A 57,152-nucleotide genomic window follows, 5' to 3' on the forward strand; every position below is an offset into this window, starting at 1 on the left:
TCCCATTCCGAACCCGGAAGCTAAGCCTGCCAGCGCCGATGGTACTGCACTCGACAGGGTGTGGGAGAGTAGGACACCGCCGGAACATCCTTCACGATAGGGGACCCAGAATCTGGGTCCCCTATCGGCGTTTGAGCACCTGTCCGTGCTCGCAGCACGTCGCCGTGCCGGTACCCCACCGGTGGACGTGATTGAATTTGTGCAGCCGACTTATTTTTGCGGAATCCAGAAAGGGAGCACCGTGCCGGAACACAACGACGATCGGAAGCCCTTCCGGCGTGGCGCTCCCGACTCCGGGTCCGGCCGACGTGGTGACAACAGTGATAGGGACCCGCGCTCCGGCTCCGGCCAGGGCAGCGGTGGATTCAACCGCCGCGGCGATTCCGGAGAACGTGGCGGATTCAAGCGCCGCGCCGACTCCGGTGGCGACGGTTCGCGCGACAATTCTTCCGAACGCGGTGGTTTCAAGCGGCGCGGCGATTCCGGGAGCGAATTCGACCGTCGTGGTGATGCCGGCGGGCGCGGCGGGTCCGACCGGCGTGATAGTTCGCCCGAGCGGGGCGGATTCCGACGCCAGGACTCCGGCGAGCGTGGCGGTGCCGGCCGTGGTGTTTCCGGTGGCCTTCCCCGTGGGAGCGATGCAGCCAAGCGTGGCGGGTTCGAGCGGCGCGGCGACTCCGGCGAGCGTGGCAAGTTCGGTGATCGTGGTGATTCCGCCGAGCGTCGTGGTGATTCGCGTGGTGCCTTCAGCCGTGGCGGGGATTCCGGTGCGGATCGCGGGCTCCGACGAGATGGTGATTCGCGCGGCGGGTTCCGCCGTCGAGGTGACGAATCCGGCGACCAGAGTGGTGCGCGGCGCAGCGATCGCGGTGAAAGCGGAGAACGCGGCGGATCCGGATCGAGCCGTCGTGGCGGATCCGTAGACCGTAGCGGGGGCGGCAGGCGTGACGACGATCGTCGTGGCACGACCGGAGGCCGCGACGCCGGGGACCGTCGCGGATTCGACCGCGGCGCCCGCGGTGGCAGCTCGGAACGTGCGGACTGGTCTGCGCGTGGCGGCGCGTCGCAGGATCGACGGCGTGGCGGCGAAGGCGCTCGCGGAGGTAGCGGTTCTTCGCTCGACCGTCGTCCGCCCCGTCCGGAAGAGCCTGATCTGCCCGACGACGTACAGGCCACCGACCTCGACTCTGCTGTTCGACGTGACCTGCTCAGCCTCGACAAGGGCAACGCGGAGACGGTCGCTCGCCACCTTGTGATGGCGGTACGACTCATCGACGACGATCCAGGTCTGGCACTCGCGCACGCCAGGGCAGCTCGCCAGCGCGCCGGTCGGATCGCCGTTGTTCGCGAGACCGCAGGGGTTGCCGCGTATCACGCAGGTGAATGGGCTGAAGCGCTGTCGGAACTGCGTACCGCACGTCGGATGTCCGGTGGCTCCGGTCTGCTGGCCGTGATGGCCGACTGCGAACGTGGCCTCGGCCGTCCGGAACGCGCGATCGAGCTCGGCCGCAGCGAGGAGGGCCGTGCACTACACGGCGACGAGGCCACCGAGCTGCGCATCGTCGTCGCGGGCGCGCGCATGGACCTCGGGCAGTACGACCAGGCCGTCGTGACACTGCAGACTTCGGATCTGGACCCCGCACGCACCGGTTCGGCCGCGGCTCGCCTCTTCTACGCCTATGCCGACGCACTGGTCGCGGCAGGTCGTACCGACGAGGGTCTCACCTGGTTTCTCAATGCCGCGTCGGCAGACCTGGACGGCGAAACCGACGCTGAAGAGCGTGCCGCCGAACTGACCGGCGACGTCGACCTGTAGCGGTCGGGCGGCTCGGCGTCGGCAAGATTTGGTCCGGGCGGTGCGGGAGTTCTGCTTCGTCGGTTGTACCCGCACCGCGCGCGCCGGCACGAGTCGAGTGGCTGACGCCACGTCTTTTCTGGTGCCGGTCTGGCGTAGTGTTCGAATGTCTCGGACTCGCCGAGCGACTGTGCTGCCGGGCGATCCGGTGGTGTGTGAGTCGGCACGACGCCGATCGGTGACACGGAGTGAGAGTGGTGTGAAGCGACTACGGGATCGCTACCAAGCCCTGCTGCTGGATCTGGACGGCACGCTGTACCGCGGTCATGCGGTGATCGAGGGTGCGCCGCAGGCGTTGGCCGATGCGGGGGAGACAGCCCAGCGACTCGTGTACGTCACCAACAACGCCAGCCGGGGGCCGAGCGTGGTAGCGGCGCATCTGGCCGAACTCGGGTTTCCCGCGACGCCGGATGACGTGGTGACGAGTGCGCAGGCGGCGGCGCGCCTACTGGCCGAACGGCTCGACCAGGGTGCGCGGGTGCTGGTTGTCGGCACCGATGATCTGGCTGCCGAGGTGGATGGTGTGGGTCTGCGCTCGATCCGGCGCTTCGACGGCACCGTTCCCGCCGCTGTGGTGCAAGGACATTCCCCACACACGGCGTGGCCGGATCTGGCCGAGGCTGCCTACGCCTTGAGCGCGGACGCGCTGTGGGTCGCCGCGAACACCGACAAGACGCTGCCGAACGAACGTGGTCTCGCCCCGGGCAATGGCGCGATGGTCGCCGCGCTGCGTGCCGCCTCCGGCCAGGAGCCGGTCGTGGCGGGCAAACCGTACGCACCCCTGCTGGAGGACGCCCTTGTCCGCGCGGACACCCGTAGCGCGCTGGTAGTGGGCGACCGCCTGGACACCGATATCGAAGGGGCCAACCGTGTCGGCCTCGACGCGCTACTGGTGCTGACCGGCGTGAGCACCCTGGATGAGTTGCGCGACGCCGACGTCGATCGAATCCCCACCTATGTGTCGGACTCGTTGGATGCTCTCAACCATCCGCCGGTGTACCTGGAATCCGGCGGCGACCTGGGGGAGGTCTTGCGGCGCCACCCGGGACGAGCTGTGACGTTACGCGCGGCCGATGGGGAAATCCGATAGCGTTGACGGCACGATGACTACTCCTATGCCCCGTCCGAACGGCCCTCGCCCGGGGGCCCCGCTGCCCGGTCAGCATCTGCCGGGGGCGCAAGGTCGCGCGGAGCCCGCCGATCCAGGCCGGATCCGCAGCGAGGTGGACAGCCTGCTCGCCGAGCTCGATGCCCGGGCCACGCGTGGCGGCGTCGACGCGCCCGCCGACAGCGCGGAGTCCGGCGCGGATATCACCCGTCGTGCCCGCATTCTGGAGCAGGCGCACGATGTGCTCGTTCAGGCACTGGCCACGGTGGACAAGATCTGAGGTGGCCCGACGCGCGCGCGTGGACGCGGAATTGGTTCGCCGCGGATTAGCGAGATCGCGAGAGCATGCGGTCGAGCTGATCGGTGCCGGCCGCGTCCTGATAGCTGGAACGGTTGCCTCGAAGGCTGCGACCGCGATCGAGACGGGCACACCGCTGGTGGTGCGCGCGGTGCCCGACGAGGTGTCCTGGGCATCGCGTGGCGCGCACAAACTTCTCGGTGCGCTGGAACGGTTCGAGCCGGACGGGCTCACGGTCGCGGGCAAACGGTGCTTGGACGCTGGTGCTTCGACCGGGGGTTTCACCGACGTGCTGCTCTCGCGTGAGGCCCGTGAGGTCGTGGCTGTCGACGTGGGCTACGGCCAGCTGGTCTGGCGCCTGCGCAATGACGCGCGGGTACGGGTGTTCGACCGCACCAATGTACGCACCGTGACTCCGGAATCCATCGCCGGGATCGTCGATCTGGTGGTGGGCGACCTTTCGTTCATTTCGCTCGGTCTGGTCCTGCCCGCACTCGCGGCGTGCGCGGCGCCGGGTGCCGACCTGCTGCCGATGGTGAAACCCCAGTTCGAGGTGGGCAAGGAGCGAGTGGGCTCTGGCGGTGTGGTGCGTGACCCCGCGCTGCGTGCCCACGCGGTCTGTGCGGTCGCCGCTACTGCGGCGAGGCTCGGGCTGCGCACAGTCGGCGTAGTAGCGAGTCCTTTGCCGGGGCCGTCGGGCAATGTCGAATACTTCTTGTGGCTGCGCAATGATGGGCAGTTCGACGACGACGGAGAACGGGTCGCTGCTCTGGTCCAGCATGCGGTTGAGGAGGGTCCACAGTGAACGCGCAGGCGCCGGCGGGTGGCCGCGAAATCTTGCTGGTGTCCCATCCGGGCCGGGCAGAGATCATCGAGACTGCCCACCGGGTGGCGAAGATCTTCGCCGACGCGGGAATCTGCCTACGGGTGCTCGCCGACGAGGCGGACAGCACCCGATTCGAGGCCCAGCCGTGTGGCTACCCGGTGCGCGTGGTCGAGCACGGTCCAGCCGCGGCGGTCGGTTGTGAGATGGTGCTCGTGCTCGGCGGTGATGGCACCTTCCTGCGCGCCGCCGAGCTGGCACGCTCAGCTGCGGTGCCGGTGCTCGGAATCAACCTCGGCCGCATCGGCTTTCTCACCGAGGCCGAAGCCGAGAATCTGGATGAGGCGTTAGCGCAGGTGGTCCGGGGTGACTACACGATCGAGCACCGAATGACCATCGACGTCAAGGTCCGAGTAGAGGACGAGGTAGTTGACAGCGGCTGGGCGCTGAACGAGGCGAGCATCGAAAACGCCTCGCGTATCGGGGTGCTCGAAGTGGTGCTCGAGGTCGACGGTCGTCCGGTGTCCTCGTTCGGCTGCGACGGCATCCTGATCTCCACACCGACCGGATCGACGGCCTATGCTTTCTCCGCCGGTGGGCCCGTGGTGTGGCCGGAACTCGAAGCGCTGTTGGTGATTCCGAGTAATGCCCATGCCCTGTTCGCGCGACCACTGGTGACCAGCCCCGAGTCGCGGATCGCGGTCGAATCCGTCGCGACGGGGCACGATGCGATAGTTTTCCTGGATGGCAGGCGCACGCTCGCTCTGCCGAAGGGTGGCCGGGTGGAAGCGGTTCGCGGCGCCGAACCGGTGCGCTGGGTGCGGCTGGATTCCGCACCATTCGCCGACCGGATGGTGCGCAAGTTCCAATTGCCCGTGACCGGCTGGCGTGGCCGACGGCGAACGGAGAGCACAAGTGCTGACAGAGATCAGGATTGATGGCCTCGGCGTCATTTCCACGGCCACCGCGCAGTTCCACGAAGGGCTGACCTGCCTGACCGGCGAGACCGGTGCGGGCAAGACGATGGTGGTGACCAGCCTGCATCTGCTCAGCGGTGCGCGGGCGGACGCGGGCCGGGTTCGGCTCGGTGCGTCTCGGGCCGTGGTGGAGGGCCGGTTCACCGTCGAGGACGTCAACGACATCGCTCGCGCCGAGGTCGCGCGGGTATTGGAGGCGGCAGCGGCCGAACAAGACGATGACGGCAGCGTCATCGCGATCCGCACGGTTGGTAGTGATGGACGCTCGCGCGCGCATCTCGGGGGTCGCGGTGTACCGGCCTCGGTGCTGGCCGATTTCACGGCGTCGTTGCTGACGGTGCACGGCCAGAACGACCAGTTGCGCTTGCAGCGCCCCGATCAGCAGTTGTCCGCGTTGGACCGGTTCGCTGGCGATGCCGTCAATCCGCTGCTGCGGAAGTATCAGGTGCGGCGGCGTTCCTGGCTGGAGGCAAGGACGGAACTGCTCGAACGGACCGCGCGCAGCAGAGAATTGGCGCTCGAGGCCGACCGGCTCAAGCATTCGCTGAGCGAAATCGACGCCCTCGCACCCGAACCCGGCGAAGATGCGCGCATCGTCGGGGAGGTCCGCAGGCTCAGCGACCTGGACTCGTTGCGCGAGGCCGCCGCCACCGCGCATGACGCGCTGGCCGGTCCGACAGAGTCGCCCGAAGCCGGATCGGGCGCACTGGGACTGCTCGGTGCCGCGCGCACCCGGATCGAATCGGCCGATGATCCCGCGCTGATCGCCCTCGCGCCCCGCCTCGCCGACACGATCGCCGTGGTGGTCGATCTGACCACCGAGTTGAGCGGTTACCTCGCCGATTTGCCTTCGGACCCTGGTGCGCTGGATTCGCTGCTCACCCGGCAGGCCGAGCTGAAGACGCTGACCCGCAAATACGCTCCGGACATCGACGGCGTGATCGCCTGGGCCGACGAGGCCCGCACTCGACTCGGTTCGCTGGACGTCTCCGAGGAGGCTTTGGCCACGCTGTCGGCTGAGGTCGACAGTGCGGCGGCGCGGGTGCGGGAGGCGGCGACGAAACTTCGCGCCGCGCGGACCAGGGCAGCAGGCAAACTGGCAGCTGCCGTCAGTGCCGAGTTGGGTGGCCTCGCCATGGGCAAAGCCCGCCTCGACGTCGAGGTTCGGCGGCTTCCCGCGGGTCCGCAGGACACCGCACCGCTCACCATCGACGGGCAGGACGTGCACGCCGGTTCGTCGGGCATCGATGAGGTGGAATTCCGTCTGTCGGCGCATTCCGGCGCGCAATCGCTGCCATTGAGCAAGAGTGCATCCGGCGGTGAGTTGTCGCGTGTGATGCTAGCGCTCGAGGTGGTGCTCGCCGGCTCCGACCACGGGGCGACAATGGTGTTCGACGAGGTCGACGCGGGCGTGGGCGGCCGGGCCGCGGTAGAGATCGGCCGCAGACTCGCCCGTCTCGCTCGTACCCATCAGGTCATTGTGGTCACCCATCTGCCGCAGGTCGCGGCGTTCGCCGACACCCATCTGGTGGTCGACAAGTTCGATGACGGGGACGGCAAGGTCGCCAGCGGCGTCCGCGCGCTCACCAAGGATGAGCGTGTCATCGAGCTGGCTCGGATGCTGGCCGGTCTCGATGACACCGAGACCGGTCGGGCGCACGCGGAGGAGCTGCTGGCAACGGCACGTGCGGAGAAAGCGAGCGCCGAGGTGGCGACGCGGTGATCGCGTCGGTCAGCGCACAGCTTTCTGCGCGCCCTTGATGAACGTCTCGATCAGGTTTTTCAGACCGAATTCCAGCACCTTCTCGGGCACAGGGAGTTTGGGGTCGGACTCCAACGTGTAGGAGACCAGGGTGCCGTTGTCGGCGTCGGCGAAGGTGATGACGCCGACGTGGCGTTTCACCGGCGCACCCTTGATGATCTTGTATTCCATTCGCTCGCCGGGTACCAGCTTGGTGATCTCCTCGGTGACGCCGACCGGGCCCACGCCGATGTGGTGCTGGGCGCCGACACCTTCTCGGTCGCTCTGACCCGGCTTGGTCAACTTGACCTGGACCGGCAGGTACGGGCTGATGCTCTCGCGGTCGGCGAAGAGCCGGTACACGACGTCGCGCGGAGCGGCGATGACGGCATCGACGGTGGTGCTGGCCATGAGTCTCCTCTTCGAGTTACCTGTGACGGGCAGCATATAGCTACTTGGCTGGTCGATCGTGTTGTTCGCATCGGGATCGGGCGCCAGCCCCGACAGCTGAATGAATTCGGGTCGTGTGGTGCGCTGATGCGGAGGCTCGAGGCTTGATCGTGGACTCGGTGCGGCGACGCCTCCGGAGTGCCTCGGCGCACTCTGGATTGGAACCGAAGCCATCGGACACCGTTGTCCTCGAGCCCGCGAGCCCCGCTGATAGCCAATTATTAACTGTTCTGTGAATCGAAACAAAACGGCCGGGCGAGCGAGGGCGGGAGTTTCCTGGCCGTGCCGTCCTTTTTCGGCCTACGCGGTGGCGCGAACGGTTGCTCGGATTTTCGACATCGTCAGCGTAGTACCTCGCTGGAAATGGTTTGAACAGCGAAAAGAAAATTCGTAATGGTGATGCGAGATGCTCTAATGCCTGATTCGGGGTGTGGACCACCGGCGAGGAGGAACTGGGGACGGCTGTTGTCGGGGAGTATCGCAGTGACGAATGGGGTAGGAGATACGGCGCGCCTCCACCAATGGTTGAGGGTTAGCCAGCAGTATCGGCCTCATGCGGATGCTGGCATTGTTGTCGAAGAACACCGAAACGCTGTCCGGTCTGACCGGGATGGCCCGGGTGGATCGCAACACCCGGCGTCTGCTCACGCGGGTCGGGCCGGGTGACATCGTCGTCCTCGACGAGATGGACCTCGACCGGATGACCGCCGATCGGCTGATTCGGGCGGGCGTTGTGGCGGTGATCAACACCTCGCCGTCGATTTCCGGCCGCTATCCCAATCTCGGCCCGGAAGTGCTGGTGGCGAATGGGATTCTGCTGCTGGACACTGTGAGTTCCGATGCGTTCAGCAAGATCAAAGACGGCGCCAAGGTCCGGATCGATGACGGTGTCGTCTATGCCGACAAGGTGATCAAGAAGGAGCCGGAGGTTCTGGTCGAAGGCATCGAGCTCACCGACGCTGCCATCGTCGAACGGATGATCGAGGCGCGTAAGGGGCTGGCCGATCACCTGGAGGCTTTCGCGGGTAACACCATCGAGTTCATCCGCACCGAAAGCGCGCTGCTCATCGAAGGTATCGGCGTACCCGAGCTCGAGCTGTCGATGAGGCAGCGGCATGTGGTCGTCGTCGCCGACGGCCCCGATCACGCTGACGATCTCAAGCGGCTGAAGCCGTTCATCAAGGAGTACGCACCGATCATGATCGGAGTCGGCCGCGGCGCGGACACCCTGCGAAGGCAGGGCTATCAGCCCGACCTCATCGTCGGGGACCCGGACGAGATCACCTCCGCCACCTTGAAGTGCGGTGCCGAGGTGATCCTGCCCGCCGACACCGATGGGCACGCGAAGGGACTCGAGCGCATCCAGGATCTCGGTATCGGCGCGACGACGTTCCCCTCGTCGGGCTCGCCTGCCGACCTGGCGTTGCTGCTCGCCGACCATCACGGTGCCGCACTGATCGTCACCGCTGGTGCCGCGGCGTCGCTCGATGACTTCTTCGACCGCGGCCGCTGCAGCACCAATCCGGCGACTTTCCTCACCCGGCTCAAGGTCGGCACCAAACTGACCGACGCGAAGGCGATCGCCACGCTGTACCGCGACCGGGTCTCCGGGATTGTCGTCGCGCTGGTGGTGCTCGCCGCGCTGGTCGCGGTGATCGTCGTGCTGCTCGCGTCCAACAGCGGCGGGGATGTCCTGGACTGGGCGGTAGACAACTGGAATCGGTTGGCGCTCTCGGCGCGGGCGCTGGTCCGCTCCGGACTCGAGTAATCAAGGGAGAATCATGATTTCGGTGCGCCATCATGCCATCTCGATCGTGGCGATCTTCCTCGCCCTCGCGATCGGTGTGGTGCTCGGATCGCAGACAATCGCGGCGGACCTGCTGTCCGGACTCCGCGCGGACCGGACCGATCTCCGGCACAAGGTCGACGCGCTCTCCGAACACAACGGGCGACTCGCCGACCAACTCGCCGCCGCCGACCGATTCATCGCCGGCTCGTCGGGTCGTATCCTGGCCGGCACGCTCGCCGACCGTGGCGTTGTCGTGTTCACGACGCCGGACGCCGACCCCGGTGATGTCGACGCGGTGACCGCGGCGCTGCAGACTTCCGGCGCCGCGGTCACCGGGCGGATCGCGCTCACCGAGGACTTCCTCGACGCCGCCGAGGGGGACCGGATGCGTACCGCTGTCGCCAACGTTATTCCCGCGGGCGCCGAACTGCGCAGCGGTGCGATCGACCAGGGCAGCATGGCGGGCGATCTTCTCGGTCTGGTGCTTCTGCTCGACCCGGCGAACGGGCAAACCCGGAGCACTCCGGAGGAGCTCGACCTGACATTGGAGACCCTGCGCGGCGGCGGCTTCCTCGCCTACGGCGACACCCCGGTCCGTCCCGCGCAGCTTGCCGTGGTGGTAGTCGGAAACAACCTCGGATCGGCCGCGAACAGCCAAGGCGCCGATATCGCGCGCTTCGCAGGCGCCCTGCGTGGACGTGGTGCCGGCGTTGTCCTGGCAGGTCGCTCCGGCGCCGCCGAGGGCGTCGGCCCGATCGCGGTCGTTCGTACCAATGCCGCGCTCGCCACCCAGGTCAGCACCGTCGACAACCTCGACCGCGACATCGGGCGCGTCACCACCGTCCTCGCCCTCGGCGAACAACTCAATGGCGGGACGGGTCGGTACGGCACCGGCGCTCGAGCCGCCTCTGTGACCCTCGCCGCGCTCCCGGGCTGATTCAGGGGTACCTCTGTCCGTGGTCCGGCATCCGCCCGCGCGGCGACCCTGCGCACAGTTGCGCTGGTCCGGCTCCGCGTGGCGATCGAGTGGCAAACGTGCGTGGCGTCGAACAGACGGGCGGATTCGTGTTACCGTGAAGACCCGTGGGTCAAACACGGATTCAGGCGCGAACGGCCACGAAGCACATCTTCGTCAGCGGTGGTGTCGCCTCCTCATTGGGTAAAGGTCTTACCGCTTCCAGCCTCGGTCAGCTGCTGACGGCGCGTGGGCTGCGCGTCACGATGCAGAAACTCGACCCGTACTTGAACGTCGATCCCGGCACCATGAACCCTTTCCAGCACGGTGAGGTCTTCGTGACGGACGACGGAGCCGAGACCGATCTGGACGTCGGCCACTACGAGCGGTTCCTCGATCGGGATCTGTCCCGGGACGCGAATGTGACTACCGGGCAAATCTATTCGTCGGTCATCGCCAAGGAGCGCCGCGGCGAATACCTCGGCGACACGGTGCAGGTTATCCCGCACATCACCGATGAGATCAAGAGTCGCATCCTCGCGATGAGCGGTCCGGATCTGCAGGGGCAGACCCCGGACGTGGTGATCACCGAGATCGGCGGGACCGTCGGCGACATCGAGTCGCAGCCGTTCCTCGAGGCCGCCCGCCAGATCCGCCATGATGTCGGCCGGGACAACGTCTTCTTCCTGCACGTCTCGCTGGTGCCGTACCTGGCTCCCTCCGGTGAGCTCAAGACCAAACCGACGCAACACTCGGTGGCGGCGCTGCGCAATATCGGTATCCAGCCGGACGCGTTGATCCTGCGCTGTGACCGTGAGGTGCCGCAGGCACTGAAGAGCAAGATCGCGCTGATGTGCGACGTCGAGGTGGATGCTTGCATCTCCACGCCGGACGCGCCATCGATCTACGACATCCCGCGTGTGCTGCACCGCGAGGGCCTGGACGCCTACGTGGTGCGCAGGCTCGGTCTGCCGTTCCGCGACGTGGACTGGACCGTATGGGGCGATCTGCTCGACCGGGTGCACTCACCGCGCGAGACGATCGAGGTCGCACTGGTCGGCAAGTACGTCGACCTGCCCGATGCCTACCTTTCGGTCACCGAGGCACTGCGGGCGGGTGGGTTCGCCTCGCGTGCCAAGGTCAGCATCCGCTGGGTGCCCTCGGACGAATGCGAGACTCCGGCCGGCGCGCAGCACGCGTTGCACGACGTGGATGCTGTGCTGATCCCCGGCGGCTTCGGTATTCGCGGCATCGAGGGCAAGGTCGGCGCCATCCGATACGCGCGGACCCGTGGTATTCCGCTGCTCGGTCTGTGTCTGGGTCTGCAATGCGTGGTGATCGAGGCAGCTCGTTCGGTCGGCCTGGACGAGGCCAACTCGGCCGAATTCGAGCCCGACACACCGCATCCGGTCATCTCCACCATGGCCGACCAAGAGCAGGCCGTGGCCGGTGAAGCCGATCTCGGCGGCACCATGCGCCTGGGCGCCTACCCCGCGACTCTGGCAAAGGGGTCGGTGGTCGCGAAGGCATACGGCAGCGAGCACGTCTCCGAGCGTCACCGGCACCGCTACGAGGTGAACAACGCCTACCGCACCAAAATCGCCGAGAGCGGCCTCGAGTTCAGCGGCACCTCGCCGGATGGACATCTGGTCGAGTTCGTCGAACTGCCGGCGGACGTGCATCCCTTCTTCGTCGCCACCCAGGCGCACCCGGAGCTGAAGAGTCGCCCGACCCGCCCCCATCCGCTGTTCGCGGCGCTGATCTCGGCGGCGTTGAAATACAAGGCGGCCGAGCGGCTTCCGGTCGACATCCCGGACGGCGAATTCGCCAGCGCGACAGAACAGGCGTAGCAGTATGACCGATGGTGGGGCTGTCGAACCCGGCAGCCACGATTTCGAGACCGTGTCCAGTGCGACCGTCTACAGCGGAGCCATCATGGCGCTGCGGCTCGACCAGGTGTCGATGCCGGGCGCGCGGATCGTCGAGCGTGAGGTGGTCGAGCATCACGGCGCCGTCGCGGTCGCCGCGATCGACGACGACGACAACGTGGTGCTGATCAACCAGTACCGACACCCGATCGGCCGCCGGCTGCTCGAGTTGCCCGCCGGCCTGCTCGACCTCCCCGGCGAGGATCCGCTTGCCGCTGCGCAGCGCGAACTGGCCGAGGAAACCGGGCTTGCCGCGCGGGAGTGGGCGGTACTGGTGGATGTGGTGCTCTCGCCCGGTTTCACCGACGAGGCGCTGCGCGTCTACCTGGCACGCGGTCTGTATGAGACCGACCGCCCCGAGCCGGAACTGGAGGAGGCCGACCTCGAGGTGGTCCGGATGCCTGTCGCCGCGGCCGTCCGGAGTGCGCTGGCAGGGGAGATCGTGAACGCCACCGCTGTCGCGGGTGTGCTCGCGCTCGCGGCCGCCCGGGCTGGAAATGTCGAACTACGGGCGAAGGATGCGCCGTGGCACGGACAGCCGACCGCTTTCCTCCGCCGCAAGGCGGCGCGAAAGTCCGAAGACTGATCGATGGTGCTCGCGCGGGAGTTGGACGCCTATCTGGACCATCTCGCGGTCGAGCGCGGCGTCGCGCGCAATACACTCGGCGCGTACCGGCGCGACCTCGGCCGTTACCTCGACTTCCTCACCGGGCGTGGTGTCGGCTCGCTCGAGCGGGTCGCCGAATCCGACGTCGCCGAGTTCACCGTGGCGCTGCGTATGAGTGGCGGTCCGCATCCGCCGCTGGCGGCGAGTTCGGTGGCCCGCGCGCTGATCGCGGTACGTGGACTGCACCGCTTCGCCGCCGCTGAGGGTCTGACCAGCACCGACGTCGCGCACGCGGTGAAGCCGCCGACGCCGGGCCGCAGGCTGCCCAAGGCGCTGCCCTACGACCAAGTGCTGAAACTGTTGGAAGCCGCCGGCGGTGCGCCCGTGCACGATCCAGACGGCGTGGCAGGCGCGGAGGGGGGACCTCGCGGCCTTCGTGACCGCGCGCTGCTGGAGCTGCTGTATTCCACCGGCGCCAGGATCTCCGAGATGATCGGGTTGGATGTCGACGATCTCGACACCGAGGAGCGGGCCGTCGTGCTGCGCGGGAAGGGCGGCAAGCAGCGGATGGTTCCGATCGGACGTCCCGCTCTCGCTGCCGTCGACGCCTACCTGGCCCGTGGCCGGCCGATGCTCGCCGCTCACGCAAAAGGCAACGCCGGTGCGCTCTTCCTGAACGCCCGGGGCGGACGTTTGTCCCGCCAGAGCGCCTGGCAGGTCTTGCAATCAGCTGCCGAACGCTCGGGTATCGCAGCGGCGGTGTCGCCGCACACCCTGCGCCACTCCTTCGCCACCCACTTGCTCGACGGCGGCGCCGATGTTCGTGTCGTGCAAGAACTTCTGGGCCACGCGTCGGTGACCACGACCCAGATCTACACGTTGGTCACGGTCAACACCTTGCGCGAAGTGTGGGCCACGGCGCATCCCCGCGCTCGCTGACACCCGCGGCACCACCCGATTCGAGTCGCAACGCGAGGCGCGTTGTGGTCCTGCGGGGCACCGTGTATGCCTTCGACACGGCTATCCATGGACCTTCGGAGTTCTGCGCTGTCCGCGCACCAGGTATCGTCCGCTTCGAACACTTCCGGCAACGCGGCCGGATCGCGCGCGGATGAGGCGGACCGGGACGTCATGGACACTGTGCACAACCGGTTCGGTGTCCATTTCGTCGGAGGTCGGGAAGGCGCTGACCAGCGCTTGGCGAACACGCCGCGCGCAGGCGCGGCCCTCGAGTGCCGTCAGGCGGTAGCGTCTATCGAGAGCTGGACCGTACGAAAGCGAGGTCGGGCCCTGATCGGCCTCGCTAGGCTCGGCGAGGCAACGGGCAGGAACGTATAAGGAGCAGCGGATCGTGACAACAGCCGGAGCGGCAGAGCCGTCGATGGGTGCTGGGGCGGAGCCGCTTACGGGCCCGCGATCGGGTCCGTACTCGGACACCGCGCCAGAAACGCTCTGGGGCGGCGGAGTGGCGCCGGTGCCGGAGGACGGAGTCCTCGGTCCGACCGGACGGCCATTGCGCCTGGTCCCGGAGCCGCCCATGCCGGACAAGCACGGCGACGCCTTGGTCGTCGCTATGTGCAACCAGAAGGGCGGGGTCGGCAAGACCACCTCCACCATCAACCTCGGTGCCGCACTGGCCGAATACGGTCGCCGCGTACTGCTCGTCGATCTCGACCCGCAGGGTGCACTGTCGGCGGGACTCGGTGTGGCGCACCACGATCTCGATCTGACCGTGCACAACCTGCTGATCGGCTCCAAGGGATCCATCGACGACGTATTGATGCAGACCCAGGTCGAGAACATGGACCTGTTGCCGAGCAATATCGATTTGTCCGCCGCGGAGATTCAGCTCGTGAACGAGGTAGGCAGGGAACAGTCGCTCGGCCGGGCTTTGGAACCGATCCGCAACCGCTACGACTACATCCTCATCGACTGCCAGCCCTCGCTCGGCCTGCTCACCGTGAACGCGTTGGCCTGCTCGGACGGCGTGATCATCCCGATGGAATGCGAATACTTCTCGCTACGTGGGCTCGCCCTGCTCAACGACACCGTGGAGAAGGTGCGTGACCGATTGAATCCGCGGCTGAGTCTGTACGGAATAGTGGTCACCATGTTCGACGCCCGACTGCTGCATTCCCGCCAGGTCATGGCGCGAGTCGTCGAGGTGTTCGGCGACTTGGTCTACGACACGGCGATCTCGCGCACGGTCCGTTTTCCGGACGCCAGCGTCGCGGGCGAGCCGATCACCACGTGGGCGCCGAAATCGGGCGGAGCGGAAGCGTATCGGGCGATGGCGCGGGAAGTCATCCACCGGTCGGGCCGGTGATCGGTCGCTCCGACCCCGATCCCGCGAGAACCACCGATACACCCCGCCCGGGGGTTTCCACCGCGGGCGATGTCTCGATGTCCGAGAATGGCGCACCCGAGGCCGGAGCGCCTGGCGTTGCCCATGAACCCGCCGAACTATCCCGCGAACGCCCGGCTTCCGGAAACATTCCCGCACTCGGAAACGCGGCCGCCGCGTACATCGCCGCAGGGCGGGGCGCATCGTCGCGGCGCACGAACGCGGCGATCGTCGGCAGCGCCGGCGCGCGGGTCGAATCAGAGCCCGAGGCCGCGTCCCCGTCGAGTGTGCACACTCCGGTGGGAGAATCACCGACGACCGAACCGATGTCCCACCCCGTGCCAGTTGCGCGCGAAGTTACCGCAGGGCGAGACGATTCGCCGGCGGTGTCCGCCGCCCACGAATCGGCTGTCCCCCTACGAGCGGCCGCACCCGACATCGCGGCTACGGCTACCACGACATCCCAGAACACCTCTGCTGACGACAATCCCGCCCAGCCCGCCGGATTCCGTCTGCGCCTGAGCAACTTCGAAGGTCCTTTCGACCTGCTGCTCACCCTGATCAGTTCGCGAAAGCTGGACGTGACCGAGGTGGCTCTGCACAAGGTCACCGACGAGTTCATCGCCTACACCAAGGCGCTGACCGCGACCATGGCGCGGCAGAACACGTTGCGGGCGGACAAGATCCTGGATCAGACCACTGAATTCCTGGTCGTCGCAGCCACTCTGCTCGACCTGAAGGCAGCACGCCTGCTGCCATCCGGCGAGATGACCGACACCGAGGATCTCGAACTACTCGAAGCGCGTGACCTGCTGTTCGCCCGTCTGCTGCAATATCGGGCGTTCAAACAGGTCGCCGAATTGCTCGGCGAGCTGGAGGCCGCGGCGCTGCGCCGCTATCCCCGCGCGGTCGGGTTGGAGGAGCGTTACGCCGACTTGCTGCCCGAGGTTACCCTTGGAGTAGGGGCGGCGGAGTTCGCCGAGATCGCCGCGGTGGCCTTCCGGCCTCGCCCGGTGCCTACCGTCGGGCTCGACCATCTGCATACGCACGCCATCTCGGTCGCCGAACAGGCGGTGCTCGTGTTGGAGCGGCTCAAACAGCGCGGCATCGGTGGCTGGACGACTTTCGGTGAGTTGGTTGCCGACTGCGAGGTTCCGGTCCAGATCGTCGCGCGCTTCCTGGCCTTGCTCGAGTTGTATCGCGGTAAGACGATCGAGTTCGACCAGCCTGACCCGCTCGGCCCGCTGTCGGTCAGCTGGATCGGCGACGACGCCGCGAACCAGGCGGGCGCTGTGACTATCGAGGAGGACTACGGGTGAGCGAGCGGATCGACGACACCGTGGGTGAGGCACGCCGGTGAGGGCGCGTCATCGAGTGAACCGAGGATGCGGAGCGCAGTGGTGAGCGAGGCAGTGGCGGAACTCACCCCGGAACCGCTCGAGGATGCGGAGTTCCGTTCGGCGCTGGAGGCCATCCTGCTGGTCGTGGACGCGCCTGCCACGGTAGAGCAGCTCGCGGCCGCCTTGGACGACAGCACCGAGCGGGTCGGGGCCACGCTGCGCGCGATGTCCGCGGAACTGTCCGCCCGGGCCAGTGGAATCGATCTGCGTTTCGTCGGGGACGGCTGGCGCTTCTATACTCGCACCGAGTACGCACCCTATGTGGAACGGATGCTGCTCGACGGTTCCCGTTCGAAACTGACACGGGCCGCTTTGGAAACGCTGGCGGTGGTGGCATATCGTCAGCCGGTGACTCGGACCAGGGTCAGCGCGGTGCGCGGCGTCAATGTCGACGGCGTGATACGCACGCTGCTGGCCAGGGGCTTGATCGCCGAGGTAGGCGTCGACCCGGAGACGAACGGGACGCAGTACCGCACGACCGAACTGTTCCTGGAACGGATCGGACTCGCGTCGCTGAGCGACTTGCCGCCGCTGGCGCCTCTGCTTCCCGGCGTCGACCTGATCGATGAGATCAATGAGAGCCTGGAGACGGACCCTCGTTACACCAGGCTGAAGAAACCCGCCGAGTCCGATTTGGATCTCGGCACCGAAGAGTGACAGGACAAGATGAATACGCCCGCTCGCCGAGATGGCACACCGGATCGTAGAAAACGCGGCACCCAGCCCGAACGGGGTGGTTCGGGCCGCAACGCGGGCGCCAGGGACGCCCGCTCGGCGCAACGGGGGAGCACTCCCCGTGGCGCACAGCAAGAGGGCGGCGGCGCCCATCGCGGAGCATCATCGGCGAGCGGTCAGCGCCATGGCGCCCAGTCCGCCCCGATCGGCAAGAAGAAGCCCAAGCCGCAGCGTCAGGTCGCACAGCCCACCCTGCTGAGCAACGCCAAGCCCGCGCGCCGCCAGCACGTCGAGCCGGCAGACGGGGCTGCCCATCCGAAGCTGCCGTGGGGTGAGGGAGAACGGCTGCAGAAGGTACTCGCGAAGGCGGGGGTCGCCTCGCGCCGCGCCGCCGAGGAGATGATCGCGCAGGGTCGCGTCGAGGTCGACGGTTTGATCGTGCGTGAGCAAGGCCTTCGCATCGATCCGCAGAACGCGGTGGTGCGGGTCGACGGCACCCGGGTGATGGTGCGCGAGGAATTGGTGCACGTCGCTCTGAACAAGCCCAAGGGCTGGCAGTCGACCATGTCCGACGACCTGGGACGTCCCTGCGTCGGCGATATCGTGGCCGAGCGGATCGCCGCCGGTCAGCGCCTGTTCCATGTCGGAAGACTCGACGCCGATACCGAGGGCCTGCTGTTGCTGACCAACGACGGTGATCTCGCGCACCGGCTCATGCACCCGTCCTTCGAGGTCTCCAAGACCTATCTGGCGACGGTGAATGGTGAGGTCAATCGCGCGGTCACCAAGCGGCTCAAGGAGGGCGTCGAGTTGGAGGACGGTCCGGCCAGGGTCGATAGTTTCCAGGTGCTCGAACTGGGCGAGGGACGGTCGCTGGTGAAGCTGGTGTTGCACGAGGGGCGCAAGCACATCGTGCGCCGGCTGCTGGACGCGGTCGGTCATCCGGTCACCCGGCTGGTGCGCACGAATATCGGTCCGGTCGCGCTCGGCGACCAACGGCCTGGCACGCTGCGTGTGCTCGGCCGCGATGAAGTCGGCAAACTCTACGAGGCGGTGTCGTTGTGAACGGTGTGGAGATCCCGGTCGAGGTGCCGAGGCGGATGTCTGGTGCAAGCCCGCTGGTGGTCGCCATGGACGGGCCGTCGGGTACCGGCAAGTCCAGCGTTTCGCGGCTGCTGGCCAACCGTCTCGACGCGCGCTATCTCGACACCGGCGCCATGTACCGGGTCGCGACCCTGCGTGTGCTGCGCGCGGGTATCGAACTCACCGACACCGCCGCCATCGCCGTGGCGGTCAAGGAGTTGCCGCTGTCCATCGGCACCGACCCGAGTCGTGAGGTGATTCGGCTCGACGGCGAGGACGTCTCGTCGGAGATCCGCGGCGATGCCGTCACCAAGGCGGTCTCCGCGGTCTCGGCGGTGCCCGAGGTCCGTGAGTTGCTCGTTGCTCTGCAGCGTGACCTCACCACGGCCGCCCGGCGAATCGTCGTGGAGGGCCGTGACATCGGCACAGTCGTACTGCCGGACGCGGACGCGAAGATCTATCTGACCGCCTCCGCGGAGGCGCGCGCCGAGCGGCGCAACCAGCAGAACATCGCCGAGGGTCGCGGTGACGACTACGCGGGCGTGCTGGCCGATGTGCAGCGTCGCGACACCCTCGACTCGACCCGCAAGATATCGCCACTGCGTCCGGCCGCGGACGCGGTGCTGGTCGACACCAGTGAGCTGACCATGGACGAGGTTATCGACGAGCTGTACGGCGTTGTCGCGCGGCAGCTTTCAGCGAGCCGGGCGGGGAGTGACCGATGAGCGAAGACGTGTTGGCCGGTGACGGTGTCTGGAGCGACGAAACCGACTGGGAGTTGTCCGATCTCGCCGGTGAATTCGAGGATGCGGCCCATGTCGCGATGCCGACGCTCGCCGTGGTCGGTCGTCCGAACGTGGGCAAGTCGACGCTGGTGAACCGGATCATCGGTCGTCGTGAGGCGGTCGTCGAGGACATCCCCGGTGTGACCCGCGACCGCGTGTCCTACGAGGCGAACTGGGCGGGTCGCCGCTTCCTTGTTCAGGACACCGGCGGGTGGGAGCCCGACGCGAAGGGATTGCAGCAGTCGGTGGCCAGGCAGGCCGAACTGGCCATGCAGACCGCCGACGCGATCCTGCTGGTGGTCGACGCCGTCGTCGGCGCCACCGCCACGGACGAAGCCGCGGTGCGGAAACTGCGTCGTTCCGAGGTCCCGGTGATCCTGGTCGCCAACAAGGTCGACGACCAGCGGGTGGAAGCCGACGCCGCGGCGCTGTGGTCGCTCGGCCTCGGCGAGCCGCGCATGGTGAGCGCCACGCATGGCCGCGGCACCGGCGATCTGCTCGATGACGTGCTGGGTGCGCTTCCGGAGACCCCGCGCGAGGGGACCGGTGGCACCGGCCCGCGGCGAGTCGCGCTGGTAGGCAAGCCCAATGTCGGCAAGTCGAGCCTGCTGAACAAACTGTCCGGCGACGAGCGCTCGGTGGTGCACGATGTTGCGGGCACCACGGTCGATCCGGTCGATACGCTCGTCGAACTGGGCGACAAGGTCTGGAAGTTCGTCGACACCGCCGGGTTGCGTCGCAAGGTGTCCAACGCCAGTGGCACCGAGTTCTACGCATCGCTGCGCACCAAGTCCGCGTTGGAGGCCTCCGAGGTGGCGATCATGCTGATCGACGCGTCGCAGCCGATCACCGAGCAGGACCTGCGGGTGATCAGCATGGTCGCCGATTCGGGTCGCGCGTTGGTGCTGGCGTTCAACAAGTGGGACCTCGTCGACGAGGACCGGCGCCTGCAGTTGGAGCGTGAGGTCGATCGGGATCTGGTCCGGGTGCCGTGGGCGCAGCGGGTGAACATCTCCGCACACACCGGTCGTGCGGTGCAGAAACTGGTGCCCGCTATGGAAACCGCGTTGGAATCCTGGGACAAGCGTATTCCGACGGGCAGGCTGAACACTTGGCTGAAGGAAGTGATCGCGGCGACCCCGCCGCCGATGCGTGGCGGTAGGTTGCCTCGCGTGCTGTTCGCCACGCAGGCCTCCAGCCGGCCACCGACATTCGTGCTGTTCACCACTGGCTTCCTGGAGGCAGGCTATCGCCGATTCTTGGAGCGCAGATTGCGCGAAGAGTTCGGCTTCGATGGCTCGCCCGTCCGCATTTCGGTGCGGGTGCGGGAGAAACGGGATCGTTCGAGGAAGTAGACGCTTGCCATGAGGCCCCGGGAGCCACGCTCCGCGGGGCATCATGCTTGTCCGGGATGGATCGCCGCCTTGGGCCAGGAGGGCTCGGGCAACAGGCCGGAGCGGACCGTCGACGCGCTGTCCGGCGTGAGAGGCACGAACCCGAATACGGCCGTCGACGGCACCGGCACCCCACGCCGAGAGGGTCGCTCACATCGGGGTGGGATCGTCCGTCCCCCGGTCGGCAAGCGGGGCCTTTCGGTTGAATGGACAACACTTGGCAATCATCTTTGCGGTGTGATCCAGCGGATGGTCATCATCCCGGGCCCGGGGCGCTCGCCCACGGTCTTGCCGATAAAGCGGCGCATATGCCCAGGTGTAGTGGGTAAATGTTCGGGGTAGCCGGTCAATTGGCGGTCATCCGCCGGGGATGCCGATCATATCGTCGCCGTCCGGCGCGTCCGACTTAGCGCGATTGGCAAATACCTGGCATTATCCGGTCATGGTCATACCCAGCGTATTGCCGGAACGTCCGACCGAAGCAATCCCGTTCGAGACGGGCTGGCCGGTCCGCCTTGCCGACACCGACGGCGATCAGCGCCTGCGCCTCGACAGCGTCGCGCGCTACCTGCAAGACATCGGTTTCGAACATCTCGAGGTCGTCGAGGGCGGCGACACCCATCGTGCGTGGGTGGTCCGCCGAACGGTGATCGACGTACTCGAACCCATTGCCTTTGGCGAACGGGTCGACTTGCGTCGGTGGTGCTCCGGTCTGTCGACGCGGTGGTGCAATATGCGCGTCCAGGTGCGCGGAAGTCAGGGCGGTCTGGTGGAGACCGAGGGCTTCCTGATCCACTTCGGTGCCGAGTCCGGCGTGCCGGCCCGGATGAGCGACCGCTTCATGGCGCCGTTGCAGGCCGGCACGACCGAACACCGGCTGCGGTGGAAAGCCGCACTCACCGACCCGCTGCCTGCCGCCGACCAACCCGGCGTCCTGACCAGACCGTTCCCGCTCCGGGCCACCGATATCGATATGTTCGACCACGTGAACAACGCGGTCTACCTCAGTGCGGTCGAGGAGATTCTCGCCGATCACGCCGATCTGAAATCCGGTCCGCATCGCGCTGTCATCGAGTACCTGAAGCCGGTACGCTCCGGCGACGACCTGCGCCTCATCGGCCGCCGCACCGGCTCGGTCCTCGATCTCTGGTTCGCTGTCGGCGAGGAGGCTCGCGCGGTCGCGCGGGTAGCCTCGCGCTAACCTGCGAGGGCCTCGACGGTGGCGCGGGCTCCTCTGGTGTGCAGCGAGTTCATGGCCGCCAGATATGCGGTAACGAATCGGGGCTCGTCGATCAGATCGCCGAACACAAAGCGTGCACCGAGGAAAGCGGTGGGTCGCTCACGCTCCCGCCGTGCTAGCGGAACCAACAGGTCGCGCATCGGGTCCACGATCTCGATCGGCTCACCCTGCTCGTCGATCCCCTCGGCATAGCGCGCCCAGCTCGCGACAACCGTTGCCGCGCAGGTGATGTCGCCGTCCGCGGCGAGTTGGTGACGGACCACCGGCAGGAGCCATTTCGGAATCCGGTCGGAAGATTCCGCGCACAGCCGAGCAATGGTGTCGCCGATCGCGGGGTTGGCGAACCGTTCGAGCAGTGTCTGTTTGTATCGACCCAGATCGACCCCGGGCACCGCGCGCAGTGTCGGAGTGGCCTCGACGTCCATATAGCGCAACAGGAATCGCCGGAATGCCGGATCCTGTGCCGCCTCGTGGACCAACCGATAGCCGCTCAGATATCCGAGGTAGCACAACGCTTGGTGGCTCGCGTTCAACAGCCGCAGTTTCATCAGCTCATAAGGGGCGACGTCGTCGACGAGTTGCACGCCGACATCGTCGAAGGCGGGCCGGCCGAGACCGAACGAATCTTCCAGTACCCATTGCGTATACGGCTCCGCCAACACCGGCCAGCGGTCGGTCACCCCGTAGCGCCGTTCGACTTCGCCCGTGGCCCCGGGCGGAGTCACCGGGGTGATCCGGTCCACCATCGAATTCGGGAACCGCACCTGGTCTGTCACCCACGCGCCGAGCTCGGGATCGCGCAGTGTGGCGAACGCGGCGAGCATCCGTCGCGCGACGTTCCCGTTTCCCTCGATGTTGTCGCACGACATCACAGTGAACGGTTCGACACCACGCTCTCTTCGCCGCGCCAGCGCTTCGGTGACGAGTCCGAACACGGTGGCGGGCGGCGCGTCCGCCCGAAGATCGGCACGAATGGCGGGATCGTCGGCGTCGAACTCACCGGTGGCTGCGGCGATGTGGTAGCCGCCTTCGGTGATGGTGAGTGAGACGATGCGGGTGGCCGGAGCGGCGAGCTTCTCCAGCACGGCCTCCGGGTCGTCGGGCGCGTAGCGGTATTCGAGGATCGAGCCGATCACCCTGGTTGTCCACGTGCCATCCGGTGTGACGGTCGAGAGCGTATACAGGCCGTCCTGCGCCGCGAGCACGTCGCGCATTCTGCGGTCCCCAGGCAACACGCCGATTCCGCAGATACCCCACTCGCGCGCCGTGCCGCGCTCCAGCAGCCGATCGAGGTACATCGCCTGATGGGCGCGATGGAAGCCGCCGACCCCGAAATGTACTATGCCGGTGGATATTCCGGATCGGTCATAGGTGGGTGTCGAGACGCGGCGGATGCAGTCCACCGTCGTCGCGGCCCGCAGCGGGATCGGTGTGCCCGCTACCATCTCGCATCCCGAGGTGTTGGGTATGTCACATTCTGGATGCTACTTGCTGTGCGTACCAGATCGCCTTGTGCGCAATGTTCGGTGCGAAGATCACGCGGCTACGGATGCGCCATCGGCGGACGCCCTTGATCCAATACGCCGCCCTGACGTCGGATGAGTTGGCCGTCGCGCGAGCGGCGGCCGTTCGGATCGGGCTGGGGGCACCACGCACTGTGCGATTACGTGCGGTGCGGGCTTCGACAACCGGCGTAGGGCGCGCTGACCGGCCGATGTTTAACGTCGAGGAGGTGGGTAGCCCGTGATGACCAGGGACTGACGGAAGAAAGGCGGAAGCGATGACCGAGCCCATCACGAGCACCCTCGATCCAGAACAGCAGCGCATCGCGGGAGAGACCCTGCGTGCGACAGTGTTCGACCTGATCGACCTGTCGCTGATCGCCGAACACGCGCACTACGACGTCATCGGCGCCGACTTCCGTTCGGCTCACCTGGCATTGGATGAATTGGTCATTGCGGCACGGGAGTTCACCGATGCGGTCGTGGAGCACGCCACCGCGATCGGGGTGAGACCGGATAATCGCGCCGCGACAGTGGCCGAGGATTCCGGCGCGATCGGGATCGTCGGCGGCTGGCAGCGCGACACCGACGCGGTCGCCGGCAGCCTTGCCGCAGTGCTCAATCGACTGCGCGAGCGCATCGCTGCCACCGAGAAAGCCGATCCGGTCACTCGGGACCTCTTCCTGGCCATCGCCGCCCGACTCGAGCAGCTGCACGGGATGTGGCAAGCGCAGCTCGCAGCGGTCTGATGCGCGTGATCACCGACACGTTCGGCGCGCGGACCGCGGCCGGCGCAACGGTATCCGTCAGGATTCCCGCCGCGGCCCGGCATTTGGCCATGGTGCGCGGGATGGCCGACACGGTGTGCTTGGTGGCCGACTTTCCGCTCGACGCGGCCGCCGACATCCGGCTGGCAATCAGCGAGATCGCCAGCATGTTGATAGTCGACGCCGCGCCTGGCTCCTTGCTCGGTTGTGCGTTCACCTACAGCGCGAATCGGATGGATGTGCGGGTCGATGCCGTCTCCGAGCGAAAAGTCGAAGTCAGTGGCGATCCGCTGACCTGGGAACTGGTGCGTATGCTCACCAGCTCGATATCGGTGTTCCGTGACCCGTGTGCGACAGACGCGGGCGGATATCGGACCGCCATCGAATTCAGGTGGGAACGAGGACGTGTCGACGATACGTGAGTTCACTACCGACCGGACCGACGCAGCCGGCTACGACGATGTCGAGTACTGCCGGCCGCGCCGGACGAGTTCGACCCGCCTCGGGCTGCGCTGCGGGAGAAACTGATGCGCCAGACCGTCGCAGCGGTGCACCCCTCCCTTCAGCGGACCGCGTCCTCCAGATCGGTCAGCGACGACTCCAGGTGGTCGAGCAGCCGGGTCACCTCCGGCACGCTGCGCCGGCAGGCGACGATGCCGATGTCGAGGTTATCGGCATTGTTGGTGAGGGTGATGTTGATCGCCTGGCCGTCGATGGGGATCGAGAGCGGGAAGCTGGCGTCGAGGCGGGCGCCGTTCCAATAGCGGGTTTCGCGCGGTCCCGGCACATTGGAGATGACGATGTTGAAAGGCGGGCTCGTCAGCGCGACCGTGGCGGGCATGAGCAGCGACAGCGCGAGCGGGCTCAGCGTCAGCGCGGAAAGCGAAACGGCCTGCGCGGGGGAGAGTGCGCGATAGATGTCTTTGCTGCGCCGCATCGAGAAACTGATCGCCGTCAGCCGTGCGGCAGGGTCTGCGATGTCGGTGGCGAGGTTGCACAACAATGCCGCCAGCGCATTGCCGCCGATATCGCTGTCGTCGGAGTCCTGCCGTAGCGACACCGGCACCATCGCCACCAATGGCTTGTCGGGGAGGGCGTGGTGCTCGATCAGGTAGGTTCGCAGCGCTCCCGCCGTCACGGCGAGGATCACATCGTTGACCGTCGCATCGGTCGCCTTCTTGATCTGCCGCACCCGGTCCAGCGGCCAGGAGCGGGCAGCGCAGCGGCGGGCCCCGCCGATCGGGACGTTGAACAGGGTGCGCGGCGCCGCGAACGGCAGAGTCAGTTGCTGTTCGACGAGCGCGGCGCGGGCGAGGCGCAGCGCTGTCGGCGCGGCGCCGGCCGCGGCGGCCATCCCGCGTGTCATCGCACCGAATGAACGCGGGCGCGGCGGATTCTCGGCGCGGCGATCGGAGGGCGGAAGATGCCATGGCACCAGCGCTTCTTTGGCGTCGGGGTCCGTGGTGAGCGTGCGTTGCACCAAGCGCTGGGCGGCGACGCCATCGATGAGGGCGTGGTGCATCTTGCAATACATGCCGACTCGGTCGTCCGCGAGCCCTTCGATCAGATGCACTTCCCAGAGCGGCCGATGGCGGTCGAGCAGTGCGCTGTGCAGTCCGGCGGCGACCTCCACCAGCGCGTCGAGCGACCCGGCTTCCGGGAGTGCCCGACGCTGCACGTGATAGTCGAGTTCGATGGTGCTGTCGACCGTCCACGCAAGTTGCGGTGTGCCGAACAGCCTGGCCGGGCGCTTGCGGAAGGTGCGATGAAAATTCCGGTCGCCGGCCAGCGTCGCGTACGCGCGCCGGGCGAACTGCGATCCGGTGCTTTCCATCGGGTCGAAGATCTGCAGCGAACCGACATGCATCGGGTGCTCTCGGGATTCCGCGATGAGGAATAGGGCGTCGACCGGCGAGATGAATTCCATGGGCAAGTTCCCTCCTGACGACGCTGCAGCTTCGCCACGATCTGGTTCAGGCTCGGGGTGGCAGCGGCCGGGACGGGCATCCCTCATTTGTGCGCGGTGCCGGAGGGTTTCTGCGCGGTCGACGATCCACCAACCGTGATTCGACGCCGAATCCGACCCGGCTGGGAAGCTGTTTGCCGACCGCTCTCAGGACAGGCGGGTGAGCGGCCAGTCGGGCGGCAGCTCGAGCCGTTCGCTGATCATGTTGACCGCCGTGTGCAGCGCCTGGATCTCGTCGACCCCGGTGGCGATGGACGCGCCTTGCTCGCTGATGTGGAACCGGCACAGGTGGTTGCGCCGGTCAGCAGCCAGGTACGGCCTGCCGATGATGATCGACAGCGAGTTCTGGTCGTCGCGCAGGGTACGCGCGGCGATCATGGCCTGCGGCTCGTGCTCCACTGTGGTCGCTGCGTGCGATGGGCGGGTGGGGACGGCCGGGAATCGCGGATCGGACGGCTCGGCCACCGCGAACCGCGCCCCCTCATTGTTGGCCTGCCGCAGCTCGGCGGCGATCCCCTGGAATGCGCTGTAGAGCGCCGCGATGGAATCGGTGCCATGCGCCCACCGCTCTCCGATGCCCTGAATACGGAATCCACACACCACACCGGTGTCGCCCGGCGCCATCTGGGGTTTGCCGACCTCGATCGACACCTCCCGCGCCGCGTCGGCGACGGTGCGGGTGGCGATCACTTCCCTGATCCGTCGCCATTTAGTGCTCGCGATCGCACCGCGGTGCTCGGATTCGCGCACTGCGGACGTGGTCGTGTCACCCGTGACCCGCGCCTGTATCGCTCCCATAACGAATGGGGTACCCAACGTGCGTGCAGGTTTACCCTCCGGTTCGCGTGACCTGGACCGCAGGGCCGAACCCGGACGATAATCGCCGAATCGGTGCGGAATCGGCAGTGCCGGACCAGACGGTCGGCGCGATCGTCGTCCAGCAGAACGCGACCCGGCTGGCGGATCTGTTCCCGGTGCGCATCGGGCGCATGCTGCAATCGCCCCTCGCCCCTCGCCCCACTATCGTGGCGCGGGCACGGTGATGGCACCCGATCTCGCGGACAGCCCGATGACCGGTCTATACGTCGCGGCGTGCGGGGACGCTCCCGTGTCGAACTTCGGGCTGTTCGGATCGCCGGAACGCCGAGTGCTGTTCGACCTCAACGATTTCGACGAGGCGTATTCGGCGCCGGGGGAGTGGGATGTGCGCCGCTTGGTGGCCTCGGTATGGATAAGGGCCGGACCTGCTCGCATATCGAGGAACCTCCGAGCGGATCCCCTTGGGAGCCAGGGCGCCAGGGTCGTCGGTGCGCAGCGGGTGCCGCAGGCGCAGTCCGACCGGTTCCTCGGCTGGGTGCGCGGTGTCAGCGACGACGACAGCGTCCCGCGTGACTACTACATCCGGCAATTCCGAGACATGAAGAAGTCCGTCGTTTTAGAGTCGCTGACACCGCAGCGTACGGTCAGCTATGGCCGGCTGTGCGCGGCGTTGCTGGCGCGGGCGCACTGTCGGACTCGCGGTGCGGGTTTCATCGCAGGCTATCTCGGGGTTGGAGGCGGTTTCGCCGAGGCGATGGCGACCTGGGCCCGGATGCATGCCGATCGCGCCGAGCAGGACTACCGGTTGCTGGAGCGAGCGGTCAGGCGGGTGAATTGCCCGCTGAGTACGGCGTATGACCAGAGAAAAGCCCCACAGTGTGGGTGGCTGGTGTTGTGATGCCCGATCGCGCAAGATGGCAACCGGGTGGTTAACGTGCTGCGGGCTCGGCGCGCTCTCGCCGAGATGTGATGGTGGGCTCGCGACGACGAGGAGGGGTGGACGAAGTGGTCACGATTGCGCAATTGCGAGCAGTTCTGTCGATTCTGCGCGTCGACCCGGATGCGGTCGGTACGCGCGTCGGCCAGGGCGGCATGCGCGGTCCACACGCGGAGCGGGCAATGCTGGTCGGTTTACTACATCGGGTGGCGAGCAGCGAACTGCGGGAAGTCGTCACCACGACAATGGACGACGCCGAGGCCGCCATGGCGGCCGCGGCCAGCGCCTTGTCGGTGCACGGCGAAAATCCCACCGAACAAGCACGTTTCGACGCGCGCTGGCTGCACGAGCGGATCGGCGTCCTCGCGGCAGGCACCACCGTGGAGCCGGTGCCGGTCCTGCTCGACGCCGCCGCACGCTCCACCGACGCGGCCGAGGCTCTGCTCCAGCTCAGCCGCAATCCCCGGGGCGGCTCCGCCGAAGCGCGATGGCAGCGGGCGCTAGACGACCTGGGCCACGCCTACCACTTGATCAATGACGAGCGGGTAGGACGCTCGAACACGACGACGGCGCCGCTGTAGCGGCCCGGGGACTATCCCGACGGCGTCGTGCTCGCCGTCGGGATCCGAGGTCACTTCGGTTGTGCCGGTGCGGATCGTACGGACTTGTCGGCCCACTGGGTGGTCCCGTCGGCCGCCTGCAACGTGGTGAGCAGGTCCACGCCCACCGCGACGAGGGTCGGGCCGCCGACCACGATGGTTCCGAGGATGGCGCCGAGGCTGGCGCCGGTCAGCAGACCGGCCACGCAACCGAGCGCGATCGTGGCGATGCACCCGATCGTGGCGCCGATGGCGGTGCCGACGAAACCGCCGACCGCGGTAGCGAGTCCGAACTGACTGGCGAAGTTGTCCCGGGCACGCTGGTTTTCCACCATCGATGCCACCGGCTTCGCGACGAGCGGTTCGCCGATGACCAGGCCTTCGGGCCTCGTCGACGTCAGTTCCAGCACCGTCCCGTCTTTGCGCAATTCCGGCCGTACCGGGATCGCTGTGTCGGCGACGCGGAAGTCCAATGGCAACGTCATGGCGATGCGACCGTCCCGGTCCCGGATGTCCACCACGTCGATCACCTGTGCCAGATCGGCGCGGGTGCCGTTGCCGTCGACGAGCACTCCGTCGTGCTCGGTCAGCCGGGCGTTCGCGTCGGCGGCACCCTGATCGCGCAGTGCCTTGGACAACACGAACGTTCCGTCCTTCAACGCAGCGACCACCGTCTTGTCCACGAGTTGGACCGAGTAGCCGATGTCGGGTGCCGTCGGCTCGGCGTGGGCCACGGCCGAGTTGAGCGTCAAGGAACCGATAGCCAGTGTCGCTGCCGCAGTAATGCCGCGGAGTTGCATTTTTCGTCCATTCCGTCACCAGGATTCGCGGCTGCGTCTCGTGCGGGCGGACCCGCGCACTCCGGCGGCGCAAGCGCAGTCGCTGAGGTCGCTGAGTAGCCTATCAGCGCGCGCAGCAACACATAAGCATTCTGAGTGGACAAGGTCGAGCGTCTGCTTCGCGCGCGTACGGTGAGCCGACTGCGGGTCGCGGTCGAGGAACATCGCCTGAGTCTCGAACTGTGTCCACGACCCGTTGGTGTCGAAGTCGCTACAGACAACGATGAGCCAGGGCCGGAGGGGTTTTCGCTGCTCCGATATCTCGCTGCCGGCGATCGGTCGCCGATGCCACCGCGCCTTCGGTGTGCCGGTGTACGTCATTCAGGGGCCGTGGGCGCGCGATGACCAAGTGTGGTCCCCGCTCACCGGTCAACCGCGGCAGCCGTCGATTCGAATCGAGAAACAGTCCACCGTGTCGAGCTGATGGTGCGAGGGCCGGCGGTGGCGTTACTACCACCCAGCTCGAACATCGCCTCCGCCCTGAGTGATTCGGGGTATCATGCCGCAAGCCAAGCGACTCGGTTTGCGGCGCTGCGGAATTGGCGAAGTCGGGCGCACCGATGCCATCTCGCACTCAGGGAGATCCGGGACGTTCACGCTGATCGACAGTTCAACGGCTAGGCAACCCGAGGTAGGGCACATGCGATTCAGTGGTACGAAGTTTCTCGACGTGGTGGGGAGCCGTCGTATGGCGGTAGCGTTGTTGGCGACGATCACCGGGTTCTACTATCTTTTCGTCGCGGTTACCAACTGTACGGACACCGAGACCAATCGACATGCGGTTGCCGCAGTGCTTTCGATGAGGTCGACGATCCACAACCCGGGTACGGACTGGCGGGCAATCACCAACGGCGGCGTCGCCCTCGTCGCATACATTCTGATCGTGATCTGGGAGTACCTGACCGCATTCGTGCTGCTGGCCGCAGCGGCGGTGTGGGGTGGAGTGTTGACGGGGCGTCCCCGACGGTTCGCCGCCAGGTCGGATGTCGCGGTGAAATTGTCCAGCCTGGGTTGGACCATGGCGATGCTGCTGTTCGCGGGCGGATTCCTGACGGTCGCGGGCGAGTGGTTCCGGATGTGGGCGAACGATCAGGTCGACGCGTCGGGGGCCGCGCTGCAAAACTTCCTGATCGCCGCCGTCGGATTGATTCTCGTGCATCTGCCAGAGCCGGTCGGTCCGCAGTCGGAACCCAACCTCCGATGACGGGCCCTCGCGCGGGCCGACCGTAATACCCTGCGGCACTGGCACGGTGATCAGCGGGCCACCGAGCCCGAACGCCGGGAACAGCGCCTCGTGGTCGACCCGCGCATCGGACTCGGCATCGAGTACCGGTCGTTCCGGCAGGCGGATGATGTCGGTGGCCGACACGCTGCGTCTTGTCTCCCGTCCGACGCCGGTTCCCGGCTTGGCCGGCGTGAGTTGTTTGTCGGTGTGGTTTCGGGTGTGCGTGAACAGGTCATAGGCTCACGGAGTTTTGTTGTTCAACCGCCTGGAGTCTTTGATGACGATGTCCCCGCCCCCAGCGGACAGCCGATCCGGTCGTATCCACTACAGTTCGCCGTTCGATGTCGACGGACCACGGGTGTCGTTGTACTCGCCGGAGTTCTCGGCGGACCCGCACGGCTCCTATCGCGCGATGCGGGAACGGTATGGGTCGCTGGTGCCGGTGGAGTTGGTTCCAGGCGTGCCCGCCACCTTGGTGATCGGCTACTACACCGCAGTGCGAATCTTCAACGACCCGGGCCATTTTCCAGCCGACCCGCGTACCTGGCAGCAGAATGTTCCGGATGCCTGCCCGGTGCTTCCGCTCATGCAGTGGCGGCCGAACGCGCGGCGTAACGACGGCGCCGCGCATGCTCGCTATCGGCAAGCCAATACCGCTGGCCTCGACAAGATCGATCAATACAGCCTGCACGACACCGTCGCGCAGATCGCGGTCCCGCTGATCAACTCGTTTTGCGCGGACGGGTCCGTAGAACTGGTCCGCCAGTACGCGTTTCCGCTTGCTTTCGAGGTGCTGAACGCTTTGCTCGGTTGTCCGTCCGAGGTCGCCCAGCGCGCCGCGACCGGGATGGCCGCGATGTTCGAGGGCGTTGATGCGGAGCGCGGGAACAAGATGTTCATGGCCGCGGTGTTGGAGTTGATCCAACTCAAGCGAGTCGAACCCGGCGATGACGTGACGACGCGGATGTTGCAGCACCCGGCTGAGCTGAGTGATACCGAAATGGCGCATCAGGTGGGCACGCTGTACGGGGCGGGGATAGAACCGCAGCAGAATCTCATCGTCAACACCTTGCGGCTGATCCTGACCGACGAGCGGTTCGGCGGCAGTGTGCTGGGCGGGAGCCTGTCGACCAGGGACGCGCTCGACGAGGTGTTGTTCAACGATCCGCCGATGGCGAACTTCTGTTTCAGTTTTCCGAAGCAGCCGATCCTGGTCGACGACGTCTGGCTGCCCGCCCACCAACCTGTCATTATCAGCGTGGCCGCCTGCAACACAGACCCGGTGATCGGCACGGACCAATCCGCGGGCAACCGTGCCCACCTGGCTTTCGGTGGCGGACCGCATGTGTGCCCCGCCAGTTCGCTGGCTTACCTGATCGCGCAGGACGCCATCGACCAACTGCTCGACGCCCTTCCTGAGATACGCCTGGCAGTACCGGCCAGCGAGTTGACGTGGCGACCGGGTTCGTTTCACCGAGCCTTGACTGCATTGCCTGTCGTCTTCCCGAAATCGCCACTGCTACCTCCGATATAGCCGCGCATGAGCGTTGGGCCGAGGTCGCCGGTACAGATCGCCGAAGGTCTAGACGCTTGTCGCGCTGACGATCAGGTCCGCCGGTACTTCATGTCCTTGGCCCGCGCCGCTGCGACCCTCGGCTCGGCGGGCCGATGGTCGCAGCGGTGGAGACTGACTCAGCGGTTCGATGATCGCTGGCCGAACCGATCCGGTTGCACCGATGGGGCGGCGAACCAGGTGAGGGAGAACGCGATTGCCAGCGCGATGAACGCGCCGAGAATCGCGATGCCGAACGGGACCGGGTGGGTCGCCATCGGAACGGCGAGAAAGCGGATACACAAAAGTATCCCGCCGAAGGTGGCGATCCCCGTGGCCACGATCCGCACCCGGTGACGGTCCCAGCCGCGGTCCGGCTCGCGCAGCGCGGATTCGACGGTCAGGCACAGCGCCGCGCCCACGACGAGGTCGATGCCGTAATGGGCGCCGAGGCCGAGCGTCGCGACGAGCGTACACACCAGCCAGAACGTGCCGCCCCAGCGCAACCACAGCGGCCCGCGCCGGGAGTGGATGAACAGCGAAAGTGCCCAGGCTGTGTGCAGTGACGGCATGCAGTTGCGCGGTGTGATGGTGTCGAAGAGCAGCGGCCCGACCGAGGAGGGCAGCGCTGGAACAACATTCGGCCAGACATCGGTCACCTCGAAACCATGCCCCTGCGGCCCGAAGGCGAGCACCGGCCCTACCACAGGGAAGATCACGTACCAGATCGGTCCGATGAGTCCGAGCGTCAGAAACGTTCGCACCAGGTAGTGCCGGGGCCACCCACCCGTGACCACACCGCGCAGCTGCCAGGCGGCGACGACGATGGCCGCCATCGGAAGCTCGAAGTACACCCAACGCACGACGCCCGAGGCCACCGGTCCCGCCGCGTCGAGTGCGCGCCCGACCAGCCACGACGGATTGCCGAGCGCGCGATCCGCCACTTGCACGTACGGATCGAGGACCATCGGGCATGCCCACGCGGTGATGTCCAGCCAGATCTCGCCGACCTTCGTCGCGAAGATCAGCAGTGCCCCGAGAGCGATGGTGCGAAGCGCCGTGCGGCGTCGCTCCCCGTCGCACCGAACGACGGCGATCACCGCCAGTGCGGTGAGCACGATGGTCGGACCGTTGCCGACCGTGAACGGTCGTCCCTCGGTCGCCCGGATGGCCACGAAGGTCAGATCGATGGCCACCGCAGCGGCAAGAGCGCTCACGCGCACCCGAACCGTGAATCCGACCAGTGCCAACAGAAACCCTGCCCACGGTGTGGTCGCCGACTTCGGGGTGCCGGCATAGTCCCGAAGAAGACTGGTCAGCGGCCCGAGCGCGCCGATGTACGCGGCCATGAGTTCTCCGCCGACAAGCGCCAGCACCGCGGCCGCGATACCGCCCCAGACGACCACCGGTCGAAACCGACGCTGCTGAAGCCCCTCGACACCTATTCGCTCTGCCGCTGCGATCAAGCTCCGTTGCACGTCGTCCACAAGCATTGGGACATCGTAAACACGACATTAACGGGGGCTTACGCGCGGATGAGCCGCGCTGACCACCTGAGCGTTTCGCGCGGTTTCGTTCTGCCGCAGCGCGGGTGCGCCGGCTGTGGAGGGAGTCCGTCCACCTGATCACGGCCGGACGGTGACCGCGACGATCCACTACCGCGACTTGTAGTCCGCGTTCCGCATCGTCATCGGCGGGATCAATTCGCCGATCAGCGTGCGATGCCACCATGTTCGATCTCGTAGCAACTCGCGGCGGGTGGTGAAGCGATACTCGTAGACTCGCACCGCCACGTACTTCGGCGGGTTATCGGGAAAGGGGCAGCGTCGAAGCAGGCGCAGCGTGGCCGGGTCGTTTTCCAGCAGCCGCTGGAGGAACGGGATCAGCCATCCGCGCGCATAGAAGGGCGAGGTTGCCGCGAACCACATCAGCCAGTCGAGCCGCAGATGATAGGGAGCCCACTGCCGCGGCAGCCGACGCGGATCACCGGGTTTGCCTTTGAACTCGTATTCCCGCCACGGCGTCCGCTGGGTCAGTTCCGGCTCGTCGGTTCCTTCGATCACCAACTCGTGTCGGTTCCTGCCGACACTGCCGAAGGCGCCATACGTATTGCCCAGGTGATACGGGTTGAATGAGGCGTTCATCTGCTGGTGGCTGGAGACCATGTTGCGCACCGGCTGGTAGCTGAGGCACACCATCAGTACGGTCGTCGCGAGGACGAGTGCCACGAACCAGCGCGGTGCCCCGGATGCTCGTTGTGGCTCGGATAGCCGCAGCAGGGCCGCGGCGGACGACCCGTCGATCGCGGTGACGGCCAGCAGGATTGTCACCCAATTCAGCCAGGCGAAGTTGCCGGAAAGGACCAGCCACAACTGCGTGCCGATGATGATTGCGGCCGCGACACTCGCCACTGGTTGCGGCGCGAACAGTCCGAATGGCACCACGAGTTGGGCACAGTGGTTGGCCGCCGCTTCGATGCGATGCATCGGCTTGGGTAGATGGTGGAAAAACCAGCTGAGCGGCCCTGGCATCGGCTGTGTCTCATGGTGGTAGTACAGGCAGGTCAGATCGCGCCAGCACGAGTCGCCGCGCAGCTTGATCAGACCAGCGCCGAACTCCACGCGGAACAGCAGCCAGCGTGTCAGCCACAACACCGACACCGGCGGCGCCGTGCGGTCGTTGCCCAGCAAGATCGCCAGGAACCCGGCCTCCAGCAGCAACGACTCCCAGCCGAAGGCGTACCACGCCTGACCAACATTGATGATCGACAGGTACAGCACCCACAGCGTGGCCCACAGCAGCATCGCCGCCCACAGCGGCACGAGGTCGGTAACCCCGGCGACCATGGCGGCGGACAGCGCCGCGCCCGACCACGCGACCACTGCGAAGAACCGGTCGGAATAGTGCAGTTGGAACAGACTCGGCGCCCGGCGGAACGGTACCTGCCGCACGAACCGCGGTACCGGCAGCATTCCTTGTGCGCCGATGAGCGCCCGAAACTGCCGCGCCGCCGCCAGGAAGGCGAGCAGGTAGACCGCGGCGAGCCCGCGATGGAAGAGCAGTCTGCTCAGCCAGTAATCGGGTGCTGTGAACCATTCCATGCCCGCCGCTCCTCGGACCGCGAAAGTTCATCCGCATCAGCTGCGTACCCGGCGCCGGGTGCACTCTCATCAGGTAGGGAGCAGCCGTCAGCGCCGCTTTTCGCCACAACTTCGACCTTACTCATCGGCGGTAGGCAGTGTGACCGTCTCAGTCCACCACGCCGGCCCGATATCACGGCGTCCGCATCGCGGTATGGAGGTCTCATCTGTCGTGGCGGCGTGGCCGAGTGAGTCCATGGCTCGGACGTTTACCGAAAGACTGTTCGATCGGGTCCCGAAGGATTATTCGGGCCCCGCACAGCGTCCGCGGACCGCCATTCCGACGTTCGGGGCCGAGGTGGCTGCGCTGGCGTTTTTCTGGTGCCTGCGCTCGCGCTACCGACGAGTACTCGCCGTTGTCGTGGCACCCGGCTCCTGCGAAGGAATTCGACGCGATATCGATCGGGTTCGGAAAGCGGATCACCGCCGCCCACCTCGATTCGTGGCTGTCGAAGCGAACCGGCGTGACCAACCAAGGTATCGCCGCGACCGGATAGCTCGACGGACGTGAAATATATTGACACGAGCAGTCTTTCGACATCCGTGTTCCATTGCCGCGGCGGCTGGTATGAGTATGTCTCCACGGCCTCGATAGAGGTCAGGAAAGCGAACGAAACCCGTTGCGTGAGTTCATTCATCGAGTATCACTCGCCTCACTACAGCGGCGCTCTATCTGTGGTCGTCAGCCCTCCAGCGCAGGCCGTGACAACCCCGGCCGAGGCGTGCGACCGGTCGCCGGCGAAGGATTCAGCACCTGGATGTCCGGTCGCTCGCACTGCGGCTGATCACCGCCGAGCGCCGAGAGGGTGGCCCGCGATCCCGCTTCTTGTTCTCGACACACGAAACTCGACGTGATCATCGCTTCCGAATCGGCCCGCAGGATCGATGCCGCCGGTGCGCACGGACTCCCTCGCTGAGAGCAATGATGGGTACCAGCGGTAATGACACGGGGTCGGCTGGAGCGCAATGCTGGAGCGCGTTCGGGTAGGGCGCGTCGAAGGAGAGATACCATGCGAGTCGGCTTGATCTACGTCACATCGGCATTGACGGCGGGCGCTGTCGCGATCGCTGTGGCGGGAGCTGCCGCGATCGCCGTCGCCATCGCACCGACTGCCGCCGCTGACCCTCTTCCGGCTCAGCCGGCGGTGACCGCTACTGCGCCGACGGCCGTGACCGGCCACTTGGATTTCGTTCGTTCCGGCGGTCGGGACGATCACGGAGGCCGGGGGCGGGGCCGAGGCTGGGCCGACCGCGGTGGATGGGACCGAGGGTCAGGCGGTCGCGGCTGGGGCCTCGGTAGCGTGTGATGGCCGGGCGCTGACCTCGGAGTGCACGAAGCCGACGAGAACATGAATTTCGGACAATCGCTGGTTCCGGGCTTGGCGGACGGCGTTCGAGCCATCGGGCGCAATCGGCGCCGAAAGCGCTCGACGCGCTACGGACTGGACGAATACCCGGGGGCACGCTGCCGCGCCCAGGCTTCGTGGCCCGGCGAACCGCGATTCGATGTCGCTGGACGAGTCAGGAAACCAGTCGAGTGGTGAACCCCGCGTCAACCAGTCGCTTGTACGCCGCGCGGACCGAATCGGGGACATTCTGCTCGATCGCCCATCCTTTGTCTGAATCGGTCCAGATTCGTTGTGTGTCACCCACCAGCGTGTTGATCACACGATCCGCATCTCCGATGCTCCTGATGTACTCGTTGAGCGGAAGCGGCAGCGACGCGCAGACCACATCGACCTCAGGCCATCGTTTGCGGCAGATCGCGTAACTCCGGCGCTGCTGATACGGACGCGAGATCAGCGTCACCGACTCGACGGCGGCAATGCCATGGCGCTCGAGCAGAGCTCGCGTGAAATCGATGTTGTCTCCGGTGTTGGTCGCGTTGGGTTCGACCAGGATTGCGCTGTCCGGCACGCCGAGATCGATGGCATGTTCTCGGTAGTGCACGGCTTCGCCGCGCGGGAACTTCTCCACGGTCGTCGGAGCGTTCGCGCCGGTGAACACGATCAGCGGGAACATGCCCTGGTCGTAGAGATCCGCGGTGTAGGTGGCGACCCCGAGGTCATGACTGCCCAACCCGATGCCCACATCGGTCGGGCAGATTTCATGATGCATCTGGTTGTAGTCCCAGAGGACTTCGACGTCGGCGCGCAAGTTGTCGGGCGTAGCTGTCGACCGCATGTGACGCTCCTATTCAGTCCGGATCTTGCAGGTGTACCGCCAAGAGAGAGAACTGAGCCGCGACGGCGGGCGATGCCATGAGCACACTCGCTCAGACCATCATCGCCTGTAAGTCTGCCGGGTCCAGGACCATCACTGCTTCATCCACCGCTGACCCGAGTGTCCGACCCCTTTTTCCCTGGGCTGCAACCCCGCGACGCAAACGCAAGTGTCCCGAGTGCTATCGGCGTGTCGCCAGACATACACGCCAGCTCGGTCTGACGAATGACTGGTGCAGGGCCATCAGTCGACCCTTGATCGAGTGATCACCGCGTGGCCGCATCCAGCGTGGCCGCATCCATCGCACGGTTCGCGGCCGTCCTAGATTGTGCGGGCGATGCGGGCGAAGGTGATGTGGGGCGAACCGGACAGTGCGCCGAACGATGTGCACGGGCGCGCCGTCGCTCCAGGAACGACGGATCGCAGTGGCGCCTACGGCGCCGCGCCGACCTCGCCGGTGGCGGCGATGCGATAGTGCACGGCCTCGTGATGTCTGTCGGTGGGGTCGATGTTCAGTGGGATCGCGCCGACTCGGCATTCAGCCCGACCGGCAACTCGATCCGATCCATGACCACGCGAACGTCCAGAGTCGTCATGTGGCCGGAAGTATCGAATTCGATGTCGCCCGCGACCCCGTGGCCGCTGAATTCGAGCCAGCGGTGGTTGTCGAGAAAACCAGCGAGCAGGCCGCGCCTGGTCAGGTAGCTGTGCACCGCGCGTCGATGGTCCGTCAGCGGCAGCGCACCGACGCCATAGGCCAATACCCGGGCAAGGCCGGATGCGGTGGGGAGCGGCAGCACGAACTCCGGATGCTCGACGAGAAATGCCACGCACGTGCCGTCGGTGACACCGCAGTAGGAACTCCAGCGTCCACTGACGATCTTCGCTGCGTCTGTCAGCAGCCCGGCCACTTGATGGGGTAGCGGCGCCGCATCCCCGAGAGTGACGGGTAGCTCCGCCGAGCGCAGTTCGGCGACGCCGTACCGAAAGCCGAACTCCCGCACTGTCTGCGCGGCTCGGATCAGTGGTGCCGGGTAGCCCCATGGATTGGCCCATCCCCACAACCACGACTCCGCGTCCACCGTGCCGAGCAGGTGGACCTTGGTGCACACGAATGAGCGCTCTTCGCCGATGAATTCGAGTCGACGTCCCTCGAGATCGGCTTGCCACACGTGCTCGCCCAGTACTTCTTCGAGGTAGAGTTGGTGCTCGAGCGACAGCAGGCCCGCGTCATCGAGCAGCATCGTCAGTGGCACAGATTCGGACACCCGCGTCAGCGTAGTCAACGCGATTCCCCCCTCGGCTGCCGACCGAATATCACGAGACAGGTCTCATCGGACAAGCCCAGTGACCGATGTAATGGGTCGCGATGTACACCCACTCTGCTCACGGTAGGCGACGGGGAAACACCCGCGGCCGCCCCTGCCTGCACGGTGCGAGCGACGCCTGCTCCGACGGCGCGTCGGATCGCGGGATCGGGTGGTGTGCAGTGCAGGGGTCGGGGCCCGATCAGTAGCGGTCGACGGTGGGCGGCGTCAGTGTCGTGTCGCGGAGCGGACCGATCGTGTCCTCGAACGCCTTCTGCCAGGAACCGTCGGCGAACATGTCCTCGATCGCGTCGTTGATCTTGGCTCGAGTTTTCTCATCGCCCTTCTTCAGGCCGATGCCGTACTTCTCCGTGGTGAAGGTACTGCCGATCAGCTTCAGTTCGCCCGGTGCCTGCCCCGCGAAACCAGCGAGGATGATGTCGTCGGTGGTCACCGCGTCGACCGAACCGCTGCGCAGGGATTCGATGCACTGCGAGTAGGTGTCCAGTTCCACCATTTGAACGTCCTTGGCGTAGTTCTCCTTGACGTTCTGCGCCGGGGTGGAGCCTTTGACCGAGCACAACTTCTTGTTCCCGGTCAGCGACTCGACACGGGTGATGTCGGTGTTCTCCTTCTTCACCAGGAGGCCCTGTCCGGCTACGAAGTACGGCCCGGCGAAGTCGACCTTCTCCTTGCGGGTATCGGTGATGGAGTAGGTGGCGACGATGAAGTCCACGTCGCCGTTCATGATCATCGACTCGCGTTGAGCCGACGGCGTTTCTTTGAAGGTGATGTCGCCGGGCTGCACGCCGAGTTTGCCGGCCACGTACTTGGCGATCTCGACGTCGTAACCGTGGAACGAGCCGTCCTTCTCGCGGAAGCCCAGTCCCGGCTGGTCGAACTTGATGCCGATGGTCAGCTTGCCCGCCCTCGCGTGATCATTGGCGGTCGCGGTGTCGCCGCCGCCACCGCAGGCGGTGGCGACGAGGGTGACGGCGATCGCTCCGATGCCGAGGCGGAGAATACGGTTGATGCTCATCGAATTTGGTTCCCTCTCACGGTGAGCCGTCAGGCCAGATCGGAGGCCCAGGTGCTAACGGCAGGTAATTTTCCCCGTGAGCCCTGGTCCCTGTACCGAATGCCTTCCCGTCAGTGGAAAACCGGCGACCCGAGTGGCCGTTTTTCGCCGGCACGATGTCGATCGCGACGGTCTGCACAACAGATCACAGCACCAGGGTGGGTCGCGTTACGTGGTTCGTGTCGCCGGTGTCAAAGCCTCGCGACGCGGGCGCCCTGGCGACGTGGACGCAGCTGGTACAGGCGGTACCAGGCCAGCGCGAGGAACACGACCCCCAGCCCGGCGACCACTCCCATGTCGAGCAGCCAGGTGCCGATGGTGTGCTTCCACAGCGGGTCGGCCGTGCCGGTGTGCGGTGACAAGGTGTCCAGGTCGAGGGTGGCGGCTCCCGCGCCGTACCCCCAACGGGACGGCGACAAGAAGGACAGTTGCTGGAGGCCGGGTGTACCGGGGAGCCGTACCAGCCCGCCCGTGAGCACCAGTTGCGCCATGGACAGCACAATCAGCAGCGGCAGTGTCTTTTCCGAGGTATTCACCGATACCGAGACCAGCAAGCCCAAAGCCAGCGACGCGATGCCCAGCATCGCCATCGCCAGGATCAATTCCAGCTCGACTATCGTGAAAAGTCCCTTGGGCGGCATACTCTCAACAATGGTGCCGATCAAGACCAATACCGCCGCCTGAACCACGGTGATCACGCCCAGAACCAGCAGTTTCGACATCAGATAGACGCCTGCTGACAGGCCTGCCGCGCGTTCTCTGCGGTAGATCGTCTGTTCCTTGACGATCTCGCGAATCGCGTTGCCGGTGCCGACGAAGCATGCGGCGAAGGCCAAAACCATGAGTTTGGTCGGGGCATCGGTATTGGTTCCCGGAGTTCCGGTGAACCCCGCGCCCGAGGGCACTGCGGCGATCAAGCCACCCAGAAGCAGGGGCATCACGCCCAACAATGCCAAATAACTTCGGTCCGAGGCGATCACCGCCAGATATCGCCGGCACAACGTACTGAGCTGGCTGAACTTGGATTGCGGCGCGGGCGGCGGCGCCGGTGGATGCACTTCCTCCGCTGGGCCGACGTCGTCGGTCAGTCCGACCGCCACATAGTTCTCGAAACGCGGCGAAGTCCGGAACTCACCGGCCCAGTCGCGGTCTTCCTCGTTGTCGAATTCCTGGAACACCTCGGCCCAGGTTCGCTGTGCGAATTGCTGCAGCCCCTCTTCCGGAGGGCCGTAATACGCCAGTCGACCGCCGGGCACCAGGACCAGCAGGCGGTCACAGGAATCGAGATTCGCCACGCTGTGCGTGACGACGATGACGGTGCGTCCGTCATGCGCCAACTCGGACAGCATTTCCATGACCGTCTTGTCGAGGCCCGGGTCGAGGCCGGAGGTCGGTTCGTCGAGAAACAACAGGGACGGTTTGGTCAGCAACTCGAGTGCGACACTCACGCGTTTGCGCTGCCCGCCCGAGAGCCGATCGATGCGGGTATCGGCGTGCCGCGCCAAGCCGAGTTCGTCGAGCACCTCGTCGACCCGCTGCTCACGCTCCTCGCTGTGCGTGTCACCGGGGAAGCGCAGTTCGGCCGCGTAGAGCAGCGCGCGCCGCGTCGGAAGCTGGTTGTGCAGGATGTCCTCCTGCGGGACCAGCCCGATCCGGTGGCGGAGCTCGTCGTAATCGGTGTACAGGTCGCGTCCGTCGTAGCGGACCGTCCCCTCCGTGGCCGGTCGCAACCCGGTGATCGCGCCGAGCAGCGTCGATTTACCCGCGCCGCTGGGCCCGATGACCCCGACCAGCGAGCGCTGCGAGATGGGAAAACTCACCCCGTCGAGCAGCACCTTTCCGTCCGGTGTCCGCACGGTGATGTTCTGCACCGAGACCGACACGTCACCGGTGTCGACGAACTCGCGCAGCTCATCGCCGACGAGCCGGAACGTGGTGTGCCCCACGCCGATCAAGTCGGACTCGGAGAGGTCGGCGGCATCGACCCTGGCGCCGTTGACGTAGGTGCCGTTATGGCTGCCGAGGTCGACGATGCGGTACCGTCCGCCGCCTAACGTATGCAGTTCGGCGTGATGGCGGGAAATCATCAGATCGGGCACGACGATGTCGTTGTCGGACGCGCGTCCGATCCGCAGTCTGGGCGATGCGATCCGAACGACCGTGCTCGGATGGGCCGCCGGGGATGACGATCGCGATACTTTCCGGGGCAGGCCCGGGTGGATCTTCGTGATCGTTGCTTCATCGTCGAGGTCGTACCCGGGATCGGGGACGACCATAGTGTCTCCACCTGCATCGAGATTGGGTTCGTAGCCGGATGGGGCCGGCAGCGAGCAGGCCAACTGCTCGCCGTCCACGGCGTGACCCAGCTGAAACGTCTCCTCGTGGTCGATCACCATCCGGTCGACGCGGTGGCCGGCGAAGAAGGTGCCGTTGAGACTTCCGACGTCCTCGATTTCCCAACCGTCCGCACCCCGCTCGAGCACGGCGTGCAACGATGACGCGCGCGGATCGCTCACAACGATGTCGGCCGTCGGATCGCGGCCGATGTTATATGCGCCCCCGGCGCGTAGCCGGTAGACGCGCTCCTTCGTTTGCACCACCAGAATGGGTGCTTCGCGGAATTCTCTGGAGGATGGTTCATCCGCCATAGAGGTCAGTATACGACTGTGCCGTCCTGCCTTCGCAATAGTTGACAATGCTCCGATACACGGTGTGGTGTCCGCTCGCCTTCGACCTCAGGACGCGCCCCACGTTGATCGGCTGAAACCGGAGTTTGTGATGGTGAACGACCGATAAAGGCCGCAAAATCCGGTCCAGCGAGGCATTGGCCGCCGAGGACGGAGTTATGCGTGGACGAGGATACGTTTCCGGTTCTCTTACTTTTTCAATTCTTGAAATCCGCCGGTACGTCGGCTGCGCCACCGTCGCCGAGTATCCGCGCACCTGTGCCGGTTTCAGGCGCACCCAGCCGCGGCATCGCGGGCGCGGTTGCGGCCCATGGCATGTGCGGCCGGAGTCGAGCCGCCATGCGAAATGATCGAGACCGCAACATTTTTGTCGCACGATTATCGGGATGCCGAACGGCATGGGATTCCGATCGAATGCTGTATGCCGCGGATTCGGAACCGAGATGGGTCGATCGATCCCGAATACGTGTAGGCCGAGGAAGACTCGCCGACATCCTGCCCAGGCTCTGCGACGAGGACAAGGTGGTCGGCATGCGCGGTTTCGCCGGCCTGAATGACCGAGTCGGTCATCGATGGAGATACCGTTCGATGAACCGATCGAACTCCCTGGTCGTGTCTATCGAGTACCCGACACTGGAGAACGAGCAGCATGAACGCGTACACGATCCGTCTTGACGGCAATGAATCCACCGGCCCGGAAGGCAGTTACCTCCTGTGGGCGTATGGGCGCAGCGGCTTGGAAGTCGAAGAACGCGACAGCCTCGAGGATGCGCTCGGCTGGTTCGCCGCCGTGTCCGAGGGCGACCGCACCTCTCCAGAATGTATCGAAGGCCCCGCAGGGGTGGTGCCCACACGTCAGGTTGCGGCGTGGGTGGCCGCCACCGGTAACCGGTCGCGCGCGTGGCAGTCGGCGTATCGGGACATGTGGGCGGGACAGGTTCGGCATGTGGTCGAGCTGCGGTTTCCCGGCAGCGACGCAGCCGCGGAGTTCTTCGCGTGTGACGACCTGGGCGACGCCATCACGATCGTAGGGCGGCTCAACCGGCCGGGGCGCGTCCGCGTGGTGTCGAAAGTCTTCGACCTGCGGCGCGGCTGGGTGCCTGAGCGCGCCGTCATCGACTGGGAACACTCCGCGCAGGAAGCGGCGTAAGGGCGAAGGTTATCGCCGGACGCATGTGGCGGGCGTCCGGCTGTGCACTCCGAGTCGAGTGTGATCTGTGGCGAGTTCAGGTCAGATGGTCGAATTCTCCGCTGATCCAACGGATGTGGCGGTTGGCAGCGGCGCGGACGATGGACTTGGCGTTGTGGTCGATGGTGTCACCGCCGAGCGTGTATAGGCGGTCGTAGTCATAGGGGTCCAGGGTCTCGACGATGCGGCGCACCACGGCGGCCGACATCGGGACATGCCGCGGATAGTTGCGTTGGAACGACACCCATCCGGGGGTATGGCAGCCCGCGATGGTGTCGCCGGTCAGCAGGGCGCCGTCGGTGGTGTGCGCGACGGCGCTGCCGCGCATATGACCACCGACATGGACGAGTTGGATCCCGGGCAGCGGCTCTACGTGCTCGGTCCAGAATTCGATCACCGGGTCGGGACGCGGTACCCATTCCTTGTCCAGAGCATTCACCAGCACCGGCACCCGGCCGAAGGCATGGCTCCAGCCCACCTGCGCGGCGAACATATGCGGATGGCTGGCGGCGATCGCCGCGACTCCGCCGAGGCTGCGGACCAGGCCGAGCACGTCGTCGTCGAGATAGGCGGGCGGATCCCACAGCAGAGCGCCCTCAGGGGTCCCGACCAGGAAGGACCAGTGGCCGATCGCGAATCGCGGTTCGCGGCGCAAGCTGTGCACGCCGTGGCCGTGTTCGCGCAGCACCGTTCGATGCGGTTGCCGGGCCAACTCCACATGGGTGGTCCACCACCCGTGCGGGCCGAGATCGCCACGTTCCTCGTCGGTGACGGCGTCGCTGGCGAGGACACAGCCGTCGGCAGGCGGTTGATCGGATTCCGGATGCTCCAGACCGCACCCGGCGCATATCCAGGTCGTCATGATTTCATTGTGAAACCTCGAGCCGGCTCGAGGTCAAGCATGGGTCAGCTCGACATCGAGCGTCGCACGCAGCCTTGATCCAGTCCGCGCCCGGTCGGACCGCGCGGACGGCGTGGGCCATGGAGCGCAAGTGGCGCGACTGGATCGCCGAGCATGAGCATCGCGGCAGCCCGCGAGTGTTGTTCTGGCCGTGAGTCGCTCCGAATATCAATGTGGTCATCGTGACGTTCGGCGTGTACGTAGTGGCGCTCGGAATGGGCTGGCTGTCGGCGGCGGTCGGGACGGTGTTGTCGTTTCTCCTCGTGATCTCTGACCGCGGCGCCGTGACGACTACGCCCGCGCTGCCCGCTACAGTCCCGTAGGCACAGATCCACACTGCACGGTAGATCGGATCGCCGCGTGCACGCTGGCCGAAGGTGCCGGTGCAGGTTGTCCGGACGCGAGGTAACCGCAATTGCGCGCCATGGGCCGGAATGTTGAGCGGTGCGTGGATACATGCTGCGGCGAGAGCGTGCAAACTTCCCATAGTGGGGAAGAGGTGACGATTTACCCGAGTGTGCTGCCTCGACTTCCCGAGGCCTGGGCGCCCGTCGGATCGACCGTGGCCTGGCGGCCGACGGGAGGAACCGGTGGAAAGCGGAATTCTCGTGGTGGCGCGGCGGCTCGCCCAGCGCCTCGGGGAGGATGGCAAGGCGGTGGCGTCGGCGTACCGCAGGTTTTCCGGGACGTTTACTCGTGAGATTTCCGATGGAATGCAGAGATATTCCACGATGGATGCGGTTGGTGGGTCAGGAGTCGCCGGCGCTGATACTCCGCACAGGCGGTCGATAGGTCCGGTCGCATCTGCTGAATTGACTCAGAGGGACGTGGACGCGCTTGTGTATTACATCAAGGAAGGGTATGGAAGTATCAACCATGGATTGAGGTCCGGACAGTTCAGTGCTGCTGTCGGCGCACGAATCGAAGCTCTGCGGACCGCCCTGGTCAAAATCCCCGATTATAGGGGAACGGTATTTCGTGAAGCCGATATTCCGCGGGAGATACTGTCGGAATATCGGCGCGGAAATATCGTTACCGAGAAGGCGTTCACCAGCGCCCGTCGTAGGGGTGGGTATTTTATTGAAGGTAGAGTCAAGTTCAAAATAAAATCGAAGCATGCTAAAAGCATTTCCGCGTATTCCAATAAACCTCATGAGAAGGAGGTGCTGTTCATGGATGGTACCCGATTCGAGGTGACCCGCCGACGAGAAAACAGATTGACGGGGATTACCAGGATCAGTATGCGGGAGTTGTGATCCGCGGCAGGATTCGGCAGTGCGGTTACCGGGCCGGGAAGTGAGCGGGCCGGGTAACCGCTCTCCGTCTCGCCGACCTGCTTGCGGCACCAGCCCTGAAATATGGTGGTGCGCAGGATGTTTGCGTGCCCCAAGGGGGCGCCCAGCTCGTCGGGGTGTGTGGCGTCATATCTACCCCGCGCGTAGACCGCCGAACTTGCCCTGCGGTTTACTAGGCGAGTGTGTGATGTCTGCGGGGGGCCCGCTGCCCGGACCAAGAGTGCCAGTCGGCAAGAAACTGTCGACCGAAACCGACTCAGTGCACGAGGGTGGCCGACGCGGCGACGCCGTACGGGCTCGTCTTCGGTGCTGCACCTCGATGGCCCACGCCCGACGAGGCGATGGGTCGCCGAGGTGGTTGCGCCCGCCGTGGTGATGCTGGGGGCGCTGGCGATGGCGCCCGGGGTGGCCGTCGCCGCGCCGGAGACCTCTGGCTCGAATGTCGGGTCGCCTGATGGCTACCAAGCCCCGTCGGAGAGCTCCGACCTTCCGGCCCGCCCGGTCATCGAGCGTATCGAGCCGATTACCGACCGATGGCTGCGGGTATTCGTGAAATCGCCGGCGATGAACCGTGTCGTGCAGGTGCAGGTGCTGCTCCCGGCAGACCGCGGCCAGCCGCGACCCACCCTGTACATGCTCGACGGCCGGGGTGCTCCCGAGAAAGAAAGTAGCTGGACAGAGCACGGTCATGCCGTGGAGTTCTTCGCCGACAAGAATGTCAATGTCGTGCTCACCACCGGTGGTCCGGCCAATCTCTACACCGACTGGCAACGTCGCGATCCGGTGCTGGGAACCAACAAATGGGAGACGTTCCTCACCCGGGAATTGCCGCCGCTGATCGACGCACAGTTCGAGGGCAACGGACGCAACGGGATCCAGGGGGTCTCGATGGGTGCTGAAGCAGCGATGATGCTCACCTTCCGCAAGCCAGGCATGTACTCCGTCGTCGCTGCCCACAGCGGTTGTTACACCGTCGCCTCCGGCACCGGTCAAGCCCAAGCCCGCGCGATCGTCAAGACATATGGTGGCAACCCGGACAACATGTTCGGCACACTCACCGACCCGGACTGGGGCGCCCACGACGTCATGACACACGCGGAAGCTCTGCGCGGCACCAGGATCTACCTGTCCAGCGGTAGTGGAATCCCTGGAGAACACGACGTACCCGGCCAAGTCGAGCTCCCCGACGCCATCACAGTCGGAGGTCCGCTCGAGACCGGGGCCTACGAATGCGCGGACGCGTTGGGGAAGCGGCTGGCACAGCTACAGATTCCGGCGACGGTGAATCTGCGGCCCACCGGCACACATTCTTGGCCGTACTGGGCGGACGAACTGTCCAGGTCCTGGCCGATCATCGCCGAAGCACTCGGCAGCAACCACTGACGACGGTGACCTGGCGGCCGCCGAGATCTCGACCGGCTACCGGGTCGTCCACCATTGACCGCAATCGCCCCGGCCCACCGGCTACCGACGGTGCGTGCCCATCCGATGTCGACCGCTGTCAGTTTCTGGTGACCTGCTTGCGGAAGAAGTCTGCGGTCAGCGCCTTTGCGCGCACCAGGTCGCGGTCGGGCATTTTCGGGAAAGCGTCTGTCGCTCGGTCGAATTCGGCCATGATGAACTCGGCGATCGGTGCCGGTGCGGTGCCGCGACCCATTTCGCGGGTACGCGAATTCAGCTCGGTGAGCTCACGCACGGCCGCGACCAGATCTGCCGGCAGCTCGCATTGCTCGAGCAGTGTCGGCAGATGCATGGGCGCTATCGCCGCACCCGGATGTTCGTGTAGCCAGCGCAGGGCCATAGCCGGACGTAGGGAGTAGAACACCTTCTTCAGTGAACCGCCGCTACCGAACAGCGTCCATTGGCGGGCGCCCAGATGTAGATAGTGCCGGGCCACCCGGTGACGGTCGGCGACCTCGTCGGCCAGCGTGCGCAGTTCGTCGCGGAACCGGGCGTCGCCCCGGTACACGATCGGTGACATCAGCCACTCGATCAGTACGGCGTTGCCCTTGACCAGCAGGCGCATCGTCTTCGCCAGATCCCAGCCGTTGACGTCGAGCAATCCGACCAGCGGCGTCTCGATCACATCGCGGGTACGCCACGGCGACAGATAGGTGTGCAGGCCTGCGATATAGATGAACCGGCAATCATAGTCCGAGTCTGGGGAAGGGAAACCCCAAGCGCGGCTGCCACTTTCGATGGCCAGCCCAATGGACACGCCGTGTCCATGCTCGATCCGGCCCAGCTCGGCATCGATCTTCCGCACCTCTGCGGGGGCCATCGAATCCGGGATAGCGCGCAGGTCCATGCGGCGATGCTACTGATCGGCGCACCCGGCACGCAGCCGGTTTTCCGGGGGGCGAGACTGCAAGCGTGCCGGGTCTAAATCTTGCTCAGCTGGCGATGAAGTGCGCCACCGTCCCAATAGTCGGTGCTCGTAGTGATCTGGTTGTCTCGCACTTCCAGCATCTGCACCCCCGCTAAGTGGAGACTTTGCCCTTTCGGCTCGTATGAGCCCAGGCGGCCGCGCAGGTGACCGGACAGTTCGTAGGACACCGCCGCGCGGTTGCTGTCGATGAGGATCTCCTCGAGGTTCCATTGCACGTCGGGGAGTGCTTCGAAGAGCTGTGCGAGGCCGGCGGCTATCTGCTCCGGCTCACTGTGGTCTGCGCCGACCGCGATATCGCGGTGCCGGCATTGCGCAGCGTAGAGCTGTGCGACGTCCGCGGGGCGATGATTGTTGTATGCCGTGTACAGATCGGTGACGATCTGGGTGATCGAGGCCATGTGAGATGTTTCCTTTCCTTGGCGGACTTCGGATCTCGGGCATCATGCTGCCCACGAACCTGGGCGGGATCGTTACTCTCGAGTCGTCCGAGGAGGCTCTCCGCTCCACGCCTCGCGGAGCATGGCGCGCAGCGAGCGCAGTTCCAGCGGCCGAGGACTGACGAGGTGCTTGGCCACAGCTTCTTCCGCGACCGCGTCGGTCTGGTTCTTGGTGAGGCCGATAGCCCGGAGTCCTGGCGGTGTCCCGACCGACCGGGCCAGTGCCCATATGTTTTCCGCGAGTTCTGCCGGGTCACATTTCATTGCCTCGGCCAAACGTGCCACGGTGTCCGGGATTGCGGGCTCTAGGTACCGAATGACGTAGGGCAGGACGATCGCGTGGGTTTCGGCGTGGGGGGTGTCGTACATTCCGCCGAAAAGATGACAGAGTGCGTGGTGCACGCTGCTGCCTACTGTGCCCAATGCGGTGCCGGCGAGGCAGGCAGCGATGAGAACCTCGCCACGGGGTGCGAGGTCGGTCGTGGTGTACGCCTTCGGCAGAAAGCGTTGTAGCCGGGCGGCGCCATCGAGAGCCAGTGCGTCGGTGATCGGGTCATGGTTTGTTGCCCACAAGGCTTCAACGCAGTGGGCAAGGGCGTTCATGCCGCTGGGACCCACGATCGACGGGGGCAATGCGGTCATCAGCTGCGGGTCGTACACGACGATCTTCGGCAGGGCCGCAGGATCGCGGGCGGTTTTCTTGTGGTTACCACTGGTGAGCCCGTAGATGGGCGTCATCTCACTACCGGAGTATGTGGTGGGCACTGCGACCAGGGGGAGACCGGTGTGCACCGCAACCGCTTTGCCGAGTCCGACGGTGCTGCCGCCACCGAGGGCGACGATCGCGTCTATGTCGGCGGTGGTCGCGGCGGCGGTGGCGCGTTCGGCCAGGTCGCGGGGAACGTGCTGTCGCACTTCGTTCCACTCCAGCGCCATCACGTGGCCGAGTGCGGATCGTCCGCGGTCCGCGAGTTCCCGCTGGCGGGCCGAGACGATGAGCATGGCTCTGTGGCGGCGTTCGCCGTCGAGTTCCGGCGCGAGCTGGTTCAGCGTCCCATTGCCGAAGACGACGCGGCCGGGCAGGGTTGTTCGAGCGAAAGACGCGGGGCTCGGCACGTCGAACCCCGATCGGTCCCGGGGTTCGGGAGTTTCAGCTGATTTCATCGACGAACTCCACTCGTAGCTTGGTACCCACCACCGGTGTCCAGCCGGCGTCGGCTTCGTGATCGAATTCGATCGACAGTGCACCGTGGTGAACTGTCACCTGTGCGCGTTGCTCGGTCCGTTGCGTCGGATCAGCAAGGCCATAGACCGCGGCGCGGTAACTGCCGAGCGCCGGTTCGGCGATCTCAGGATCTGTGCGAGCGGTCGCCTGCCGGCCGGAACTCGTCGCGACAATGGCCTCGACACTGTGCGAGCGGCCGAGCAGTGTGATCGCGGACCGCACTCGGCCCTCCGCAACCGCTGCACGGATACGTGTCGAGGAGACCGGGCTTCCGTCGATGGTCAGGAGGTCGACTTTGTGGGCCTCGAAGCCGAGCCGGCGGCCGGTTGCGTGGAGAGTCGAGATGTCGCCCGCTGCGCGATACCCGTAGCGGAAGTTTTCGCCGACGGACACCGACCGCACCCGCAGTCGAGTCGCGAGCAGATCCGTCGCAAAGTCTTCGGCGGAGGTCGTCAGCAGAGGCAGGTTCATCGGGAGCGCCAGAACGAAGTCGAGGCCGCAGTGCGCAAGCAGTTCGAACTTGCGGTCGGGACCGGTCAGCACGGCGGGTTGGCGTCCCGGGGTGAGGATGGTGGCCGGATGCCGATCGAAGGTCACTGCGCCGACCGGTAGTCCGAGCGCTCGTGCTCGATGCTCGGCGTCGGCGAGAAGTCGCTGATGCCCGCGGTGCACGCCGTCGAAATGTCCGATCGCGACCACGGTGGGGCCCAGATCGGCCGGGACGTCTTCGGCGCGCCGCCAGAGGGTCTGTCGCGACGGACGACGATCGCTGCTGGGGCGTGCTGGTTGCGTCATCGGCGTCCTCGACCTTTCTCGTGTACTCGCCGGGTCGCCCGTCGAGGCGACGGAGCTGGCACATTGTCGTTCGATGGACTTCTACGCGGGTCCGCTTCCTGGTTCGAAAATCCTCCCTCAGTCTTAACCATCCGGTCCAACGGATGTCACGGATGCAATACATCGGTCGCGTCGATAGTGTGGAGAAGATGAAGGATCTCCGCAGTATCGACCTCAACCTGTTGGTTGACCTCGACGCCCTGCTGAGCACGCGAAGCGTCACCGAGGCTGCCCGACGGTTGAACCTGAGCCAGTCGGCGATGAGCGGCTCGTTGTCGCGCCTTCGGCGAGTATTCGCCGATCCGCTCATGGTCCGTAACGGTCGCGTGCTGACCCTCACGCCTCGCGCGGAGGCTCTGATTCCGCAGGTGCGGGAGATCCTGCATCAGATCGATGGAGTGTTCGCAGCGCGCGCCGACTTCGATCCACGCACAACGACCAGGTCGTTCTCCATCAGCGCGTCGGACTACGCGACGGCGGTTGTCTTGGCGCCGCTGCTGCGCGGACTCGCGGAGGAGGCCCCGAACGTGACGGTGAACGTGTTGCCCCGCTCGCCCGACGTTCCCGCTGTTCTTCGCCTCGACTCCGCCGATCTGGTGATCGAGCCGCGGGAGATGATGGGCGATACCCCGCTGCCCGGGTATTCGCTGTTTTCCGACCGCTGGCTATGCATGCTCGATGCCGGTATGCACGAGCCGGCGGTGCTGGATCCGTTCGACCGCGACCGGTATCTACAGTTGCCCCATCTTGTCTATTCCATCGGCCCGGAGCGGCAGTTGAACTTCGCCGATCGCCATTTGGCCTCACTCGGGGTACATCGGCGGATCGAGCTCACGGTCGAAAGTTTCCTCATGGCGCCGCTGCTGATTCGGGGCACGTCCCTCGTCAGCTTGGTTCTCGAGCGTGCGGCTTTCATGCTGCCTCTCGAAGATCTGCGCCTCGTCGAGCCGCCGATTCCCGTGCCGAACATTACAGATGCGATGTACTGGAATCCGCGCCATACCGAAGATTCTGGTCACCGTTGGCTTCGACACCGCCTGGCCGCTACCGCAACGCGTCTGACTCCTATGGGAGGCGCGTCGTAAAGGCCGCGAACGGGCCCGGCTCGACAGCCACGGCACAGTCATGAACGCATGGTGTGCGCCGTCGGAGGGCGGATCTCGCGGATACCCGTCACATATCGGCGCGGCCGATGTTTCGCATCGGCCACATCTGTTGGACTGAATCTATTCGGGCTTCTAGCGTTCTCTTGTCGGGCAGATCACAGCCTGCGGCTTGTACGGCGTAGACCACTGCACTGCGCTGATCCGGTCATGGCGAATTAATGACGGGTCCAGCCAGTCGAACAGCGCATTCCAGACAGGCCGGCCGGACGCCGAATGTTGGAGGACCAGATGGAGCAGAATGTCTTGCGACCCTTGAATAAATCCGAATTCCGTAACGTCGTCGGACACTTCGCCAGTGGCGTCACGATTGTTACGGCCGAATACGGCGGTGTTCACTACGGCGCGACGATCAGCGCGGTGACCTCGCTGTGCGACACGCCCCCCATGGTCCTGGTCTGCCTGAATCAGAACCTCGGAACGCACGCCGCGGTCCGCAATACCCGCCATTTCACGATCAATATCCTCGGTGAGGATCAAACCGCTGTGGCCCATACATTCGCCACCCCTGGCGCGGACAAGTTCGCCGACGTGGCCGTGCACCACGGCGAACATGGGCCCCGTCTCGCGGAGGCGTTGGCGTATCTCACCTGCCGCGTCGTCGACGACTTCGAAGGCGGCACGCACCGAATTTTCGTCGCCCAGGTACTGGACGCACGCGCGGGAACCGGTAATCCGCTCTCGTACTACCGCGGCAGCTTCGGCCACTTCGTTCCCCACCGGAATGCGACGTGGCGAACCACTCAGACCGACAACGCAATTTCTTACAAATAGGAGAAAGGTCCCGCAATGCGGACAGGACAGCAATATCTCGAGTCGCTTCGAGACGGACGCCAGGTGTACGTCGGCGGCGAACTCATCGACGACGTCACCACCCACCCCAAAACCAGTGGGTACGCGAAAGCCATCGCGGAGTACTACGACTTGCACCTCGACCCGAAGCATCAGGACGTTCTGACCTTCGTCGACGACGACGGTGTCCGGAAGTCGATGCACTGGTTCCTCCCGAAGACGAAGGCCGATGCGGCGCGGCGCCGTGCCTACCACGAATTCTGGTTCCGGCACTTCCAGGGCGGCATCTTCACGCGGCCACCGGCCGGTATGCATGTCGTCATGTACGCCCAGGTCGACGATCCGGAGCCATGGGAGGAGAACGCCATCGTCGCCGACGGGCGCAAGATCCCTTTCGCGAACAATATCCGGGCGCAATGGCAACGCGTGACGACTGATGACATCGCGCTGTCCCCGATGTTCGTCGACGTGCAATACGACCGTGGCCGCGACGACGCGCTGGTCGAGACCCCGATGCTCAGCATCGTCGAACAGAACGATCAAGGAATCGTCGTCCGCGGCTGGAAAGCGATGGGAACATCGCTTCCCTTCGTCAACGAATTGCTCATCGGCAACCTGTGGCGGCCGGGGCAGACCTCGGACCAAACTGTGTACGCGATCGTCCCGGTGGACACCCCGGGATTGTCGCTGGTGTGTCGCCAATCGAACGCCACGCCGGATGCCGACCCCTACGACCATCCACTGTCGACGATCGGCGACGAACTCGACGGCATGGCGTATTTCGACAACGTCCTCATCCCCTGGGATCGGGTCCAGCACATCGGCAACCCCGATCACTCGAAGTGGTATCCACAGCGCCAGTTCGACTGGGTCCATATCGAGACTCAGATCCGACATGCCGTTCACGCCGAACTGATCGTCGGTCTCGCTCTGCTGCTGACCAATGCGCTCGGGACGAACAACAATCCGATCGTGCAATCTCAGCTCGCCGATCTCGTGCGCTTCCGCGAGACCTGCAAGGCGTTCACCATCGCCGCCGAGGAGACCGGCTTCACCACGCCCGGTGGGTTGTTCAAGCCCAACAACATCTACGTCGACCTCGGGCGCGCCCACTACCTCGAGAACATTCACAATGCCGTCAACCAGCTGATCGAATTCTGTGGTCGCGGCGTCGTGATGTCACCGACCAAGGCCGACTTCGACCACCCATACATCGGTCCTCGGCTCGAAGAGGCCTTGCGCGGCACGTCGATCAGTGCCCGCGACCGCGCGGCCATCTTCCGTCAGATCAGCGAGCGGTATCTCACCCAGTGGGGTGCGCGACATGAGATGTTCGAGAAGTTCAACGGCACGCCGCTCTACCTGGTGCGACTGTTGACGATGCAGCGGACCGAATACCAGGTCGACGGACCCTTGACCGACCTGGCGCGGCAGGTTCTCGGCTTCGGCGACACCGCAGCCCTCGCCGCGCGCGCCGCGGAAGTGGAGAAGAAATCCAACTGGGCATCCGTCGCGTACCAGCCCGAGTACGCACGGGAACAGGACGTCCGAGACGGCTACTACAAGGAGACCCAGAAGGTCTGAGCCACCCTGTCGGGCCGGGAACATACCCGGCCCGACAGATCCAGTTCCGGGCCCGACTTGTGAGAGGACTACCGATGCAGAACACCAGTACCGAAAACCTCGACGAGCAGACTGCGATCGAGCGGCGGCTCGTCGACAGTGTTGTTGCGTCCTTCGGCTCCACCGCCGACCCGCGACTGAGGGAGCTGATGCAGTCCTTGACGCGCCATCTGCATGGGTTCATCCGGGAAGTCCGCCTCAGCGAGGAGGAGTGGAGCAAAGCCATCGGGTTTCTCACCGCCGTCGGTCACATCACCGATGAGCGGCGCCAGGAATTCATCCTGCTTTCCGACGTCCTCGGTGCCTCCATGCAGACCATCGCCGTCAGCAACCCGGCCTACAAGAATGCCACCGAAGCCACCGTCTTCGGACCGTTCTTCGTCGAGGACGCACCTGAAGTCGCCCTCGGCGGCGACATAGCCGGCAGTGCGACCGGACAACCCTGCTGGATCGAAGGAACAGTCACCGACACCGCGGGCAATCCCGTTCCCGGAGCTCGCATCGAAGTGTGGCAGAACGACGAAGACGGCTTCTACGACGTCCAATACCCCGACGGCCGAGTCGCCGGACGAGCGCACCTGTACGCGGATGCACAGGGGCGCTATCGGTTCTGGGGATTGACACCGGTGCCGTACCCCATCCAAAGCGATGGCCCGGTGGGAAGGATGCTGGCGGCGACCAATAGATCACCGATGCGGGCCGCGCACCTACACTTCATGGTCACTGCGGAAGGCCTGCGCACCCTCGTCACGCACATCTTCGTCGCCGGTGATCCACAACTCGAACGCGGGGATAGCGTGTTCGGGGTGAAGGAATCCTTGATCAAGGAGTTCGTCGAGCACCGTCCAGGAACTCCTACACCTGATGGGAGGGACATCGGCGACCGGTCCTGGTCTCGATGCGATTTCGGCTTGGTCCTCGCGCCGGAGCGGACCTGATTCCTGCCCATCGACGCCCCCGTCGCACCACATCGGGAAGCCCGCTGTGGCGCCACATCCATTGACGCTGGGTTATTTCCGAGTGCACGGGTCGGACGAGGTGAACCGGCAACTCCTCGGGGCTGTCAACGCGAGAGTGCGGATCCATCTGTCCCATCTCGAGATTCGGGGAATCTGCAGGTTGCGAATGGCGATAGGCGCGACCTCCACTCGAGACAAGCGGGTGGCAGACGCGTGGGATCCGCTCTGCCGCGAAGCCGACCGTCTTCCAGAAGGGATGGCGGAAACCTGCCTACGATTCGAGAAGCCGACTACGCGAACGAGCAAGGCGAGTCAGAACAGTCGTCGCGGGTGTGGCGTTGCCTGGCGCCATCCGCAGGCTCGGGCCGCGGTCGCCGTCGAATCGAGCACAGATGCCTTGGTGGGCGGAGTACACCGAGTGCAGTGCTGCGCGCAATGCCTCCCGGTGCTCCGAAAACTCCGGTGGCATGGCCTGCAACGACGGTCCTACCGCCCGGAGCAGTGTGACAAGGCAGGCGTGGTCCGCGGACGCGAGGCCGCTGAATTCCGCCGGCATGGCGGGACGCACGGTTCGGCGGTAGTCGTCGGGAGGGAAGTCCGCGGTGAATCGCAGGCACGCTTCTGAGGTGGCCAACATGGTGGTGCCATAGGTCAGTGCGGTGACCGCGTCGTGCCACGCCGCACGTTTCGCAGCGTCCACAAAGCCTCGTAATCCGATGATGACGCACTGGGTGAGAACGAAGAACGCACGGTGCCCCAGTATCCAGCGCAGGTCGGGATCGGGTGCGGAGTCCGCGTGCGCCAGCGGGGAGTAGTGGTAATGGGAGCGCCTCTCAGCGGGAAGTAGGAGGTTGAGCGTGCAATGTATGCCAGCTGCCAGAGCATGCCATTGCGTCGGTGCGAGGCTCGATCGAGCAGACCGTAGATTGTCGAGCACATCGCGGAAGCCGACGAGGATGCTATAGGCAAGGGTGTTCTGGTGCTGGGTTCTGCGGACTCGAAAATATTCGTCATAGCGATCCTGCGTGGTCTCTGGCCGCGCGGCGGGATCCTCGTCGTTCGCCACCGGCAGTGGCGGGAGATTCCCGAGGTCGGGCAGTGGTGCGTACTCGTCGACCAGCGCCTGGCGAAGACACGTCGCCATATCGGACACGAGGAGCATCGGCGAAAACGCCAGCGACCCCTCCCGCATGCCGTGAACTCTCCGAGGCGGCAGAAGGGGGAGAACGGACAGCGGCACAGTGCTCTCGCAGGTCGAGTGGTGAATATTCATCGAGGTGACCGTGTAGATCCGAAGAACAGAGGCTTCAGTCGGTGATCGTAAAGTTCCCCTCGAGTTTCGCGAAGGTCAGGCCGGGGCACAGGCGGTCGGTGGGGGTCACCGTATTGGAGTCGATAGCGGTCATGCCCGCGTAGGGTCCGGTGCTGAGCAACGTGGGAAAGTCGCCGCGGCGGGATCCGCTGCCTTCGATCTGGGAACCTCCTCCGCTACTGACGTCGGTACTGGTGCCATCGGACCAGATGATCGTCCCTGTGCTGGTGTTGTCGGTGGTTTCCTGATCGCAACTGGCGGTCTCGGTCCCGATGTCCGTCTCGCTGACCGGGATGGGCAGTCCTTGGTCCACAGCTGTGCCGGTGCAGTTGCTGAACGTGATCGTGTCGGTCCAATAGACCTTCGAGGGAAAGGCGCCGATTCCCAGTCCGGCCCAACTGACGGTGCCGCTCTCTTCACAGGTGAGCACGACAGCGGCACTAGCATTCCCCGCGAGCGGTATCCCCGCGAGCGTGGCGAGAAGCGAAAGGGCAAGGGCCAGAGCACATCGTGTCTTGGTCATGGCCGTGAGATTAGCAACGTCTCGTCGCCGGAATGGTCACTTGACCGGATAGAGTCACCGGCCATGCGGATCAGCCAGGCTACCGGTGGCGCAGCGGCCGAAGCCGGCCTTCCACCACAAAGACTCGCCAAGATCGACGGAATAGGCCTCGACCAGGGCATTGCCATGCTGGAAGCAGCGGTCGACGAGATTTGTTTTTTGGACCGTTCGCCCTTCCTTGCCGCGTCCGCTCGACCCTCCCTCCGTGCGGGACGTGGTCCCCAACTGCATGCGTTTTCACCATTGTCGAATACCGATGAGGATGGGCTCGGGATCAGGGCCGCGCACGCGGTGTGCGTGGCATTCGCCCCCGAGCACGGTCCGGTGGCGCGCGAGTGGGCTGCGGCCAGGGCTCTGCCGCTGTTGGCGCCCGACCCG

53 protein-coding genes, 1 rRNA gene and 1 pseudogene (1 of these 55 running past the window's edge) are annotated in these 57,152 nt (G+C 65.7%); 36 read left to right on the plus strand and 19 right to left on the minus strand.

The genetic code is table 11. From position 1 onward, the window contains the following. From rrf to recN, 7 genes and pseudogenes are all read left to right on the plus strand, one after another. Positions 1 to 85 (plus strand): 5S ribosomal RNA (gene rrf / locus AB0C34_RS22830); the annotation flags it as partial. A 798-nt stretch (positions 86 to 883) separates the two neighbouring features. Further along, positions 884 to 1,816, plus strand: a pseudogene (locus AB0C34_RS22835) (hypothetical protein); the annotation flags it as partial. Between the two features lie 238 nt (positions 1,817 to 2,054). Then, a complete protein-coding gene (locus tag AB0C34_RS22840) occupies positions 2,055 to 2,945 on the plus strand; it encodes an HAD-IIA family hydrolase (RefSeq protein WP_357076399.1) in 891 nt (296 codons plus the stop codon). 13 nt (positions 2,946 to 2,958) lie between these two features. After that, positions 2,959 to 3,243: a hypothetical protein gene (locus AB0C34_RS22845; protein WP_357076401.1), complete on the plus strand. Its 285-nt coding sequence runs from the start codon at positions 2,959 to 2,961 to the stop codon at positions 3,241 to 3,243. A gap of 1 nt (position 3,244) precedes the next feature. Continuing rightward, positions 3,245 to 4,066: a TlyA family RNA methyltransferase gene (locus AB0C34_RS22850; RefSeq protein WP_357076404.1), complete on the plus strand. Its 822-nt coding sequence runs from the start codon at positions 3,245 to 3,247 to the stop codon at positions 4,064 to 4,066. Then, positions 4,063 to 5,022 (plus strand): NAD kinase, encoded by a 960-nt coding sequence (locus tag AB0C34_RS22855; protein ID WP_357076407.1) that lies wholly within the window; start codon positions 4,063 to 4,065, stop codon positions 5,020 to 5,022. The genes AB0C34_RS22850 and AB0C34_RS22855 overlap by 4 nt, the downstream gene beginning before the upstream one ends. Beyond that, positions 5,000 to 6,784, plus strand: coding sequence for a DNA repair protein RecN (recN, locus tag AB0C34_RS22860; protein ID WP_357076410.1), 1,785 nt, complete (start codon positions 5,000 to 5,002; stop codon positions 6,782 to 6,784). Before AB0C34_RS22855 ends, recN begins: the two co-directional genes overlap by 23 nt. A gap of 9 nt (positions 6,785 to 6,793) precedes the next feature. On the opposite strand, the gene AB0C34_RS22865 is transcribed toward recN, so the two are convergent. Beyond that, complete coding sequence (locus AB0C34_RS22865) at positions 6,794 to 7,213, minus strand: SRPBCC family protein (protein WP_357076413.1); 420 nt, start codon at positions 7,211 to 7,213, stop codon at positions 6,794 to 6,796. 592 nt (positions 7,214 to 7,805) lie between these two features. On the opposite strand from AB0C34_RS22865, the gene steA reads away from it, so the two are divergent. The 12 genes from steA (at position 7,806) to AB0C34_RS22925 (ending at position 21,413) form a co-directional block, all read left to right on the plus strand. Continuing rightward, complete coding sequence (gene steA, locus AB0C34_RS22870; protein WP_357076416.1) at positions 7,806 to 9,020, plus strand: putative cytokinetic ring protein SteA; 1,215 nt, start codon at positions 7,806 to 7,808, stop codon at positions 9,018 to 9,020. Between the two features lie 13 nt (positions 9,021 to 9,033). Beyond that, the gene (locus AB0C34_RS22875) at positions 9,034 to 9,978 is read left to right on the plus strand and encodes a copper transporter (RefSeq protein WP_357076419.1); all 945 of its coding nucleotides are present in this window, start codon (positions 9,034 to 9,036) and stop codon (positions 9,976 to 9,978) included. 146 nt (positions 9,979 to 10,124) lie between these two features. Next, positions 10,125 to 11,846: a CTP synthase gene (locus AB0C34_RS22880; RefSeq protein ID WP_357076422.1), complete on the plus strand. Its 1,722-nt coding sequence runs from the start codon at positions 10,125 to 10,127 to the stop codon at positions 11,844 to 11,846. Between the two features lie 4 nt (positions 11,847 to 11,850). Next, the gene (locus AB0C34_RS22885; protein WP_357076425.1) at positions 11,851 to 12,510 is read left to right on the plus strand and encodes an NUDIX hydrolase; all 660 of its coding nucleotides are present in this window, start codon (positions 11,851 to 11,853) and stop codon (positions 12,508 to 12,510) included. A 3-nt stretch (positions 12,511 to 12,513) separates the two neighbouring features. Further along, positions 12,514 to 13,470 carry a site-specific tyrosine recombinase XerD gene (xerD, locus tag AB0C34_RS22890; protein WP_357076428.1) on the plus strand — a complete coding sequence of 319 codons (957 nt, stop codon included), beginning with the start codon at positions 12,514 to 12,516 and terminating at the stop codon, positions 13,468 to 13,470. 442 nt (positions 13,471 to 13,912) lie between these two features. Continuing rightward, a complete protein-coding gene (locus AB0C34_RS22895) occupies positions 13,913 to 14,857 on the plus strand; it encodes a ParA family protein (protein ID WP_357076851.1) in 945 nt (314 codons plus the stop codon). Between the two features lie 530 nt (positions 14,858 to 15,387). Further along, positions 15,388 to 16,194, plus strand: coding sequence for a segregation/condensation protein A (locus AB0C34_RS22900; RefSeq protein WP_357076854.1), 807 nt, complete (start codon positions 15,388 to 15,390; stop codon positions 16,192 to 16,194). A 66-nt stretch (positions 16,195 to 16,260) separates the two neighbouring features. Then, positions 16,261 to 16,932: an SMC-Scp complex subunit ScpB gene (gene scpB, locus AB0C34_RS22905; protein ID WP_357076431.1), complete on the plus strand. Its 672-nt coding sequence runs from the start codon at positions 16,261 to 16,263 to the stop codon at positions 16,930 to 16,932. A gap of 9 nt (positions 16,933 to 16,941) precedes the next feature. Next, positions 16,942 to 18,015, plus strand: a complete 1,074-nt coding sequence (locus tag AB0C34_RS22910; RefSeq protein WP_357076434.1) for a pseudouridine synthase — start codon at positions 16,942 to 16,944, stop codon at positions 18,013 to 18,015. Positions 18,016 to 18,050: 35 nt separating this feature from the next. Continuing rightward, positions 18,051 to 18,758: a (d)CMP kinase gene (gene cmk / locus AB0C34_RS22915; protein ID WP_357076437.1), complete on the plus strand. Its 708-nt coding sequence runs from the start codon at positions 18,051 to 18,053 to the stop codon at positions 18,756 to 18,758. Further along, entirely contained in the window at positions 18,755 to 20,173 is a 1,419-nt protein-coding gene (gene der, locus AB0C34_RS22920; RefSeq protein ID WP_357076441.1) for a ribosome biogenesis GTPase Der, read from the plus strand. Before cmk ends, der begins: the two co-directional genes overlap by 4 nt. 481 nt (positions 20,174 to 20,654) lie before the next feature. Beyond that, on the plus strand, positions 20,655 to 21,413 hold the full coding sequence (locus AB0C34_RS22925; RefSeq protein WP_357076444.1) for an acyl-ACP thioesterase domain-containing protein: 759 nt from the start codon (positions 20,655 to 20,657) through the stop codon (positions 21,411 to 21,413). Here the strand turns inward: AB0C34_RS22925 and AB0C34_RS22930 are convergent. Further along, positions 21,410 to 22,897 (minus strand): mannitol dehydrogenase family protein, encoded by a 1,488-nt coding sequence (locus tag AB0C34_RS22930; protein ID WP_357076447.1) that lies wholly within the window; start codon positions 22,895 to 22,897, stop codon positions 21,410 to 21,412. The two genes, AB0C34_RS22925 and AB0C34_RS22930, sit on opposite strands and share 4 nt — an antisense overlap. Before the next feature lie 335 nt (positions 22,898 to 23,232). Here AB0C34_RS22930 and AB0C34_RS22935 point away from each other — a divergent pair, with 335 nt between their 5' ends. Next, on the plus strand, positions 23,233 to 23,703 hold the full coding sequence (locus AB0C34_RS22935; RefSeq protein WP_357076450.1) for a ferritin-like domain-containing protein: 471 nt from the start codon (positions 23,233 to 23,235) through the stop codon (positions 23,701 to 23,703). Beyond that, a complete protein-coding gene (locus AB0C34_RS22940; protein WP_357076453.1) occupies positions 23,676 to 24,143 on the plus strand; it encodes an anti-sigma factor in 468 nt (155 codons plus the stop codon). The genes AB0C34_RS22935 and AB0C34_RS22940 overlap by 28 nt, the downstream gene beginning before the upstream one ends. Positions 24,144 to 24,283: 140 nt before the next feature. On the opposite strand, the gene AB0C34_RS22945 is transcribed toward AB0C34_RS22940, so the two are convergent. Together AB0C34_RS22945 and AB0C34_RS22950 are read right to left on the minus strand one after the other, a co-directional pair. Then, positions 24,284 to 25,648, minus strand: coding sequence for a wax ester/triacylglycerol synthase family O-acyltransferase (locus AB0C34_RS22945; protein WP_357076456.1), 1,365 nt, complete (start codon positions 25,646 to 25,648; stop codon positions 24,284 to 24,286). Positions 25,649 to 25,834: 186 nt separating this feature from the next. Beyond that, on the minus strand, positions 25,835 to 26,485 hold the full coding sequence (locus tag AB0C34_RS22950; protein WP_357076458.1) for a hypothetical protein: 651 nt from the start codon (positions 26,483 to 26,485) through the stop codon (positions 25,835 to 25,837). 47 nt (positions 26,486 to 26,532) lie between these two features. Here AB0C34_RS22950 and AB0C34_RS22955 point away from each other — a divergent pair, with 47 nt between their 5' ends. The 3 genes from AB0C34_RS22955 (at position 26,533) to AB0C34_RS22965 (ending at position 28,024) form a co-directional block, all read left to right on the plus strand. Next, on the plus strand, positions 26,533 to 26,730 hold the full coding sequence (locus AB0C34_RS22955) for a hypothetical protein (RefSeq protein ID WP_357076461.1): 198 nt from the start codon (positions 26,533 to 26,535) through the stop codon (positions 26,728 to 26,730). Continuing rightward, a complete protein-coding gene (locus tag AB0C34_RS22960; RefSeq protein ID WP_357076464.1) occupies positions 26,730 to 27,404 on the plus strand; it encodes a DUF2252 family protein in 675 nt (224 codons plus the stop codon). Before AB0C34_RS22955 ends, AB0C34_RS22960 begins: the two co-directional genes overlap by 1 nt. Before the next feature lie 98 nt (positions 27,405 to 27,502). Continuing rightward, positions 27,503 to 28,024, plus strand: a complete 522-nt coding sequence (locus tag AB0C34_RS22965) for a hypothetical protein (RefSeq protein WP_357076467.1) — start codon at positions 27,503 to 27,505, stop codon at positions 28,022 to 28,024. Between the two features lie 50 nt (positions 28,025 to 28,074). Here AB0C34_RS22965 and AB0C34_RS22970 read toward each other — a convergent pair whose 3' ends face one another. Continuing rightward, positions 28,075 to 28,842: a hypothetical protein gene (locus AB0C34_RS22970; protein ID WP_357076470.1), complete on the minus strand. Its 768-nt coding sequence runs from the start codon at positions 28,840 to 28,842 to the stop codon at positions 28,075 to 28,077. A gap of 679 nt (positions 28,843 to 29,521) precedes the next feature. Between AB0C34_RS22970 and AB0C34_RS22975 the strand changes: the two genes are divergently transcribed. Then, entirely contained in the window at positions 29,522 to 30,085 is a 564-nt protein-coding gene (locus AB0C34_RS22975) for a DUF2165 domain-containing protein (RefSeq protein WP_357076473.1), read from the plus strand. Between the two features lie 298 nt (positions 30,086 to 30,383). Continuing rightward, positions 30,384 to 31,640: a cytochrome P450 gene (locus AB0C34_RS22980; protein ID WP_357076476.1), complete on the plus strand. Its 1,257-nt coding sequence runs from the start codon at positions 30,384 to 30,386 to the stop codon at positions 31,638 to 31,640. 158 nt (positions 31,641 to 31,798) lie between these two features. Here AB0C34_RS22980 and AB0C34_RS22985 read toward each other — a convergent pair whose 3' ends face one another. The 3 genes from AB0C34_RS22985 to AB0C34_RS22995 form a co-directional block, all read right to left on the minus strand. Next, on the minus strand, positions 31,799 to 33,151 hold the full coding sequence (locus AB0C34_RS22985; RefSeq protein ID WP_357076479.1) for a DUF5933 domain-containing protein: 1,353 nt from the start codon (positions 33,149 to 33,151) through the stop codon (positions 31,799 to 31,801). A 162-nt stretch (positions 33,152 to 33,313) separates the two neighbouring features. Further along, a complete protein-coding gene (locus AB0C34_RS22990; RefSeq protein ID WP_357076482.1) occupies positions 33,314 to 34,759 on the minus strand; it encodes a lipase maturation factor family protein in 1,446 nt (481 codons plus the stop codon). Positions 34,760 to 36,319: 1,560 nt separating this feature from the next. Continuing rightward, positions 36,320 to 36,982, minus strand: a complete 663-nt coding sequence (locus AB0C34_RS22995; protein WP_357076485.1) for a YdcF family protein — start codon at positions 36,980 to 36,982, stop codon at positions 36,320 to 36,322. A 376-nt stretch (positions 36,983 to 37,358) separates the two neighbouring features. Here AB0C34_RS22995 and AB0C34_RS23000 point away from each other — a divergent pair, with 376 nt between their 5' ends. Then, positions 37,359 to 37,496, plus strand: a complete 138-nt coding sequence (locus AB0C34_RS23000) for a hypothetical protein (protein ID WP_357076488.1) — start codon at positions 37,359 to 37,361, stop codon at positions 37,494 to 37,496. Positions 37,497 to 37,533: 37 nt separating this feature from the next. Here the strand turns inward: AB0C34_RS23000 and AB0C34_RS23005 are convergent, their stop codons facing one another. From AB0C34_RS23005 to AB0C34_RS23015, 3 genes are all read right to left on the minus strand, one after another. Then, a complete protein-coding gene (locus AB0C34_RS23005) occupies positions 37,534 to 38,289 on the minus strand; it encodes a DUF6882 domain-containing protein (RefSeq protein WP_357076491.1) in 756 nt (251 codons plus the stop codon). A 241-nt stretch (positions 38,290 to 38,530) separates the two neighbouring features. Then, positions 38,531 to 39,367 (minus strand): glutamate ABC transporter substrate-binding protein, encoded by an 837-nt coding sequence (locus AB0C34_RS23010; RefSeq protein WP_357076494.1) that lies wholly within the window; start codon positions 39,365 to 39,367, stop codon positions 38,531 to 38,533. Positions 39,368 to 39,597: 230 nt separating this feature from the next. Next, positions 39,598 to 42,054, minus strand: coding sequence for an FHA domain-containing protein (locus AB0C34_RS23015; RefSeq protein WP_357076497.1), 2,457 nt, complete (start codon positions 42,052 to 42,054; stop codon positions 39,598 to 39,600). A gap of 688 nt (positions 42,055 to 42,742) precedes the next feature. Here AB0C34_RS23015 and AB0C34_RS23020 point away from each other — a divergent pair. Further along, on the plus strand, positions 42,743 to 43,243 hold the full coding sequence (locus AB0C34_RS23020) for a hypothetical protein (RefSeq protein ID WP_357076499.1): 501 nt from the start codon (positions 42,743 to 42,745) through the stop codon (positions 43,241 to 43,243). A gap of 76 nt (positions 43,244 to 43,319) precedes the next feature. Here the strand turns inward: AB0C34_RS23020 and AB0C34_RS23025 are convergent, their stop codons facing one another. Beyond that, on the minus strand, positions 43,320 to 44,144 hold the full coding sequence (locus tag AB0C34_RS23025; protein ID WP_357076502.1) for a hydrolase: 825 nt from the start codon (positions 44,142 to 44,144) through the stop codon (positions 43,320 to 43,322). Positions 44,145 to 44,365: 221 nt separating this feature from the next. On the opposite strand from AB0C34_RS23025, the gene AB0C34_RS23030 reads away from it, so the two are divergent. From AB0C34_RS23030 to AB0C34_RS23040, 3 genes are all read left to right on the plus strand, one after another. Beyond that, positions 44,366 to 44,506, plus strand: coding sequence for a hypothetical protein (locus AB0C34_RS23030; RefSeq protein WP_357076505.1), 141 nt, complete (start codon positions 44,366 to 44,368; stop codon positions 44,504 to 44,506). A gap of 267 nt (positions 44,507 to 44,773) precedes the next feature. Beyond that, a complete protein-coding gene (locus AB0C34_RS23035; RefSeq protein WP_357076508.1) occupies positions 44,774 to 45,439 on the plus strand; it encodes an ADP-ribosyltransferase in 666 nt (221 codons plus the stop codon). Between the two features lie 393 nt (positions 45,440 to 45,832). Continuing rightward, a complete protein-coding gene (locus AB0C34_RS23040) occupies positions 45,833 to 46,861 on the plus strand; it encodes an alpha/beta hydrolase family protein (protein WP_357076511.1) in 1,029 nt (342 codons plus the stop codon). Between the two features lie 118 nt (positions 46,862 to 46,979). Here the strand turns inward: AB0C34_RS23040 and AB0C34_RS23045 are convergent, their stop codons facing one another. The 4 genes from AB0C34_RS23045 to AB0C34_RS23060 all read right to left on the minus strand — a co-directional run bounded on the left by AB0C34_RS23045 (position 46,980) and on the right by AB0C34_RS23060 (position 50,324). Continuing rightward, on the minus strand, positions 46,980 to 47,786 hold the full coding sequence (locus AB0C34_RS23045; protein WP_357076514.1) for a nucleotidyltransferase domain-containing protein: 807 nt from the start codon (positions 47,784 to 47,786) through the stop codon (positions 46,980 to 46,982). Positions 47,787 to 47,860: 74 nt separating this feature from the next. Next, on the minus strand, positions 47,861 to 48,265 hold the full coding sequence (locus tag AB0C34_RS23050; protein WP_357076517.1) for a nuclear transport factor 2 family protein: 405 nt from the start codon (positions 48,263 to 48,265) through the stop codon (positions 47,861 to 47,863). A gap of 72 nt (positions 48,266 to 48,337) precedes the next feature. Continuing rightward, positions 48,338 to 49,468, minus strand: a complete 1,131-nt coding sequence (locus tag AB0C34_RS23055) for a maleylacetate reductase (protein WP_357076520.1) — start codon at positions 49,466 to 49,468, stop codon at positions 48,338 to 48,340. Further along, positions 49,455 to 50,324: a bifunctional riboflavin kinase/FAD synthetase gene (locus AB0C34_RS23060; RefSeq protein ID WP_357076523.1), complete on the minus strand. Its 870-nt coding sequence runs from the start codon at positions 50,322 to 50,324 to the stop codon at positions 49,455 to 49,457. Before AB0C34_RS23060 ends, AB0C34_RS23055 begins: the two co-directional genes overlap by 14 nt. Positions 50,325 to 50,512: 188 nt before the next feature. On the opposite strand from AB0C34_RS23060, the gene AB0C34_RS23065 reads away from it, so the two are divergent. From AB0C34_RS23065 to AB0C34_RS23080, 4 genes are all read left to right on the plus strand, one after another. Then, on the plus strand, positions 50,513 to 51,448 hold the full coding sequence (locus AB0C34_RS23065; protein WP_357076526.1) for a LysR family transcriptional regulator: 936 nt from the start codon (positions 50,513 to 50,515) through the stop codon (positions 51,446 to 51,448). A 294-nt stretch (positions 51,449 to 51,742) separates the two neighbouring features. After that, entirely contained in the window at positions 51,743 to 52,300 is a 558-nt protein-coding gene (locus AB0C34_RS23070; RefSeq protein ID WP_357076529.1) for a flavin reductase family protein, read from the plus strand. A gap of 15 nt (positions 52,301 to 52,315) precedes the next feature. Then, complete coding sequence (gene npcA, locus AB0C34_RS23075) at positions 52,316 to 53,902, plus strand: 4-nitrophenol 4-monooxygenase/4-nitrocatechol 2-monooxygenase oxygenase component (protein ID WP_357076533.1); 1,587 nt, start codon at positions 52,316 to 52,318, stop codon at positions 53,900 to 53,902. Between the two features lie 74 nt (positions 53,903 to 53,976). Continuing rightward, the gene (locus tag AB0C34_RS23080; RefSeq protein ID WP_357076536.1) at positions 53,977 to 54,879 is read left to right on the plus strand and encodes a dioxygenase; all 903 of its coding nucleotides are present in this window, start codon (positions 53,977 to 53,979) and stop codon (positions 54,877 to 54,879) included. A gap of 292 nt (positions 54,880 to 55,171) precedes the next feature. Here the strand turns inward: AB0C34_RS23080 and AB0C34_RS23085 are convergent, their stop codons facing one another. The 3 genes from AB0C34_RS23085 to AB0C34_RS23095 form a co-directional block, all read right to left on the minus strand. Next, the gene (locus AB0C34_RS23085) at positions 55,172 to 56,092 is read right to left on the minus strand and encodes a hypothetical protein (RefSeq protein WP_357076539.1); all 921 of its coding nucleotides are present in this window, start codon (positions 56,090 to 56,092) and stop codon (positions 55,172 to 55,174) included. Positions 56,093 to 56,207: 115 nt separating this feature from the next. Then, the gene (locus AB0C34_RS23090; RefSeq protein ID WP_357076542.1) at positions 56,208 to 56,735 is read right to left on the minus strand and encodes a hypothetical protein; all 528 of its coding nucleotides are present in this window, start codon (positions 56,733 to 56,735) and stop codon (positions 56,208 to 56,210) included. Between the two features lie 54 nt (positions 56,736 to 56,789). Then, positions 56,790 to 57,005: a hypothetical protein gene (locus AB0C34_RS23095; protein ID WP_357076545.1), complete on the minus strand. Its 216-nt coding sequence runs from the start codon at positions 57,003 to 57,005 to the stop codon at positions 56,790 to 56,792. A gap of 12 nt (positions 57,006 to 57,017) precedes the next feature. On the opposite strand from AB0C34_RS23095, the gene AB0C34_RS23100 reads away from it, so the two are divergent. Then, positions 57,018 to 57,152, plus strand: partial view of an ATP-grasp domain-containing protein gene (locus AB0C34_RS23100; protein ID WP_357076548.1) — the beginning only. It continues 996 nt past the right edge of the window; the window shows 135 of its 1,131 coding nt (coding positions 1–135); its start codon is at positions 57,018 to 57,020; its stop codon lies off the right edge, out of view.

The organism is Nocardia sp. NPDC049220 (assembly GCF_040647855.1).
Classification (GTDB): domain Bacteria; phylum Actinomycetota; class Actinomycetes; order Mycobacteriales; family Mycobacteriaceae; genus Nocardia.

Excerpts from the sequence above, each read along its gene's own strand:
- AB0C34_RS22980 (WP_357076476.1), top strand. The coding sequence starts at position 30,384 with ATGACGATGTCCCCGCCCCCAGCGGACAGCCGATCCGGTCGTATCCAC.
- AB0C34_RS23000 (WP_357076488.1), top strand. The coding sequence starts at position 37,359 with ATGCGGGCGAAGGTGATGTGGGGCGAACCGGACAGTGCGCCGAACGAT.
- AB0C34_RS22985 (WP_357076479.1), bottom strand. The coding sequence starts at position 33,151 with ATGCTTGTGGACGACGTGCAACGGAGCTTGATCGCAGCGGCAGAGCGA.
- AB0C34_RS23055 (WP_357076520.1), bottom strand. The coding sequence starts at position 49,468 with ATGAAATCAGCTGAAACTCCCGAACCCCGGGACCGATCGGGGTTCGAC.
- AB0C34_RS23010 (WP_357076494.1), bottom strand. The coding sequence starts at position 39,367 with ATGAGCATCAACCGTATTCTCCGCCTCGGCATCGGAGCGATCGCCGTC.
- AB0C34_RS23025 (WP_357076502.1), bottom strand. The coding sequence starts at position 44,144 with ATGACGACCTGGATATGCGCCGGGTGCGGTCTGGAGCATCCGGAATCC.
- AB0C34_RS22875 (WP_357076419.1), top strand. The coding sequence starts at position 9,034 with ATGATTTCGGTGCGCCATCATGCCATCTCGATCGTGGCGATCTTCCTC.
- AB0C34_RS22990 (WP_357076482.1), bottom strand. The coding sequence starts at position 34,759 with ATGGAATGGTTCACAGCACCCGATTACTGGCTGAGCAGACTGCTCTTC.
- AB0C34_RS23060 (WP_357076523.1), bottom strand. The coding sequence starts at position 50,324 with ATGACGCAACCAGCACGCCCCAGCAGCGATCGTCGTCCGTCGCGACAG.
- steA (WP_357076416.1), top strand. The coding sequence starts at position 7,806 with ATGCGGATGCTGGCATTGTTGTCGAAGAACACCGAAACGCTGTCCGGT.
- AB0C34_RS22845 (WP_357076401.1), top strand. The coding sequence starts at position 2,959 with ATGACTACTCCTATGCCCCGTCCGAACGGCCCTCGCCCGGGGGCCCCG.
- AB0C34_RS22950 (WP_357076458.1), bottom strand. The coding sequence starts at position 26,485 with ATGGGAGCGATACAGGCGCGGGTCACGGGTGACACGACCACGTCCGCA.
- AB0C34_RS23095 (WP_357076545.1), bottom strand. The coding sequence starts at position 57,005 with ATGCAGTTGGGGACCACGTCCCGCACGGAGGGAGGGTCGAGCGGACGC.
- AB0C34_RS23050 (WP_357076517.1), bottom strand. The coding sequence starts at position 48,265 with ATGGCCTCGATCACCCAGATCGTCACCGATCTGTACACGGCATACAAC.
- AB0C34_RS23080 (WP_357076536.1), top strand. The coding sequence starts at position 53,977 with ATGCAGAACACCAGTACCGAAAACCTCGACGAGCAGACTGCGATCGAG.
- AB0C34_RS23045 (WP_357076514.1), bottom strand. The coding sequence starts at position 47,786 with ATGGACCTGCGCGCTATCCCGGATTCGATGGCCCCCGCAGAGGTGCGG.
- AB0C34_RS23090 (WP_357076542.1), bottom strand. The coding sequence starts at position 56,735 with ATGACCAAGACACGATGTGCTCTGGCCCTTGCCCTTTCGCTTCTCGCC.
- AB0C34_RS22885 (WP_357076425.1), top strand. The coding sequence starts at position 11,851 with ATGACCGATGGTGGGGCTGTCGAACCCGGCAGCCACGATTTCGAGACC.
- AB0C34_RS22935 (WP_357076450.1), top strand. The coding sequence starts at position 23,233 with ATGACCGAGCCCATCACGAGCACCCTCGATCCAGAACAGCAGCGCATC.
- AB0C34_RS22960 (WP_357076464.1), top strand. The coding sequence starts at position 26,730 with ATGGCACCCGATCTCGCGGACAGCCCGATGACCGGTCTATACGTCGCG.
- AB0C34_RS23070 (WP_357076529.1), top strand. The coding sequence starts at position 51,743 with ATGTTGGAGGACCAGATGGAGCAGAATGTCTTGCGACCCTTGAATAAA.
- AB0C34_RS22975 (WP_357076473.1), top strand. The coding sequence starts at position 29,522 with ATGCGATTCAGTGGTACGAAGTTTCTCGACGTGGTGGGGAGCCGTCGT.
- AB0C34_RS23065 (WP_357076526.1), top strand. The coding sequence starts at position 50,513 with ATGAAGGATCTCCGCAGTATCGACCTCAACCTGTTGGTTGACCTCGAC.
- xerD (WP_357076428.1), top strand. The coding sequence starts at position 12,514 with ATGGTGCTCGCGCGGGAGTTGGACGCCTATCTGGACCATCTCGCGGTC.
- AB0C34_RS23085 (WP_357076539.1), bottom strand. The coding sequence starts at position 56,092 with ATGCGGGAGGGGTCGCTGGCGTTTTCGCCGATGCTCCTCGTGTCCGAT.
- cmk (WP_357076437.1), top strand. The coding sequence starts at position 18,051 with ATGTCTGGTGCAAGCCCGCTGGTGGTCGCCATGGACGGGCCGTCGGGT.
- AB0C34_RS23020 (WP_357076499.1), top strand. The coding sequence starts at position 42,743 with ATGAACGCGTACACGATCCGTCTTGACGGCAATGAATCCACCGGCCCG.
- AB0C34_RS22970 (WP_357076470.1), bottom strand. The coding sequence starts at position 28,842 with ATGCAACTCCGCGGCATTACTGCGGCAGCGACACTGGCTATCGGTTCC.
- AB0C34_RS22895 (WP_357076851.1), top strand. The coding sequence starts at position 13,913 with ATGGGTGCTGGGGCGGAGCCGCTTACGGGCCCGCGATCGGGTCCGTAC.
- AB0C34_RS23015 (WP_357076497.1), bottom strand. The coding sequence starts at position 42,054 with ATGGCGGATGAACCATCCTCCAGAGAATTCCGCGAAGCACCCATTCTG.
- AB0C34_RS22930 (WP_357076447.1), bottom strand. The coding sequence starts at position 22,897 with ATGGTAGCGGGCACACCGATCCCGCTGCGGGCCGCGACGACGGTGGAC.
- scpB (WP_357076431.1), top strand. The coding sequence starts at position 16,261 with ATGCGGAGCGCAGTGGTGAGCGAGGCAGTGGCGGAACTCACCCCGGAA.
- AB0C34_RS22865 (WP_357076413.1), bottom strand. The coding sequence starts at position 7,213 with ATGGCCAGCACCACCGTCGATGCCGTCATCGCCGCTCCGCGCGACGTC.
- AB0C34_RS22925 (WP_357076444.1), top strand. The coding sequence starts at position 20,655 with ATGGTCATACCCAGCGTATTGCCGGAACGTCCGACCGAAGCAATCCCG.
- AB0C34_RS22945 (WP_357076456.1), bottom strand. The coding sequence starts at position 25,648 with ATGGAATTCATCTCGCCGGTCGACGCCCTATTCCTCATCGCGGAATCC.
- der (WP_357076441.1), top strand. The coding sequence starts at position 18,755 with ATGAGCGAAGACGTGTTGGCCGGTGACGGTGTCTGGAGCGACGAAACC.
- AB0C34_RS22910 (WP_357076434.1), top strand. The coding sequence starts at position 16,942 with ATGAATACGCCCGCTCGCCGAGATGGCACACCGGATCGTAGAAAACGC.
- AB0C34_RS22995 (WP_357076485.1), bottom strand. The coding sequence starts at position 36,982 with ATGCGGTCGACAGCTACGCCCGACAACTTGCGCGCCGACGTCGAAGTC.
- npcA (WP_357076533.1), top strand. The coding sequence starts at position 52,316 with ATGCGGACAGGACAGCAATATCTCGAGTCGCTTCGAGACGGACGCCAG.